General features: G+C 68.5%; 57 protein-coding genes and 2 tRNA genes (1 of these 59 cut by a window edge). 37 read left to right on the top strand and 22 right to left on the bottom strand.

Annotation, left to right across the window (positions count from 1 at the left end; genetic code table 11):
- Both WBL06_RS09920 and WBL06_RS09915 read right to left on the bottom strand, forming a co-directional pair.
- Positions 1-348: the 5' portion of a putative F420-0 ABC transporter permease subunit gene (locus tag WBL06_RS09920; protein WP_424455832.1), read on the bottom strand. Its footprint begins 681 nt before the window's first position; the window shows 348 of its 1,029 coding nt (coding positions 1-348); it begins with the start codon at positions 346-348; its stop codon lies off the left edge, out of view.
- A gap of 10 nt (positions 349-358) precedes the next feature.
- Positions 359-1,315, bottom strand: coding sequence for a putative F420-0 ABC transporter substrate-binding protein (locus WBL06_RS09915; protein WP_424455831.1), 957 nt, complete (start codon positions 1,313-1,315; stop codon positions 359-361).
- Between the two features lie 179 nt (positions 1,316-1,494).
- Here WBL06_RS09915 and WBL06_RS09910 point away from each other — a divergent pair, with 179 nt between their 5' ends.
- The gene (locus WBL06_RS09910) at positions 1,495-1,716 is read left to right on the top strand and encodes an addiction module protein (RefSeq protein ID WP_424455830.1); all 222 of its coding nucleotides are present in this window, start codon (positions 1,495-1,497) and stop codon (positions 1,714-1,716) included.
- Positions 1,717-1,727: 11 nt separating this feature from the next.
- Positions 1,728-2,018, top strand: a complete 291-nt coding sequence (locus WBL06_RS09905) for a type II toxin-antitoxin system RelE/ParE family toxin (RefSeq protein WP_424455829.1) — start codon at positions 1,728-1,730, stop codon at positions 2,016-2,018.
- A 19-nt stretch (positions 2,019-2,037) separates the two neighbouring features.
- Here WBL06_RS09905 and WBL06_RS09900 read toward each other — a convergent pair.
- Together WBL06_RS09900 and WBL06_RS09895 are read right to left on the bottom strand one after the other, a co-directional pair.
- A tRNA-Gly gene (locus WBL06_RS09900) sits at positions 2,038-2,111 on the bottom strand.
- Between the two features lie 85 nt (positions 2,112-2,196).
- Positions 2,197-3,519 (bottom strand): D-alanyl-D-alanine carboxypeptidase family protein, encoded by a 1,323-nt coding sequence (locus WBL06_RS09895; protein ID WP_424455828.1) that lies wholly within the window; start codon positions 3,517-3,519, stop codon positions 2,197-2,199.
- Between the two features lie 128 nt (positions 3,520-3,647).
- On the opposite strand from WBL06_RS09895, the gene WBL06_RS09890 reads away from it, so the two are divergent.
- From WBL06_RS09890 to WBL06_RS09875, 4 genes are all read left to right on the top strand, one after another.
- Positions 3,648-4,076: a hypothetical protein gene (locus WBL06_RS09890; protein ID WP_424455827.1), complete on the top strand. Its 429-nt coding sequence runs from the start codon at positions 3,648-3,650 to the stop codon at positions 4,074-4,076.
- A 32-nt stretch (positions 4,077-4,108) separates the two neighbouring features.
- Positions 4,109-4,182: transfer RNA gene (locus WBL06_RS09885), tRNA-Pro, on the top strand.
- A gap of 58 nt (positions 4,183-4,240) precedes the next feature.
- A complete protein-coding gene (gene tig, locus WBL06_RS09880) occupies positions 4,241-5,656 on the top strand; it encodes a trigger factor (RefSeq protein WP_424455826.1) in 1,416 nt (471 codons plus the stop codon).
- A gap of 92 nt (positions 5,657-5,748) precedes the next feature.
- Complete coding sequence (locus WBL06_RS09875; RefSeq protein WP_424455825.1) at positions 5,749-6,261, top strand: DUF1697 domain-containing protein; 513 nt, start codon at positions 5,749-5,751, stop codon at positions 6,259-6,261.
- Here the strand turns inward: WBL06_RS09875 and WBL06_RS09870 are convergent.
- Positions 6,258-6,740 carry a tetratricopeptide repeat protein gene (locus WBL06_RS09870; protein WP_424455824.1) on the bottom strand — a complete coding sequence of 161 codons (483 nt, stop codon included), beginning with the start codon at positions 6,738-6,740 and terminating at the stop codon, positions 6,258-6,260. The two genes, WBL06_RS09875 and WBL06_RS09870, sit on opposite strands and share 4 nt — an antisense overlap.
- A 141-nt stretch (positions 6,741-6,881) precedes the next feature.
- On the opposite strand from WBL06_RS09870, the gene WBL06_RS09865 reads away from it, so the two are divergent.
- The 11 genes from WBL06_RS09865 to WBL06_RS09815 all read left to right on the top strand — a co-directional run bounded on the left by WBL06_RS09865 (position 6,882) and on the right by WBL06_RS09815 (position 19,613).
- Positions 6,882-7,463: an ATP-dependent Clp protease proteolytic subunit gene (locus WBL06_RS09865; protein WP_424455823.1), complete on the top strand. Its 582-nt coding sequence runs from the start codon at positions 6,882-6,884 to the stop codon at positions 7,461-7,463.
- Between the two features lie 13 nt (positions 7,464-7,476).
- The gene (locus tag WBL06_RS09860; protein WP_424455822.1) at positions 7,477-8,136 is read left to right on the top strand and encodes an ATP-dependent Clp protease proteolytic subunit; all 660 of its coding nucleotides are present in this window, start codon (positions 7,477-7,479) and stop codon (positions 8,134-8,136) included.
- A gap of 103 nt (positions 8,137-8,239) precedes the next feature.
- Positions 8,240-9,517, top strand: a complete 1,278-nt coding sequence (gene clpX, locus WBL06_RS09855) for an ATP-dependent Clp protease ATP-binding subunit ClpX (protein WP_424455821.1) — start codon at positions 8,240-8,242, stop codon at positions 9,515-9,517.
- A 19-nt stretch (positions 9,518-9,536) separates the two neighbouring features.
- Positions 9,537-10,571, top strand: coding sequence for a S66 family peptidase (locus WBL06_RS09850; RefSeq protein ID WP_424455820.1), 1,035 nt, complete (start codon positions 9,537-9,539; stop codon positions 10,569-10,571).
- Between the two features lie 124 nt (positions 10,572-10,695).
- Positions 10,696-11,919 (top strand): ROK family protein, encoded by a 1,224-nt coding sequence (locus tag WBL06_RS09845; RefSeq protein ID WP_424455819.1) that lies wholly within the window; start codon positions 10,696-10,698, stop codon positions 11,917-11,919.
- Positions 11,916-12,866 carry a carbohydrate ABC transporter permease gene (locus WBL06_RS09840; RefSeq protein ID WP_424455818.1) on the top strand — a complete coding sequence of 317 codons (951 nt, stop codon included), beginning with the start codon at positions 11,916-11,918 and terminating at the stop codon, positions 12,864-12,866. Before WBL06_RS09845 ends, WBL06_RS09840 begins: the two co-directional genes overlap by 4 nt.
- The gene (locus WBL06_RS09835; RefSeq protein WP_424455817.1) at positions 12,859-13,698 is read left to right on the top strand and encodes a carbohydrate ABC transporter permease; all 840 of its coding nucleotides are present in this window, start codon (positions 12,859-12,861) and stop codon (positions 13,696-13,698) included. Before WBL06_RS09840 ends, WBL06_RS09835 begins: the two co-directional genes overlap by 8 nt.
- Before the next feature lie 55 nt (positions 13,699-13,753).
- Positions 13,754-14,992: an ABC transporter substrate-binding protein gene (locus tag WBL06_RS09830; protein ID WP_424455816.1), complete on the top strand. Its 1,239-nt coding sequence runs from the start codon at positions 13,754-13,756 to the stop codon at positions 14,990-14,992.
- An 89-nt stretch (positions 14,993-15,081) separates the two neighbouring features.
- A complete protein-coding gene (locus tag WBL06_RS09825; RefSeq protein ID WP_424455815.1) occupies positions 15,082-16,203 on the top strand; it encodes a glycoside hydrolase family 15 protein in 1,122 nt (373 codons plus the stop codon).
- Positions 16,200-18,404, top strand: a complete 2,205-nt coding sequence (locus WBL06_RS09820; RefSeq protein ID WP_424455814.1) for a TIM-barrel domain-containing protein — start codon at positions 16,200-16,202, stop codon at positions 18,402-18,404. The genes WBL06_RS09825 and WBL06_RS09820 overlap by 4 nt, the downstream gene beginning before the upstream one ends.
- A gap of 24 nt (positions 18,405-18,428) precedes the next feature.
- Entirely contained in the window at positions 18,429-19,613 is a 1,185-nt protein-coding gene (locus tag WBL06_RS09815) for a benzoate/H(+) symporter BenE family transporter (protein WP_424455813.1), read from the top strand.
- Here WBL06_RS09815 and WBL06_RS09810 read toward each other — a convergent pair.
- Both WBL06_RS09810 and WBL06_RS09805 read right to left on the bottom strand, forming a co-directional pair.
- Positions 19,603-20,613 (bottom strand): 1-aminocyclopropane-1-carboxylate deaminase, encoded by a 1,011-nt coding sequence (locus WBL06_RS09810; protein WP_424455812.1) that lies wholly within the window; start codon positions 20,611-20,613, stop codon positions 19,603-19,605. The genes WBL06_RS09815 and WBL06_RS09810 overlap by 11 nt on opposite strands.
- 28 nt (positions 20,614-20,641) lie before the next feature.
- On the bottom strand, positions 20,642-21,289 hold the full coding sequence (locus tag WBL06_RS09805) for a GntR family transcriptional regulator (protein WP_424455811.1): 648 nt from the start codon (positions 21,287-21,289) through the stop codon (positions 20,642-20,644).
- A gap of 85 nt (positions 21,290-21,374) precedes the next feature.
- Between WBL06_RS09805 and WBL06_RS09800 the strand changes: the two genes are divergently transcribed.
- Positions 21,375-21,581: a hypothetical protein gene (locus tag WBL06_RS09800; protein ID WP_424455810.1), complete on the top strand. Its 207-nt coding sequence runs from the start codon at positions 21,375-21,377 to the stop codon at positions 21,579-21,581.
- Positions 21,578-21,949, top strand: a complete 372-nt coding sequence (locus WBL06_RS09795) for a type II toxin-antitoxin system death-on-curing family toxin (protein WP_424455809.1) — start codon at positions 21,578-21,580, stop codon at positions 21,947-21,949. The genes WBL06_RS09800 and WBL06_RS09795 overlap by 4 nt, the downstream gene beginning before the upstream one ends.
- Before the next feature lie 80 nt (positions 21,950-22,029).
- Here WBL06_RS09795 and WBL06_RS09790 read toward each other — a convergent pair whose 3' ends face one another.
- Entirely contained in the window at positions 22,030-24,057 is a 2,028-nt protein-coding gene (locus WBL06_RS09790) for a M3 family metallopeptidase (RefSeq protein ID WP_424455808.1), read from the bottom strand.
- A gap of 119 nt (positions 24,058-24,176) precedes the next feature.
- Here WBL06_RS09790 and WBL06_RS09785 point away from each other — a divergent pair, with 119 nt between their 5' ends.
- Complete coding sequence (locus WBL06_RS09785) at positions 24,177-24,803, top strand: ArsR/SmtB family transcription factor (protein ID WP_424455807.1); 627 nt, start codon at positions 24,177-24,179, stop codon at positions 24,801-24,803.
- Complete coding sequence (locus tag WBL06_RS09780; RefSeq protein ID WP_424455806.1) at positions 24,803-25,024, top strand: hypothetical protein; 222 nt, start codon at positions 24,803-24,805, stop codon at positions 25,022-25,024. The genes WBL06_RS09785 and WBL06_RS09780 overlap by 1 nt, the downstream gene beginning before the upstream one ends.
- A gap of 21 nt (positions 25,025-25,045) precedes the next feature.
- On the opposite strand, the gene WBL06_RS09775 is transcribed toward WBL06_RS09780, so the two are convergent.
- Entirely contained in the window at positions 25,046-25,279 is a 234-nt protein-coding gene (locus WBL06_RS09775; RefSeq protein WP_424455805.1) for a hypothetical protein, read from the bottom strand.
- Between the two features lie 288 nt (positions 25,280-25,567).
- Between WBL06_RS09775 and WBL06_RS09770 the strand changes: the two genes are divergently transcribed.
- Entirely contained in the window at positions 25,568-25,699 is a 132-nt protein-coding gene (locus WBL06_RS09770) for a hypothetical protein (RefSeq protein ID WP_424455804.1), read from the top strand.
- Here the strand turns inward: WBL06_RS09770 and WBL06_RS09765 are convergent.
- Genes WBL06_RS09765 through valS form a run of 3 tightly spaced genes read right to left on the bottom strand, consistent with a single transcriptional unit; the run spans position 25,696 to position 29,263 of the window.
- A complete protein-coding gene (locus WBL06_RS09765) occupies positions 25,696-26,208 on the bottom strand; it encodes a hypothetical protein (RefSeq protein ID WP_424455803.1) in 513 nt (170 codons plus the stop codon). The genes WBL06_RS09770 and WBL06_RS09765 overlap by 4 nt on opposite strands.
- Positions 26,205-26,648, bottom strand: a complete 444-nt coding sequence (locus tag WBL06_RS09760; protein ID WP_424455802.1) for an N-acetyltransferase family protein — start codon at positions 26,646-26,648, stop codon at positions 26,205-26,207. The genes WBL06_RS09765 and WBL06_RS09760 overlap by 4 nt, the downstream gene beginning before the upstream one ends.
- Complete coding sequence (gene valS / locus WBL06_RS09755) at positions 26,645-29,263, bottom strand: valine--tRNA ligase (protein WP_424455801.1); 2,619 nt, start codon at positions 29,261-29,263, stop codon at positions 26,645-26,647. The genes WBL06_RS09760 and valS overlap by 4 nt, the downstream gene beginning before the upstream one ends.
- Before the next feature lie 226 nt (positions 29,264-29,489).
- On the opposite strand from valS, the gene WBL06_RS09750 reads away from it, so the two are divergent.
- Both WBL06_RS09750 and WBL06_RS09745 read left to right on the top strand, forming a co-directional pair.
- Complete coding sequence (locus WBL06_RS09750) at positions 29,490-30,821, top strand: sensor histidine kinase (protein WP_424455800.1); 1,332 nt, start codon at positions 29,490-29,492, stop codon at positions 30,819-30,821.
- Positions 30,818-31,474 carry a response regulator transcription factor gene (locus WBL06_RS09745; protein ID WP_424455799.1) on the top strand — a complete coding sequence of 219 codons (657 nt, stop codon included), beginning with the start codon at positions 30,818-30,820 and terminating at the stop codon, positions 31,472-31,474. Before WBL06_RS09750 ends, WBL06_RS09745 begins: the two co-directional genes overlap by 4 nt.
- A 2-nt stretch (positions 31,475-31,476) precedes the next feature.
- Here the strand turns inward: WBL06_RS09745 and WBL06_RS09740 are convergent, their stop codons facing one another.
- From WBL06_RS09740 to WBL06_RS09725, 4 genes are all read right to left on the bottom strand, one after another.
- Entirely contained in the window at positions 31,477-31,887 is a 411-nt protein-coding gene (locus tag WBL06_RS09740) for a hypothetical protein (RefSeq protein WP_424455798.1), read from the bottom strand.
- Positions 31,888-31,996: 109 nt separating this feature from the next.
- The gene (locus tag WBL06_RS09735; protein ID WP_424455797.1) at positions 31,997-33,040 is read right to left on the bottom strand and encodes a hypothetical protein; all 1,044 of its coding nucleotides are present in this window, start codon (positions 33,038-33,040) and stop codon (positions 31,997-31,999) included.
- Positions 33,041-33,066: 26 nt separating this feature from the next.
- Positions 33,067-33,657: a hypothetical protein gene (locus WBL06_RS09730; protein WP_424455796.1), complete on the bottom strand. Its 591-nt coding sequence runs from the start codon at positions 33,655-33,657 to the stop codon at positions 33,067-33,069.
- A 13-nt stretch (positions 33,658-33,670) separates the two neighbouring features.
- Positions 33,671-34,270 carry a hypothetical protein gene (locus WBL06_RS09725; RefSeq protein WP_424455795.1) on the bottom strand — a complete coding sequence of 200 codons (600 nt, stop codon included), beginning with the start codon at positions 34,268-34,270 and terminating at the stop codon, positions 33,671-33,673.
- A gap of 128 nt (positions 34,271-34,398) precedes the next feature.
- Between WBL06_RS09725 and WBL06_RS09720 the strand changes: the two genes are divergently transcribed.
- Both WBL06_RS09720 and WBL06_RS09715 read left to right on the top strand, forming a co-directional pair.
- Positions 34,399-34,752, top strand: a complete 354-nt coding sequence (locus tag WBL06_RS09720; protein ID WP_424455794.1) for a GntR family transcriptional regulator — start codon at positions 34,399-34,401, stop codon at positions 34,750-34,752.
- Positions 34,749-35,723, top strand: coding sequence for a DUF1648 domain-containing protein (locus WBL06_RS09715; RefSeq protein ID WP_424455793.1), 975 nt, complete (start codon positions 34,749-34,751; stop codon positions 35,721-35,723). Before WBL06_RS09720 ends, WBL06_RS09715 begins: the two co-directional genes overlap by 4 nt.
- Here WBL06_RS09715 and WBL06_RS09710 read toward each other — a convergent pair.
- The 3 genes from WBL06_RS09710 to WBL06_RS09700 all read right to left on the bottom strand — a co-directional run bounded on the left by WBL06_RS09710 (position 35,720) and on the right by WBL06_RS09700 (position 39,135).
- Positions 35,720-37,012: an MFS transporter gene (locus tag WBL06_RS09710; RefSeq protein WP_424455792.1), complete on the bottom strand. Its 1,293-nt coding sequence runs from the start codon at positions 37,010-37,012 to the stop codon at positions 35,720-35,722. The genes WBL06_RS09715 and WBL06_RS09710 overlap by 4 nt on opposite strands.
- Positions 37,013-37,050: 38 nt before the next feature.
- On the bottom strand, positions 37,051-38,097 hold the full coding sequence (locus WBL06_RS09705; RefSeq protein ID WP_424455791.1) for a BTAD domain-containing putative transcriptional regulator: 1,047 nt from the start codon (positions 38,095-38,097) through the stop codon (positions 37,051-37,053).
- A gap of 144 nt (positions 38,098-38,241) precedes the next feature.
- On the bottom strand, positions 38,242-39,135 hold the full coding sequence (locus WBL06_RS09700) for a hypothetical protein (RefSeq protein WP_424455790.1): 894 nt from the start codon (positions 39,133-39,135) through the stop codon (positions 38,242-38,244).
- 319 nt (positions 39,136-39,454) lie between these two features.
- Here WBL06_RS09700 and ileS point away from each other — a divergent pair, with 319 nt between their 5' ends.
- From ileS to ndk, 4 genes are read left to right on the top strand one after another with little or no spacing between them, the layout of a single operon-like run.
- Complete coding sequence (gene ileS, locus WBL06_RS09695; protein ID WP_424455789.1) at positions 39,455-42,610, top strand: isoleucine--tRNA ligase; 3,156 nt, start codon at positions 39,455-39,457, stop codon at positions 42,608-42,610.
- On the top strand, positions 42,607-43,959 hold the full coding sequence (locus WBL06_RS09690; RefSeq protein ID WP_424455788.1) for a bifunctional folylpolyglutamate synthase/dihydrofolate synthase: 1,353 nt from the start codon (positions 42,607-42,609) through the stop codon (positions 43,957-43,959). The genes ileS and WBL06_RS09690 overlap by 4 nt, the downstream gene beginning before the upstream one ends.
- 59 nt (positions 43,960-44,018) lie before the next feature.
- A complete protein-coding gene (locus WBL06_RS09685) occupies positions 44,019-44,360 on the top strand; it encodes a DUF4233 domain-containing protein (protein WP_424455787.1) in 342 nt (113 codons plus the stop codon).
- An 11-nt stretch (positions 44,361-44,371) separates the two neighbouring features.
- Positions 44,372-44,797 (top strand): nucleoside-diphosphate kinase, encoded by a 426-nt coding sequence (ndk, locus tag WBL06_RS09680; protein ID WP_424455845.1) that lies wholly within the window; start codon positions 44,372-44,374, stop codon positions 44,795-44,797.
- Between the two features lie 69 nt (positions 44,798-44,866).
- Here the strand turns inward: ndk and WBL06_RS09675 are convergent, their stop codons facing one another.
- A complete protein-coding gene (locus WBL06_RS09675; protein ID WP_424455786.1) occupies positions 44,867-45,766 on the bottom strand; it encodes a hypothetical protein in 900 nt (299 codons plus the stop codon).
- Between the two features lie 464 nt (positions 45,767-46,230).
- Here WBL06_RS09675 and WBL06_RS09670 point away from each other — a divergent pair, with 464 nt between their 5' ends.
- Together WBL06_RS09670 and WBL06_RS09665 are read left to right on the top strand one after the other, a co-directional pair.
- Positions 46,231-48,618, top strand: coding sequence for an Rne/Rng family ribonuclease (locus WBL06_RS09670; protein WP_424455785.1), 2,388 nt, complete (start codon positions 46,231-46,233; stop codon positions 48,616-48,618).
- The gene (locus tag WBL06_RS09665) at positions 48,615-49,226 is read left to right on the top strand and encodes a hypothetical protein (protein ID WP_424455784.1); all 612 of its coding nucleotides are present in this window, start codon (positions 48,615-48,617) and stop codon (positions 49,224-49,226) included. The genes WBL06_RS09670 and WBL06_RS09665 overlap by 4 nt, the downstream gene beginning before the upstream one ends.
- On the opposite strand, the gene WBL06_RS09660 is transcribed toward WBL06_RS09665, so the two are convergent.
- Positions 49,223-49,504, bottom strand: a complete 282-nt coding sequence (locus WBL06_RS09660) for a DUF4031 domain-containing protein (protein WP_424455783.1) — start codon at positions 49,502-49,504, stop codon at positions 49,223-49,225. The two genes, WBL06_RS09665 and WBL06_RS09660, sit on opposite strands and share 4 nt — an antisense overlap.
- Before the next feature lie 163 nt (positions 49,505-49,667).
- Here WBL06_RS09660 and rplU point away from each other — a divergent pair, with 163 nt between their 5' ends.
- From rplU to proB, 4 genes are all read left to right on the top strand, one after another.
- Positions 49,668-49,976 carry a 50S ribosomal protein L21 gene (rplU, locus tag WBL06_RS09655; protein WP_424455782.1) on the top strand — a complete coding sequence of 103 codons (309 nt, stop codon included), beginning with the start codon at positions 49,668-49,670 and terminating at the stop codon, positions 49,974-49,976.
- 10 nt (positions 49,977-49,986) lie between these two features.
- Entirely contained in the window at positions 49,987-50,241 is a 255-nt protein-coding gene (gene rpmA, locus WBL06_RS09650; RefSeq protein WP_424455781.1) for a 50S ribosomal protein L27, read from the top strand.
- 115 nt (positions 50,242-50,356) lie between these two features.
- On the top strand, positions 50,357-51,877 hold the full coding sequence (gene obgE, locus WBL06_RS09645) for a GTPase ObgE (RefSeq protein WP_424455780.1): 1,521 nt from the start codon (positions 50,357-50,359) through the stop codon (positions 51,875-51,877).
- A gap of 11 nt (positions 51,878-51,888) precedes the next feature.
- Positions 51,889-52,671 carry a glutamate 5-kinase gene (gene proB / locus WBL06_RS09640; protein ID WP_424455844.1) on the top strand — a complete coding sequence of 261 codons (783 nt, stop codon included), beginning with the start codon at positions 51,889-51,891 and terminating at the stop codon, positions 52,669-52,671.
- Here proB and WBL06_RS09635 read toward each other — a convergent pair.
- Positions 52,668-53,852, bottom strand: coding sequence for an MFS transporter (locus WBL06_RS09635; protein WP_424455779.1), 1,185 nt, complete (start codon positions 53,850-53,852; stop codon positions 52,668-52,670). The genes proB and WBL06_RS09635 overlap by 4 nt on opposite strands.
- A 78-nt stretch (positions 53,853-53,930) precedes the next feature.
- Between WBL06_RS09635 and WBL06_RS09630 the strand changes: the two genes are divergently transcribed.
- Positions 53,931-54,263, top strand: a complete 333-nt coding sequence (locus WBL06_RS09630) for an RNA polymerase sigma factor (RefSeq protein ID WP_424455778.1) — start codon at positions 53,931-53,933, stop codon at positions 54,261-54,263.
- The last annotated feature ends 56 nt before the right edge of the window (positions 54,264-54,319 follow it).

Raw genomic sequence — 54,319 nt, 5'->3', positions numbered from 1 at the left:
CACGGCGCCGAGGGAGGCGCCCGACGAGATTCCGAGCAGGTAGGGGTCGGCGAGCTGGTTGCGGGTGAGGGCCTGCATGATCGCGCCGACGAGGGCGAGGCCGGCGCCGACCGCCGCGGCGGTGAGGAGTCGCGGCAGCCGCAGTTCCCAGACGATGCCGTCGCGCAGCACGCTCAGCGGCGACTCGCTGCCGGTGAGGTGCGAGGCGATCGAGCCCCACACCTCACCGACACTCAGATCGGCAGGGCCGATCGTCACCGCGACGACGATGGATGCCGCGAGCGCGACGGCGAGGCTGGCTCCGATGAGCACGGGCCCCGCCGTCAGCGCCCCGGCACGCGACTTCATCGGATCAGTCTCACGGCAGGTCGAGCTCGTTCAGCTGTGCGACAAGCGACGTCGCCGCCGAGACGCTACGCACACCGGCCTCGGTCGACGCGAACGGCAGAATCACGAAGCGCTCATTGATCACCGCGGTGAGGTTCGCGGTCGCCGGGTTGCTCTTCAGGTAGTCGATCTTCTTCTGCGCGGTGTTCCAGGCGGCGTCGACGAGCACGAGCACGTCGGGGTCGGCGGCGAGCACCGACTCCCAGCCGTACGGGCTCCACGTCATGTCGATGTCGCCCGCGATGTTGGTCAGGCCCGCGGTCTCAAGGATGAGCTGCGGTGCCCCGATGCCGGCGCCGACGTAGGGGGTGTCGGTGCCCGACGACCACCAGAACGCAGTCAGGTCGCCGGCGAGCGGCTCGATGGCATCCAGCTCTTCTTGCTGCGCCGCGAGCAACTCGTCGGCCGAGACGTCGAAGATGTCGGCGGCCTCGGCGATCTCGCGGAAGATCTCGTCGAAGTCGAGCTTTCCGGGCTGCTCGGCGCTCTGGCAGGCGGCGGGCTGCACGTAGGAGGCGACGCCGAGCGCTTCGAGTTCGTCGCGGTCTCCGGCGGCATCGGGGCTGAAGGCCGACTCCCATCCGGAGTACACGAGGTCGGGTTCGGCCGCGAGCACGACCTCTTCGCTCGGCATCTTGTCGGCGAGCACCGGAATACCTTCGGCGTCGGCGGCCCACTCGTCGGGCACCGGGCCATCCTGGAACGCGGTGCCGACGATGCGATCGCCGAGCCCGAGCGCGAGCAGCATCTCGGTACTGGTCGACTTGATCGTGACGACCCGCTGCGGGGCTTCGTCGAAGGTCACCTCGACCCCGCAGTTGCTGAGCGTGAGCGGCCCCTCGGCGGTGGGGGTGGATGCCGGCGCGGCAGCAGCGCAGCCGGCGAGCAGCAGGGCGGTCGGGATGACGAGAAGGGGAATGCGTCGCATAGGAACCTCCGGGAAGAGAGCAGGCGGGAACAGGAGCGGCGCACAGCGCCGGGGCCTGCCGCCCAGTCGGAGGGACGGTCGAGAACCGGGCCAAATCCAGCCCGGGGGTCCGGGAACGAGTCTAGGCGGAACGGTGGAAGGGCCGGGGCTCAGTCAGGGGCCCCCGCTACCATGGCCGCATGGTTGACCCCCGACTTCTCGCGCAGGCCAAAGGGCTCGACGTCGCTGACCGGGTCGAGTTGATCAACGAGCTCTGGGACTCGATCGACGCCAATGAGTTGCCGGTGAGCCCCGGCACTGCCGACCTCATCGACGAGCGGATCCGAGAAGCCGATGCCACCCCGCTGGAGGGTCGGCCCTGGGAAGACGTCGAAGCAGAGCTGCGCGCCCGACTGCCGTGACGTTCTCGGTGATGATCCGCGCCGCGGCGCAACGAGACATCGAGAATGCGCAGGACTGGTACCTCGGTCACGCGCCCGAGCACGTCACTCGGTTCGTCGACCAGCTGTCTGCGGCTATCGCACGGTTTCGCGCCAGGCCCTACGCGTTTCCAACGCTCCGTCAGGATGCGCGTAGGGCAACCTTGCGTGTGTTCCCGTACGAGGTTTGGTATCGCGTGCATGACGAGCTGCAGCTGATTGAGGTGCTCGCTCTCGTGCACGACCGGCAAGATCCGGAGAGGTTCGGCGACCGAGTGCTCTGACGTTCCAGTGTTGGTGATTTGGAGGGGATGACGGGAATCGAACCCGCGTAATCAGTTTGGAAGACTGAGGCTCTACCATTGAGCTACATCCCCGTGATGCGTCCCCGAGTCTAATCGGAGTCGCCGCGGGGTTTCGTCGTGTGAGGGTTTCGAGACGCGTCCGCACCGCGGGCGCTCCTCAACCCGCGGTGGCGGCGCCGAGCTCGAACGGATGCGTGAGTCGCCACCACGCGTCGGGCGGCTCGATCGTTCCGGAGAGCACGAGCGGTGCCGTCAGGGTCTCGCTGCCGACCGTCCAGGTGACGCTACCCACGACATCCCCGTCGCTGCCGGTGCTCAGCGGACTCGCGGTGAACGTGGACGTGACCGCGGCATCCGACCAGGTGAGCACCGAGACGGTTTCGCCGAGCAGGATGTCGGCGCTCTCGCCCCACGGCGTCGAGTACGTTCCGATCGCGTCGCCTTCGACGCCGAGGGTCACGGTGTGGAAGCCTTCGCGGATGCTGCCCAGCAGACCGCGAACATCCAGGTTGACGGAGTCGCGGCTGAAGCTGCCGAGGATGACGCCGATGATGCTCAGCGGCTCGGCGGTGCCGACATCCATCGTCGAGGTGAAGAGCAGGTTGGATCCGCTGCCTTCGAGGGTTCCCTTCTTGAGGCCCGTGATTCTCTCGACACCGAGCAGGGTGTTGGTGTTGAGGGTCGACGGGATGTTCGGAACGTTCAGGGCCGTCGTGCCGACGATCTGCGTGATCACCGGATTCGCCATCGCGATTCTCGCGAGCGCAATCAGGTCGGCGGGTGTGCTGACGTTTCGGGCGTCGATGCCGGTCGGCTCGACGATGGTCGTCGAGGTGAGGCCGTTCGCGGCGAGCCAGGTGCGTGTCGCTTGCAGGAACGCGCCCTGCGACCCGAACGCCCAGGTCGAGACCGCCTCAGCGTAGTTGCTCGCCGACACGATGAGCATCGCCTCAAGCGCCTGACGCTGCGACATCGAGCTGCCGATCGGCATCTCGGCGATCGTCGCACCGAGCACGTAGTACTTGTCGTAGAGCGCGTGATCGGCACGAGAGAAGGTGATCGTCGGGCCGGGGTCGGTCGTGTCGGCCAGCGGCTTCTTGTCGAGCACGACGAGGGCGGTGATGAGTTTGCTGATGCTCGCGATCGGCAGCGGCCCGTCGCCTCCGCCGGACGCCCAGATGCCGCTCGCCGACTCGCCGAGGTACTCGTCGGCGCCGGAGATGCTCACCGCATACGCGCCCTCGACGGGCAGGGCGATCTGCGCGGCCGCGGGGGTGTCGACATCCGGAGCCGTGGCGTCGAGGGTGGCGGCGTCGATCGGAGCGGTCAGGGTGTAGGCGGCGTAGCCGCCCGACAGTGCGGCGAGGGCGAGCGTCACGACCAGGGCGACGATCTTGCGACGGCGGCGCCGGCCTCGGCGACGCGCCGGTTCGACCGGCGTGGGGGCGGAGGGCGTCTCGATGGCCGGCTCGTAGCGCATCAGCTCGGTGAGCCGCGCGACCCCGTCGGACCGCGCCTAGTAATCGTGCATGTCGACCCCCTGACCCGACGGGTCGTAATTGAGTCCTCATCATGCCTTGAGAGCGGTGTGCGCAATAGGGTCGAGAGGTGAACAACGCGCCAGTCGAGTACCCGCTCGCCGCGCCGACATCCATCGACCCGGTGCCCGCTTCGCGACCGCGCCCCCGGCGGCGACCCATCTTCGGCGGGATCGCGTTCGCACTGGTCGTGCTCGCCTACCTCGCGGCCGCCGGTATCGCGTTCTACGCCTACGGGCAGACCGTGGATGCCTTCATCCAAGGTCCGCCGTGGTGGGCGCTCACCTCGCAGCTCGCGGTGCTGCCGGTCGGCATCCTCTGTTTCCTCGGGTTGGTGCTGGGCATCATCGGCACCGTCCGCCGCGAGAAGCCGGGGTGGCCGGCGATCACCGCGATGATCTTCTCGCTGCCCGGATTCGGCTACGTCGCCGCCGCCACCTACGTCTGGTTCACGGTCACGGCGGCCTGCGCGTCACCTCCCGGCGCCTGCGGGTTCTAGAGCCGTTAGACTGTGGCGGGCCGTTTCTGCCTCGGGGCGTAGCTCAGCTTGGTAGAGCGCCCGCTTTGGGAGCGGGAGGCCGCAGGTTCAAATCCTGTCGCCCCGACTGCTTTTTAGAAGGCAGAGCGCCCTCACCCTCACATCCACTCAGGAGACGAATTCCCATGGTCACGACGACCGTCGAGCGCCTGTCACCGACGCGCGTGAAGTTGAACATCACCGTCACGCCCGAAGAGCTCAAGCCGAACATCACCCACGCGTACGAGCACATCGCCGAGTCGGTGAACATCCCCGGATTCCGCAAGGGCAAGGTGCCGCCGCCGATCATCGACCAGCGCGTCGGCCGCGGCGAGGTCATCAGCCACGCCGTCAACGAGGGCCTCGACAAGTTCTACCGCGACGCCGCTCGCGGTGAGAACCTCAAGCCGCTCGGCCGCCCGTCGGCCGACATCGTCGAGCTGCCGAACGAGAAGGACTTCTCGGGTGATCTCAAGATCACCGTCGAGGTGGATGTGCGCCCCGACTTCACCCTTCCGAAGTACGACGGGCTGAAGCTCGTAGTCCAGCCCGTCGCGGTCACCCCCGACGAGGTCGAGAGCGAACTCGAGAACCTGCGTTCGCGGTTCGGCACGCTCGTCACCGTCGACCGTCCGGCGAAGACCGGCGACTTCCTCAGCCTCGACCTTCAGGCGACGATCGGCGACCAAGAGGTCGATACCGCGAACAACATCTCCTACGAGCTGGGCTCGGGTGACCTGATCGAGGGCATCGACGAGGCGCTCGACACCCTCACTGCGGGCGAGTCGACGATCTTCGAGTCGAACCTGCTCGGTGGCGAACACGAGGGCGAGAAGGCCCAGATCGCCGTGACCCTGCTCTCGGTCAAGGAGCGCGAGTTGCCCGAAGCCGACGACGAGTTCGCGCAGATCGCATCCCAGTTCGACACGATCGGCGAGCTGCGGGCCGACCTGCGCGCGCAGCTCGCGAAGAGCAAGGCGTTCGGCCAGTCGATCGAGGCGCGCGACAAGATCGTCGACGTGCTGCTCGAGAAGCTCGACATCCCGGTTCCGCAGCAGCTCATCGACGACGAGGTGCACCGCCACCTCGAGGGCGAGGGTCGTCTCGACGACGACGAGCACCGCGCCGAGGTCGTGATTTCGAGCGAGAAGACGTTCCGTCAGCAGATCCTGCTCGACGCGATCGCCGAAGCCGAAAAGGTCAAAGTCGGCCAGAACGAACTCGCCAACTACGTCGTGCAGGCCAGCCAGCAGTACGGCATGGAGCCCGGCGAGTTCGTGAAGATCCTCGAGCAGAACGGCCAGCTCCCCGGCGTCGTCGGCGAGATCGCCCGATCGAAGGCGCTCGCCACCGTGCTGAGCAAGGCGAAGGTCGTCGACACCAAGGGCAAGGCCGTGGATGTCTCCGACTTCCTCGCTCGAGCCCTCGGCGACGGCGACTCGGGTGAGGTGTTCTCGGCCGAGGTCGATGATCACGAAGGTCACGACCACGGGTCGGCTACGGGTAAGGACTCGCACGGCCGCAAGCCGGGTAACGAGCACTACGGTCACGACCACAGCTGACGCCTGCTGCGTTACGCGAAGCCCCGACCCTCGTGGTCGGGGCTTTCGCGTTTCCCGAGATTTGGGTCAGCGAGGCGTGGCATCCTGGCGGCATGACGCGGTATGTGGCGCTGCTCCGCGGAGTCAACGTCGGCGGGGTCACCGTCAAGATGGCCGACCTCGCCGAGGTGGTGCGCGGGCTCGGGTACGACGACGTGAAGACGGTGTTGGCGAGTGGCAACGTGCTGTTCACGACGACGGATGCCGCATCCGCCGCCAAGAAGAAGCTGGAAGGCGCGCTGCGGAAACGCTTCGGGTATGAGGCCTGGGTGCACGTGTTGACCCAGGCGAAGGTCGGCAAGATCGTCGAGGCCTATCCGTTCGGGCGCGCCGCCGACCGGCACGCATACGTCGTCTTCGTGCTGAAACCCGAGCTGCTCGACGCGCTGCTCGCCGTCGAACTCGACCCCGCCGTCGACCGAGCGGCACGCGGTGACGGGGTGCTCTACTGGTCGACCGCGAAAGGGTCGACGCTCGACTCGGCGATGGGCAAGGCGCAGGGTTCGGGTAAACACAAGCCGTGGCTGACGACCCGCAACCTCAACACCCTCGAGAAGCTGCTCTAGCCGAGAAGGTCGTCGGCGTAGGCCGTGACAGCGCGCGAGTAGGCCGGCAGGTGCGGGGCGAGGGCGCGCAGCGCAGCGGCGAGGGCCTCGCGTTCGGCTCCGGTGTCGGCGAGGGCGAGTGCGGCGAACGCGGTCGCGGCGTCGGCGAGTGGATGTTCGGGATGCCCGGCGAACTGCTCCCGCAACAGCGTCAGCGCCTCCTCGGGACGGCCGAGGTTGCGCACAGTGCTAGCGAGTTGGATGACGGCCTGCCCGCGGTGCGGCTCGCCGAGTCCTAGGTCGAGTGCCCGTCGGTACAGCGGTTCGGCCTCGGCTTCCCGTCCGACGTAGTCGCGCACCCCCGCGAGTTCGAACACCGCGACGGCATCCTCTGCGGGCCGCTCCGCAACGAGCGCCTCGATCGCCGACTCCACGTCCGCTTCGGGGCGGCCCCCGGCATCCGCCCACACCGCCGCGACACGCTTTTCCCATCCGTTCACCCGATGACGATACGTGCCTGAGCCCAGGGCGGCTGTGCTATTTGGTTCGCCCTGGGCTTTGCCCAGGGCGAACATGGCCACGGGGCATCCGAGAGCCCAAGTAGATTCGACCTCGGAATCAAGCGAACGGAGCTTCCCCTCATGGCCGATACGGCATTCCCGCCGAGCGTCTTCGACCGACTTCTCAAAGACCGCATCATCTGGCTCGGATCCGAGGTGCGTGACGACAACGCCAACGAGATCGCTGCGAAGCTTCTGCTGCTCGCCGCCGAAGACTCGAACAAAGACATCTACCTCTACGTGAACAGCCCCGGCGGATCGATCACCGCCGGGATGGCGATCTACGACACGATGCAGTTCATCCCGAACGACGTCGTCACCGTCGGCATCGGCATGGCCGCCTCGATGGGGCAGCTGCTGCTCACCGCCGGCACCAAGGGCAAGCGCTACATCACGCCGAACGCGCGGGTGCTGCTGCACCAGCCGCACGGTGGATTCGGCGGCACGTCGAGCGACATCCAGACGCAGGCGGCGCTCATCCTCGACATGAAGAAGCGTCTCGCCGAGATCACCGCCGAGCAGACCGGCAAGACGGTCGAGCAGATCAACGCCGACGGTGACCGCGACCGCTGGTTCACCGCCAAGGAAGCCCTCGAATACGGCTTCGTCGACCACATCCGCGAATCTGCTGCCGACGTCATCGGTGGCGGCGGCACGAAGTAAGGGTAGGAAGATCATGGAAACCCCCACGTTCCGCGCCGCGGGCAGCCTCGCGGAGAGTCGCTACATCCTCCCCAGTTTCGAGGAGCGCACCGCCTACGGCTTCAAGCGCCAGGACCCGTACGCGAAGCTCTTCGAGGACCGCATCATCTTCCTCGGCGTGCAGGTCGACGACGCCTCGGCGGATGACGTCATGGCCCAGCTGCTCGTGCTCGAGTCGATGGACCCCGACCGCGACATCGTCATGTACATCAACAGCCCCGGCGGCTCGTTCACGGCGATGACGGCGATCTACGACACCATGCAGTACATCCGTCCGCAGATCCAGACCGTCGTGCTCGGCCAGGCCGCGTCGGCCGCCGCCGTCATCCTCGCCGCCGGCAGCCCGGGCAAGCGTCTCGCGCTCCCGAACGCACGCGTGCTCATCCACCAGCCCGCCTTCGGCGAGGCCGGTCGCGGTCAGGCGTCCGACATCGAGATCCAGGCCGCCGAGGTGCTGCGCCTGCGCACCTGGCTCGAGCTGACGCTCTCGAAGCACTCGAACAAGACGCAGGAAGAGGTGAACAACGACATCGAGCGCGACAAGATCCTCTCCGCCGATGACGCGCTCACCTACGGCCTCATCGACCAGGTGCTCACGAGCCGCAAGAACCTTCCCGCGGCGCTCGTCAAGTAGCAGTCAGGTCGCGACGGCGCGCCGTGACGGCTTCGGCACGCGCTGCGAGCCCACGCCGCCGGTTCGGGTTAGGCTCGATCACAACCTACGGGGAGGAGTGGTTATGGCGAGGATCGGTGAGAGCGCCGACCTGCTCAAGTGCTCCTTCTGCGGCAAGAGCCAGAAGCAGGTTCAGCAGCTGATCGCGGGCCCCGGCGTCTACATTTGCGACGAGTGCGTCGAACTCTGCAACGAGATCATCGAAGAGCGTCTCGCCGAAGCCGGCGAAGAGACGGTCAGCGAGTTCGACCTGCCGAAGCCGAAAGAGATCTTCTCGTTCCTCGAGGAGTACGTCATCGGCCAGATCCCCGCCAAGAAGGCGCTCTCGGTCGCCGTCTACAACCACTACAAGCGCATTCGCGCCCGCGGCACCATGAGTGCCGCCGAGTCGGCGATCGACGACATCGACATCCAGAAGTCGAACATCCTGTTGATCGGCCCGACCGGCTGCGGCAAGACCTACCTCGCCCAGACGCTCGCGAAGCGGCTCAACGTTCCCTTCGCCGTCGCGGATGCCACCGCCCTCACCGAGGCCGGGTACGTGGGTGAGGATGTCGAGAACATCCTGCTGAAGCTCATCCAGGCCGCCGACTACGACGTCAAGCGGGCCGAGACCGGCATCATCTACATCGACGAGGTCGACAAGATCGCCCGCAAGGCCGAGAACCCGTCGATCACCCGCGACGTGTCGGGCGAGGGCGTGCAGCAGGCGTTGCTGAAGATCCTCGAAGGCACGACGGCATCCGTTCCCCCGCAGGGCGGTCGCAAACACCCGCACCAGGAGTTCATCCAGATCGATACGACGAACGTGCTGTTCATCGTGGCCGGTGCGTTCGCGGGGCTGGAAGACATCATCTCCGCCCGGGTCGGCAAGCGCGGCATCGGTTTCGGCGCCCCGTTGCACTTCAAGCGCGACGAGCAGGAACTTTTCAGCGACGTGCTTCCCGAAGACCTCCACAAGTTCGGTCTCATCCCCGAGTTCATCGGCCGCCTCCCCGTCGTCACGACGGTGTCGCCGCTCGACCAGGACGCGCTCATGCAGATCCTCACCGAGCCGAAGAACGCGCTCGTGCGTCAGTACCAGCGCATGTTCGAGATCGACGGCGTCGAGCTGGAGTTCGAGACGGATGCCCTCGAGGCGATCGCGGATCTCGCGAAGCTGCGCCAGACCGGCGCCCGCGGCCTGCGCGCGATCCTCGAAGAGGTGCTCGGCCCGATCATGTTCGACGTTCCGTCGGATGACGATGTGGCCCGTGTCGTCGTGACGAAGGCCGCCGTGCTCGAGAACGCCGCGCCGACGATCGTGCCGCGCGCGCCGCGTCGCACCGAGAAGTCCGCGTAGAACCGCCGGAACCCGGCGCATGTCCAAGGTCATCCGCCCCCCGCGGCTTCACCCCGGCGACAGGGTCGCCGTTGTCGCGCCGTCCCAGTCGCTCGCCGGCGTCTACCCGAAGGTGTATGCCGCCGGGCTGGCGACGCTGCGCGACACCTTCGGGCTCGAGGTCGTCGAACTGCCGTCGATCACGTTCGACCCCGAGTACTCGTACCGGCATCCCGAGCTGCGGGCCGCCGACCTCAACGCCGCCTTCGCTGACGACTCCATCGCAGGCATCATCGCCCAGATCGGCGGCACCGACTCGATCCGGTTGCTGCCGCACCTCGATGTCGGCCTGGCGGTCAGCCACCCGAAGGTGCTGATGGGGTACTCCGACACGGCGACGATGCTCACCACCTACGCCCAGGCAGGGCTCGTGACCTTCAACGGCCCGTCGGTGATGGCCGGGTTCGCCCAGTCGCGGCACTTCCCGCAGCTCGAACAGCACGTGCGCCACGTCGTGTTCGAGCCGGCCGACACGCTCGAGTACGCCCCGTTCCCTCACTGGGTGGACCACTACCCCAACTGGCACCGGCAGGCCGGTCACGAGATCGGGCACCAGCATCCGCACGACGGGTGGCGCTGGTTGCAGGGCGCCGGCACAGTGAGCGGCCGACTCTTCGGCGGATGTATCGAGGTGCTGCAGTTCCTCAAAGGCACCGACTACTGGCCGGAGTCAGCGTTCTTCGCCGAGCGCATCCTGTTCCTCGAGACCAGCGAAGACAAACCGCCGGTGGCGTTCACTGAACACTGGCTGCGCAGCTTCGGCGTCGGCGGCGGGCTCGACAAGCTCGCCGGCCTGCTGATCGGCCGGCCGCGCGACTACACCGTGCCTGAGTCGAGAGATCTGGATGCCGTCGTCGTGCAGGTGCTCGCCGAGTTCGGGCGCGACGACCTGCCCGTCGTCAGCAACCTCGACTTCGGACACACCGACCCGCAGTGGATCCTGCCGAACAACGTGCTCTTCGAGATCGATGTCGCAGGGAAGGCCCTGCGGCTGCTCGAGCCGGCGGTCGCCTAACCACGCCACTCCCGCGGACCTCCTCCGCACGGTCGCGACACCGGCGACGGCGAATTGACACGGCCCGGTTCTTACTTCTATGGTTTATTTAGTCCTGAACTAAGGGCGAACCCGAGGAGATTCGATGGCGAACCGACAGAGCGCACGCACCGACGTGAACCGTTCCGCGATCCTCGCGCAACTCGGCGCTCAGGGGCCAGCCTCGCGCGCCGACCTCGCTCGCCTCCTCGGGGTCTCGCCTGCGCTCATGACGCAGCTCGTCAAGGAACTGCTGGCTGCAGGGCTCGTCGTCGAACTGGAACATTCGCCCTCGCAGGGCGGTCGGCCCGCCCGCATGCTGGGCCTCGCCACCACAGGAGATCGGGTCATCGGGGTCAAAGTCGTCGCCGACCACGTCGCGTTTGTCGAAGTTGGGCTCGACGGCTCGGTGCAACGCTCCGCGAGCGAACCCTTCGACGCCGCAGCATCCACGGTGCTCGCCGACCTGGCGCGGCTGCTCGAGCGATTCATTGCGGGCGGTACGACCCGACTGCTCGGCGTCGGCGTCGGGGTTCCCGGCTCGGTCGATCGGCAGGGCAACGGCGTCGTCGACTCACCCCAGCTCGGCTGGAACCAGGTGCCGCTCGGCGCCTCGCTTCGACGCGAACTCGGCCTTCCGGTGCTCGTCGAAAACAATGTGAACGCGCTCGCCATGGCCGAGCGCCTGTACGGCGTCGGGCGACGCCACGAGAGCTTCCTCGTCGTCACGATCGGAACCGGAGTGGGCGCCGGGATCGTTGTCGACGGGGTCGTACTGCGCGGCGCCGCTGGCGGCGCGGGCGAGATCGGGCACACCCCGGTGCTCGAGAACGGGCCGCTCTGCATGTGCGGCAACCGCGGCTGCCTCGAATCGATCATCGGCGAGGCGGCGCTGGTGCGCACCGCCCGCGAGCGCGGGGCGATCCCGGCGTCGGGCGGCATCGCGGCGCTTCGGGCCGCGGCAGACGCGGGCGACGCGATCGCCACCACCATCTTCAGCGAGGCCGGCCACCTGCTCGGTCGCACGCTCGCGGGGCTGGTGCACGCGCTCGACCCCGAGATCGTGATCCTGCTTGGCGAAGGCACGGTCTCCTGGCCGCACTGGTCGTTCGGCTTCGAGCCGGCGTTCCGTTCCAGCCTGCTTCCCGCTCGGCGCGGGGTCGGTGTGGCCGTCGAGACCTGGCAAGACGAAAGCTGGGCGCAGGGCGCCGCCGCGCTCGTGCTGGCAACGCCCTTCGACTCCGAAGGTGTCTCGGGCGACCAGGGTCAGCTCGTGCGCGACCGGCTCTCCACCGGCCACCCGCCCGCATCGGCCGGGGCGCCCGCATGAGCGTGAGCAATCTGCAGAAGAGTCTTCTCGACCGCAGCGCTCCGCCGCCCGATGCCCCACGTACGACTGGACGGCGACGGCGTACCCGCTATGCGCTCACCGTCCTCGCCTTCCTGCTGCCGAGTGCGCTGCCTCTCGTGCTGTTCGTGATCGGCCCGATGATCGGCGCGGCCTGGGTGAGCCTCACCGAGTGGAACCTGCTCTCCCCGGCCCAGTTCGTCGGCTTCGACAACTACGCGCAGCTGCTCGCCGACCCCGAGACGGCGGATGTTTTCCTGCACACCCTGTACTACATCGTGGGCTACCTGCCGATCGTCTACATCGGCGGTCTCGCCCTGGCCCTCGCGCTCAACACGGCGCTCAAGGGGCGGTCGTTCCTGCGCGGCATCTACTTCCTGCCCGTCGTGACGAGCTGGATCGTCGTCGCCCTCGTCTGGCGCTGGCTGCTCAACCCGTCGACGGGCGTCGTCAACACGGTTCTGAGTTGGGTCGGTATCGACGGGCCGGGCTGGTGGACCGACCCGGTGTGGGCGATGCCGTCGATCATCCTGGCGAGCGCGTGGAAGGACCTCGGCTTCGTCATGGTCATCCTGCTCGCCGGGCTGCAGGCCATCGACCCCGACCTGATCGATGCCGCGCGCGTCGACGGCGCCGGCTGGTGGCGCCGGCTGTTCAGTGTCGTGTTGCCGTTGCTCAGCCCGAGCACCTTCTTCGTGATCGTCATCTCGCTCATCAACGGCTTCCAGGTCTTCGACCAGGTGTACGCCATGACGGGCGGCGGACCGGGCGGCTCGACGCAGGTCGTCGTGCAGCAGATCTATGACCTGACCTTCCGCTACGGCGCCGCGGGCGAGGCATCCGCCTTGAGCTGGATGCTGTTCGCCGTCATTCTCGGCGTCACCGTCGTGCAGATCATCGGCCAGAGACGGTGGGTGACGTATGGCTGAAGCGCGCGTCGCCACTCGCCCTCACCGGGCCACGAGAGTCGTGCTCTACGTGGTCGTCATCGTCGGCGCCGCGATCATGTTCTTCCCGTTCCTGTGGACCATCATCACGTCGATCACCCCGGGTGCAGGGCTGACGGTCGCCCCTGCCCTCATCCCGAGCGACCCGTCGTTGGCGGCATATCAGCAGCTCTTCGCCGAGCGGCCGTTCGCGCGGGTCGTGCTCAACAGCCTCGGCATCGCCACGGTCACGACCCTCGTGCAGCTGTTCACGAGCGCGACCGCTGCGTATGCGTTCAGCCGGCTACCGTTCCAGGGTCGCGGCGTCGTCTTCGCGGTGTATCTGGCGACCATGATGATCCCGCTGCAGGTGCTCATCGTGCCGCTCTTCGTCGAGCTGCGCACCTTCGGGCTCATCAACACCTACCTCGGCGCCCTACTGCCGACGTTCGCGAGCGCGTTCGGCATCTTCCTGCTGCGGCAGGCGGTCAACCAGGTGCCGCGCGAGCTCGACGAGGCGGCGACACTCGACGGGGCGGGGCACTTCCGAATCTTCTTCTCGGTGATCCTGCCCAACATCCGTCCCGCCCTCGCGACGCTCACGGTCTTCGCCTTCATGGGGAGCTGGAACAGCTTCCTCTGGCCGCTCGTCGTTCTGCGCTCACCCGAGCTGCACACGCTGCCCGTCGCGCTCGCGGCGCTCCAGGGGCAGTACGTCACCCAGTGGGACATCGTCATGGCCGGCTCGGTCGTGAGTGTCCTCCCCATGCTCGCCCTGTACGTCTTCGCGCAGAAGTACGTCATCCAGGGCGTCGCCAGCTCCGGGCTCAAGTGAGCCCGGTCGCCCACACCCCCCGCATCACATCCATATCGAAGGAGATAGGCACATCATGAAGCACCTGCTTCCCACAGTCCTCGGCATCACCGGGGTCGCGGCACTGACCCTCAGCGGTTGCGCGGCGCCCGCCGATTCGGGCCCCGTCACGATCACGTACAGCAACTTCATCTCGAACGACGGCAACGAAGAGAACCTCCAGGCGATCATCGACGCGTTTGAGGACGCCAACCCCGACATCACCGTCGAGGTGACGACCCTTCCCTACGGCGACTATGGCACCGCCGTGCAGACCGACCTCGCGGCCGGATCGGTGAGCGACGTCTTCGACATCGAGTACGCCAACTACGCGCAGTACCAGGCGAACGGGGTGCTCGCGCCGATCGAGCTGGAGAACGCGGGCGCTTACAAGCCCTCGCTGCTCGAGGCGTATGCCACCGGTGGAGTGCAGTACGCCCTGCCGAGTTCGTTCTCGGCCGTCGTGCTCTACTACAACGCCGACCTGTTCGACGCGGCCGGCCTTGACTACCCGACGAACGATTGGACCTGGGAAGACGAGCGGGCTGCGGCCGAAGCGCTCACCGACCAGGCGGCCGGCGTGTGGGGTGACCACCAGCCGGTGAGCTTCTACGAGTACTACAAGGCGCTCGCACAGAACGGCGGCGAGTTCCTCAACGCCGACGGCACCGCGGTCGCCTTCAACACGCCCGAGGGCATCGAGGCGGCCGAGTGGCTCGTCGGCAAGAGCGGCACCGTGATGCCGACGATCGAGCAGGGCCAGGGAACTCCGGACTTCGACACCAACCTGTTCAAGGACGGCAAACTCGCGATGCTGCACACCGGCATCTGGGTGTTCACCTCGGTCGCCGACGTGCCGTTCACCTGGGACATCGCCGTCGAGCCGGGCAACACCACGCAGGCGAGCGCCGTGTTCTCCAACGCGGTCGGCGTGAGTGCGACGTCGGAGCACGTCGAAGCGGCCACCAAGTGGGCCGAGTTCCTCACGTCCTCCGACGCGATGGTCGACATCCGCCTCGACTCGGGCTGGGAGCTGCCGCCGATCGCGGACGACGCGAAACTCGCGACCTACCTCGAGAAGGGCGCCCCGGCGAACCGCCAGGCCGTGTTCGACTCGCTCGACGGGATCGCGCTGCCGCCCGTCGTGGCGAAGGGTCAGGCCGAGATGCAGGACATCATCACCGAGGAGCTGATCGAAGCCCAAGCCGGTCGCAAGACCGTCGAGGAGGCTCTCGCGAGCGCCGAGGAGCGCATCAACGCGGTGATCGGCGGCTAGCCGACCGCCCTGCCGGGGCCGGTGGAACACCCGCCGGCCCCGGCATCCGACCGCCTTCTCGTCCGTCTCGAACCCCGGAGTTTCACCTCATGCCGCCTCAGCCCCCGATGCTCGCCGACGATCTCGCGCAGATCGCCGAACGGAGCCGCGCCCTCATCCTGTCGCTTCAGGATCCGGGAGGCGCCTACCCGGCGAGCCCGAACTTCTCCGCCTACCGCGGGTACTCCTGGCTGCGCGACGGGTCGTTCATCGCCGACGCGATGTCGGCGGCAGGGGAGACGGCATCCGCCTCGGCCTTCTTCGGCTGGTGCGCCCGCACGCTCATCGCGCGCGCTCCCGACATCCATCGCATCGTCGCCGCGGCAGACGCCGGAACGCCGGTCGCCGACCACGAGATGCTGCCCACCCGCTTCACGCTCGACGGCGCGGCGGGCGACACCGAGTGGTGGGACTTCCAGCTCGACGGCTACGGGCTGTGGCTCTGGGCCGCGCTGACCCACGCCGAACGGCACGACCTCGACGTCACGCCCTGGCGGCGGGCGATCGAGCTCACCGTCGACTACCTCATCGCCTCGTGGGACCGCCCCTGCTACGACTGGTGGGAGGAGCACGTCGAGGAGGTGCACGTGTCGACGCTGGGCAGCATCGAGGCGGGTCTGAGGGCGGCCGCCCGGTCGGAGCTGGTCGGCCCCGACCGTCGTCGCGCGGCTGCCGAGACCGCGGATGCCGCAGCGCGTCTCGTGCGCGACCGCGGCACGGTCGATGGTCACCTGGTGAAGTGGATCGGCTCGACCTCGGTTGATGCCTCGCTCGCGGCGCTCATCGCGCCGCTGCGGGTCGTGGCGGGCGATTCCGACCTCGGCCGCGCGACGCTCGCCGAACTGGAGCGCCAGCTCGTCGTCGACGGGGGCGCGCACCGCTTCACGACGGACACCTACTACGGCGGTGGCCAGTGGCCGCTCCTGAGTTGCTTCATCGGGCTTGCCCACCTCGACGCCGGCGATCCGGCGCGGGCCCGCGAGTTGCTCGCCTGGTCGGCGGGCACGGTTCGGGAGAGCGGGACGATGCCCGAGCAAGTCGACGATCACCTGATCGACCCAACGTTCGTCGCCGAGTGGGTGGAGCGGTGGGGGCCGTCGGCGGATCCATTGCTGTGGTCGCACGCGATGTTCCTGCGGCTCGCCGTCGAACTCGACGTGGTGACCCGATGATCCGGCACCGGCCGTTCGGTTCGGGACATCCCTACTCGGTCGACACCGAGCAGCGGTCGCCCGTTGATCCCGTGGCAGGTGAACCGCTCGTGCTCGGAGTGCGCGGCTCGGCATCCGTCACCTCGGTGAGACTCGAGTGGCAGCGCGACGGCGTCGCACAACCCGCGATCGACCTCGAACGGGTCGCTACGACCTCGCGCGGGCAGGTCGTCGACGGCGGGCATCTCGCCTCCGCGCAGGCTCGGCTCGCTCGGGCCGCGGGCGGTTGGCGCACCGAACTCGACGGGCTCCGACGGGGCGAGCGACTGCGCTACCGCTTCAGCGCTCCCGCCGAGAAGACCCGCTGGTTCGACGCGACCGTCAGCGGATGGACCGAGGGTGCGCCCGGTCTGCGCGAAGTGGGTCGGGAACGCGCCGTTCCGGGCTCGGCGTCGTCGCTCGAGGACGGCGTCGCGGTGCGCCGGGTGCGGTTCGCGATCCCGCTCGCACCGGGGGAGCGGGTCGCCGGGCTCGGGGAGCGCTTCGATCGCCTCGACCAGCGCGGCACCACCCTCGACTCGATGGTCTTCGAGCAGTACAAGAACCAGGGCGCCGAGCGGAAGACCTACCTGCCGATGCCCTTCGCCCACGTCGTCGGCGACTCCGGATGGGGCTTCCACGTGCGCACCTCGCGCCGGGTCTGGTTCGACGTCGGCGCCTCGACGCCCGACCAGTTCTGGGTCGAAGCCGAGACGGCACCCGACGGCATCCTCGAGATCGAGTTCTTCGACGGGTCGCCTCGCGAAGTGCTCGCCGCGTTCCTCGACCGGGTCGGTGCCGCCGAAGAGCTGCCGGCCTGGGTGTTCCGGCTGTGGGCGAGCGGCAACGAGTGGAACACCCAAGCCGAAGTCATCCGCCAGGCGGACGCGCACCGCGACCACGGCATCCCGGTCGGGTCGATCGTCATCGAGGCCTGGAGCGACGAGTCGACGTTCACGACCTGGCGCGACGCGACGTCCGCCGTCGCCGACGGGGCGCGGCCGAAGAAGCTCGCCGACTTCGACTTCCCCGCTGATGGCGCGTGGCCCGACCCGAAGGGGATGACCGACGAGCTGCACCGCCGCGACATCCGTGTGCACTTGTGGCAGATCCCGCTCATCAAGATGCGCCCGCATCCGAAGGGGCAGGTGGCCGAGGATGCCGCTGCCGCCATCCGGGATGACGTGCTGATCCGCGAACCCGCCCCCGACGGGTCGTTGCGCCCGTACCGCAATCGCGGCTGGTGGTTCCCGCTCGGGCTCATGCCCGACCTCACCGACGAACGCGCCGCGCGCTGGTGGACCGAGAAGCGCCGCTACCTCGTCGACGAGATCGGCATCGACGGCTTCAAGACCGACGGCGGCGAGCACGCCTGGGGCCGCGAACTCGTCTACCTCGACGGGCGCCACGGCGACGAGAAGAACAACACCTTCCCGGTGCATTACGCGAAGGCCTACGGAGACCTGCTGCGCCGCGCGGGCAAGGCCCCGGTGACCTTCAGCCGCGCCGGGTTCACCGGCAGCCAGGCGCACGGTGCATTCTGGGCGGGCGACGAGAACTCCACCTGGGATGCCTTCCGCTGGTCGCTGTTCGCGGGGCTCAACGCCGCCGCGTCCGGAATCGTCTATTGGGGCTGGGATCTCGCGGGATTCAGCGGCGACGTTCCGACACCGGAGTTGTACCTCCGGTCGGCGGCGGCGGCGACGTTCGTGCCGATCATGCAGTACCACTCCGAGTTCAACCACCACCGCACCCCGTCGCGCGACCGCACTCCGTGGAACATCGCCGAGCGCACGGGTGACGAGCGGGTCATCCCGGTGTTCCGCGCGTTCACCGAGCTGCGCGAGCGGCTCGTGCCGTACCTCGCCGAGGAGGCCGCGCGGGCGGTCGCGAGCCGGGAGCCGCTCATGCGCCCGCTGTTCTTCGACGCTCCCACCGATCCGCAGGTGTGGCAGCATCCGCTGCAGTGGATGCTCGGCGACGCCCTGCTCGTCGCGCCGGTCACCGTCGAGGGGGAGTCGACCGCGACCGCGTACCTGCCTCCGGGGGAATGGCGCGATGCGTTCACCGGTGAGCGGATCGACGGCGGCCGGGTCGTCGAGCGGGCGACTCCGATCGACGAGGCGCCGGTCTGGGTGCGCGAAGCCGACTGGCACCGGATGCGTGGCGTCTTCGGCCGCTGACGGGCGCGGTTCTAGGCTGAATGGATGCGCCCCGCCGGTCTCGCCCAACCGATCTTCGCGGGCATCGTCGCCGGGGTCACCGGGTTCGCATCGTCGTTCGCGCTGCTCATCGCGGGCCTGCGCAATGTCGGGGCGACCGACGACGAGGCGGCGTCGGGGCTGCTCGTGTTGTGCGTCGTTCCCGGCCTCGTCACTGTCGTATTGAGCGCCGTGTACCGCATCCCGATCTCGATCGTCTGGTCGACGCCAGCCGCGGCGCTGCTGCTCGCATCGGAGGGGAGCGCCGATTTCCGCAGCGCCGTCGGCGCGTTCCTGCTGTGCGGCGTACTGCTCGTGATCACCGGGCTGTGGCCGTGGCTCGCCCGCACGGTCACCCGCATCCCGAAGCCGATCGCGAGCGCGATGCTCGCCGGCATCCTCTTTCCCATCTGTCTCGCGCCGGTCACCGCGAGTGTGCAGGAACCGCTGCTCGCCCTCCCGATCGTGCTCACCTGGCTCGCGCTCGTGAGACTAGCCCCGCGGTTCGCGGTGCCGGCCGCGGTCGTCGTCACCGTGATCGTCGTGGTGCTCTCCAGCAGCGCCGTCGACCTGTCGGGGGCTCGGGGTTTCCCGGTCTTGGCTCCCGTGGTGCCGGGTCTGGACCCCGCGATCGTGTTCGGCCTCGGCATCCCGATCTACCTCGTCACGATGGCGGGGCAGAACGTCCCCGGCTTCGCGGTGCTGCGCACCTTCGGGTTCGAGCACCCGCCGGCCCGCGCGATCTTCGTCGCGACCGGTGCCGGCGGCCTCGTCGCCGCTCCGTTCGGCGGGGCGGGGCTCAACCTCGCCGCGATGACGGCGGCGATGGCGGCCGGACCCGACGCTCACCCCGACCGCGAGAAGCGGTGGGTTGCGGCGGTGTCGGCCGGTGGGTCGCTCGCGGTTCTCGGTTTGCTGTCGGGCGCCGCGACGGTGCTCGTCGCGGCGAGTCCGCCCATCCTCATCACGGCGGTCGCCGGGCTCGCCCTGCTCGGCGCGCTCGTGGCCGCGGTGACCGCGGCGCTCGAAGAGCCCGCCCACCGGCTTGTCGCAATCGTCACCTTCCTCGTCGCGGTCTCCGGCTTGTCGATCGCCGGCATCGGCTCGGCGTTCTGGGCGCTACTCGTCGGCGGGCTCGTGATGCTGTGGTTCCTGCCGTGGCCGCGCCGATCGACCTCGGCTACGACGTGAACAGCGCGCTGTAGGCGTTGAGTGCCTGCTGCCCGCCGAGGTGGGCGTACAGTACGTTCGACTCCTTCGGGATGTCGCCGCTCGTGACGAGGTCGATGAGTCCCGCCATCGACTTGCCCTCGTACACGGGATCGATGATCATCGCCTCGAGCCGCCCGGAGAGCTTGATGGCTTCGATGGTCGACTCGACCGGGATGCCGTAGAGATCCCCGGCCCACCCTTCGAGCACGGTGATCTCGTCGTCGCGCAGGTCGCGGTCGAGGCCGATGAGTTCGGCCGTGCGACGGGCGATGCGCGCCACCTGGTCGCGGGTCTCATCGATCTTGGCACTCGCATCGATGCCGATCACCCGGCGCGGGCGGTCCTGTCCGGCGAAGCCGGCGATCATGCCGGCGTGGGTTGAGCCGGTCACCGAGCAGACGATGATCGTGTCGAAGAAGATCCCGAGCTCCGCCTCCTGCTGGGCGACCTCCTCGGCCCAGTGCGCGAAGCCGAGGCCGCCCAGCCGGTGGTCGGAGGCCCCCGCGGGGATCGCGTAGGGGATGCCGCCGCGCTCCTCGACGTCGGCGATCGCCCTCTCCCACGAGGTCTTGAACCCGATGCCGAAGCCGGCCGGGTCGAGGCGCACCTCCGCCCCCATGATGCGGCTCAGCATGATGTTGCCGACGCGGTCGTTGAGCGGGTCGGGCCAGTCGACCCACTTCTCTTGTACGAGCACGGCCTTCATGCCGATCTTCGCGGCGACCGCGGCGACCTGCCGGGTGTGGTTCGACTGGTATCCGCCGATCGAGACGAGGGTGTCGGCGCCGGAGGCGATCGCATCGGGCACGAGGTACTCGAGCTTGCGCACCTTGTTGCCGCCGTAGGCGAGACCCGACGCGACGTCTTCGCGCTTGGCCCAGATGGTCGCGCCGCCGAGGTGGGCGGTCAATCGCTCGAGGGGATGGATCGGGCTCGGTCCGAAGGTGAGCGGGTAGCGCGGGAAGTCGCTGAGAGGCATGTCGTCCGTTCGGTGGGAGGCGGGTGGGTCAGTCGAGGTGGCCGTCGAGGGTGTGCCAGTTGGCGGCGCTCAGGCGCGCCGCTTCGGCGGCGTCGCCCCGTCGGCAGGCGTCGATGATCGCTCCGTGCTGAGCGACCGACTCGCGCGACGCGAGGGATGCGAAGCGGATGCGCTCGACGCGGCGCAGCAGCGGAGTCACCTGGGCGACGTGCGCGGCGAGCACCGCGTTGCCGGCGGCGGAGACGAGGATGCCGTGGAAGTCGTCGTCGGCCTCGAGCGCCGCGTCGACGTCGGCCGCTTCGAGCGTGACGGAGAATCGGCGGTTCGCCGCGTCGAGTGCGTCGAGGTGGGCGGGCTCGAGTCGACCGACCGCGGTCTGCGCCGCGAGGGCGTGCAGAGCCGCGGCCACGGCTTGAGCGTCTCGGGTGGCGTGCGCGTCGATCGGGGCGACGACGGTCGCGCTGCCGGCCTTCGCGATGACGAGGCCGCTCCGGCGGAGTTCCAGGATGGCTTCGCGGATGGGGGTGCGGCTGACGCCGAGCCACGACTCCAGTTCGGCATCCCTCAGGCGCTCGCCGGGCTCGAGCGTGCCGTCGACGATCGCGTCGCGCAGCCGTTCGAAGGCCGTCTCGCGCAGGAACGATCGCTCGACCGCAGGAGTCGCGGGAATCGGCATGCAATATATTGGACACTACTTAGGCGTCGCAGTCAAAACGGCAGCGGGACAGGCGGCGATGGTATCAGAGTGATACCATCGGGTCATGGCGATGACACTTCGACTCCCGGTCGATCTGGACCGCAAGCTTGAGGAGCTCGCGGAAATCCAGCACAGCTCCAAGCAGGCCGTCGTGCTCCGCGCGCTCGAAGACCATGTGGCGCGCGAGACGCGTCGCAGTCAGGTCATCGAGAGCCTCGACGAGACCTCCCGCGACTACGCCGAATTGATCACTCGACTCGAAGACGCGTGACCGTCTACCTCGAACCCGAGGATGCCCTCGCGGCCGCCGTGCACCTGGGCTTCCACATCCGCGACGAGGGGCTGCTGTTCTCAGCTCTCGCTCGACCGGCAGCGAGCGCGTTCGGAGTCGACGCCTACCCCGAACTCGAGCGCAAAGCCGCCGCGTTGCTGCATTCGCTGGCGCGCAACCATCCGCTCTTCGACGGCAACAAGCGCTTCGCCTGGTACCTGACGCTCGCGTTCTTGCGGCTCAACGAGCAGCGCGTCGTCATGCCGACCGACACCGCGTTCGACCTCGTGCTCGGCGTCGCCCGCGGCGACTTCGAACTGGATGCCGCCGCATCCGTCATTCGCGCGCATCTGGTGCCCCGGCGCTGACGAGTGCATCGATTTGCGTCGAGCGCAATTGGGTAATCGCGCGCGCTCGACGCAAATCGATGCAGTGGGCGGGGCCCGAGCTACGCGAGACCGCGGCGCTTGAGCAACGGCTCGATCACCGCGTCGCGGCCGCGGAAGTCGCGGTAGGCCTCCAGTGGATCCTTCGATCCGCCGACGCCGAGCAACAACTCCCGGAAGCGGTCGCCGTTGGAGCGCGTGAGGCCGCCGTTCTGCTTGAACCACTCGACGGTGTCGGCATCCAACACCTCGCTCCAGATGTAGGAGTAGTAGCCGGCGTCGTAGCCGCCCGAGAAGGTGTGGGCGAAGTAGGCGCTCGAATACCGGGTCGGAACGGCCGGGTTGTCGAGCCCGACCTTTGCGAGGGCCGCGGCTTCGAAGGAGGCGACGTCGGTGACGGCGGCGGCCTCAGCCGCTGAGAGTGTGTGCCACGCCTGGTCGAGCAGGGCGGCGGCCAGGTATTCGCTCGTCGCGTGGCCTTCGTTGAACGTTTCCGAGTCGCGGATGCGCTGCACGACTCCCGCATCGATCGGTTCGCCGGTCTCGTAATGGATCGCGTACTTCTCGAGGATCTCGGGCCAGAGCATCCACATCTCGTTCACCTGGCTGGGGAACTCGACGAAGTCGCGGAACACGTTCGTGCCCGCCAGCTTCGGGTAGGTGACCCGGGCGAAGAGCCCGTGCAGGGCGTGACCGAACTCGTGGAAGAAGGTGTTGACCTCGTCGAAGGTGAGCAGGGTCGGCTCGCCCGCCCCGGGCTTGGGCACGTTGAGGTTGTTGACGACGACGACGGGCTGGTCCAGCAGGGTGTTCTGCGAGATGAGCGGGTTCATCCAGGCGCCACCACGCTTCGAGTCGCGGGTGTAGAGGTCGAGCAGGTAGAGCCCGACGGGGGAGCCGTCGGCGTTGGCGACCTCGAAGATGCGCACGTCGGGGTGGTAACCCACGAGGTCGGTGCGCTCGGTGAAGGTGATGCCGTAGAGGGCGTTCGCAGCGCCGAAGATGCCGAGCTTCAGCACCCGCTCCGCCTCGAACCAGGGGCGCAGCGCCGCGGTGTCGACGTCGTACCTCTCCTGCCGCACCTTCTCGGTGTAGTACGCCCAGTCAGCGGCGGTGACCGGATGCCCGGCGAGCTTCTCGAGGTCGGCCTGCTCCGCCTTCGCGTTCTTCGCCGCGGCGGGCGCGAGCTTGCCCAGCATCGCGGCGACGGCATCCGGCGTGCCTGCGGTCTCGTCTTTCGTGACGTACGCCGCGTGGTTCTCGAAGCCGAGCAGCTCGGCGCGCTCGGCACGCAGCTTCACGATCTCGAGCACGATCTCGCGGTTGTCGTGCTCGCCGCCGTTCGAGCCGCGAGCACGGGATGCCGCCATGATCTTGGCGCGCACCTCGGGCTTGGTGAGGGCGGCGAGGAACGGATGCCCGGTCGGCAGCACGAGCGTCACGAGGTAGCCGTCCAGGCCACGCGCGGATGCCGCCTCGGCTGCCGCGGAGATCTCGCCGGCCTCGAGACCGTCGAGGTCGGCGACATCGGTGAAATGCACCGCGAGGTCGTTGGTGTCGGCGAGCAGGTTCTTCTCGAACTTCGTCGTCAGCGTGGCGAGTTGCTGGTTGAGCTCCTTGAGGCGGTCTTTCTGGGCGTCGTCGAGCCCGGCGCCGGCGAGGGTCATCTCGAGGTACCACCGCTCGACGAGGTAGCGATCCTCGGGAGTGAGTGCCTCTTGCTGGTCGAGCGTCTCGTACACGGTCTTGACCCGGCCGTAGAGGAACGAGTCGAGCAGGATGGCGTCTTGGTGCGCCGCGAGCTTGGGGGCGATCTTCTCTTCGAGGTCATTGGTGAAGTCGGTGGAGTCGGCCGACGACTTGTTGAAGAACACGTGGCTCACGCGCGACAGGGTCTGCCCGCTGGACTCGAGCGCCGGGAAGGTGTTCTCGAACATCGGGAAGTCGCGCTTGCGGGTGATCGCGGAGATCTCGGCGAGCTGCTCCGCCATGCCCTTCTCGAAGGCCTCCTCGTAGTGCTCGTCGGCGATGTCGGCAAACGGCGGCAACTGGTAGGGGAGGGTGCTCGGTTCGAGGAAGGGGTTGGTCATTGCTCAACCCTATGTCGCAGGCAGATGGATGCAAAGGTTTCGTTGCAAACAAGTGATTGCAAACAGGATGTTGCAAAGAAGTGCTTGCAAAGAACTCTTTGCAACGGTATCTTTGCAGCATGGTCAGCAAGAAGAAGGACGAGATCGTTCTCGAGATGGCAGCCCTCAAAGGGCTGGCGCACCCGCTGCGAGTCGCGATCATCGACGTGCTCTCGGCCTACGGCGCGGCCACGGCCAGCACTCTCGCCGAACGGCTCGGGGAGTCGAGTGGGGCCACCAGCTACCACCTGCGTCAGCTGGAGAAGCACGGCTTCGTGCGCGAAGACACCACACGCGGCAGCGGTCGCGAACGGTGGTGGGAGCGGGTGCCGCGCCCGATATCGCTCAACGCGACAGAACTCGGCCCGACGAGCGCTGACCGCGAGGCGAGCGATCTCGTCATGGCGGAGTGGCAGCGCAACCGCCAGAAGCGCCTCGCCGCGTTCCTGGCCCACGGCCTCGAGACGGTGGGCAAGGAGTGGATCGAGGTGAGCGGCGTCTCGACCGCCAATGTGCAACTCACGCTCGAACAGATGAATGACCTCACCGAAGAACTCGCAGCAGTGGTGGACAGCCACCTCGCGAAGTACCGCAATCAGAAAACGCCAGGCGCTCGCCCGGTGCAGATCCATGTGGACGTCTTCCCCATCATCGACGGTGTCGAACAGGGCGGCGATGTCAGTGGTTCCGCGAAGGATGAGCAGTGATGAACGAAGGGAAGGCGACCATGACGTACACGTTCATGGATACGCGACAGATCACCGGGGTCCCCGGGATCGCCGTCCGGCTCGGCCGGGCACTGGAGAATTGGGGCCGCAAGGTCTCACAGCCTGTCGACCGCGATGCTCAGCGTCGCGAGTACGAACGGCAGGCCGGCAACGAGGCGAGGATGCAGCATGTTGAGCGCCTCGTTCGCCACCTCGGATAGGGCGACAGCACACCAGCGGTGTCAGTCGAGCGGACTCTCGACTGTCACCGAGTCGCCGACCGGGTCATAGCGGAGGGTCGTCCCGTCATCGAGTTCCACGACGGGCCGGCCCTCCAGCCACGTCAGGGTCCAGCGCCATCCCGTGGTGTCGAGGCCCGCGAGGTCGATCTCGACGGCGGCGACCGCAGCCACCATTGCGGCGGGTAAGCGCGCCGGCGGTTCTGCGCCGATCTCCCACCGCGTGCCGAGTTGCATGGCTCCACGCTAACCTCCCGAGCATGGGTATGCAGACCTCCGCGCAGGTCGTGATCGCCAAGCCGGCCCCCGACGTGTTCCGCTGGCTCATCGAGCCCGAGAAGCTCACCTCCTGGGCGGGCGGCCCGGGGCTCATGCCCGCCGATCCGTCGGTGCTGCGTTCCGGGTTCGAGACCTCGGGGCCGGTCCCCGCGCTGGCCGGCGACGCGCACATGCGCATCGAGGACTTCAACCCGCCGCTCGGCTTCACCGTGACGATGACCTACGCGGGCGGCGATCCAGGCTGCGATGCATCACGCGATCGACCTCATGAACAGCCAGGTCGGCTCCGGGGCGTACGACGCGGTCGCCCAGCAGGGCATGCAGGCGGCTCTCGAGCAGTCGCTCGCGAAGCTCAAGTCCCTCGCCGAAGCGGCCTAATCCTCCGCCACCTCGCGCGCGACCAGCACTCGGTAGAAGTCGGCGGCAGCGTAGGCGTCAGCGGCATCCGCCTGCGGTTTGCCGCAGGCGTCCAGAGGCGCATAGACCGCGATCGTCTCGCCGCTATCGAGGTCGAGCCAGAGGATGAGCGGGTCCGCCTGATCCGCGTGGCACCCGTCCAGCGTCGGCGCCTCGTTGGGTGTGGCGTAGGCGGCGAGCAACCCCGCCGGGTCGCCGCGAAGGTCGTCGACGTACTGCACCCGGTTGAGCACGCCCTGCACGTCGTGGAAGTCGGCCGTGCAGCGATGCACCGCCACGACGTCGGCCGGATCCTCGTCGAAGTGCACCGTCGGCACGTCGGGGCAGGTGAGCTGCGCGTGCGGGTGGGTGATCGGGATGGGCGGGGTCGGGGCGGATGCCGGCGCCGAGCCGGGCGTGCAGCCGGCGAGGGCGAGGGCGAGGGCGGCCGTCGCGATCACGAGGAGCCGCATCCCGCCCACCCGGCTCACGCTCTGGTCTCGTAGGTGACCCAGGTGGTGCGCTTCGCGAGCCGGTCGTACACGCGCTGGGCGGTCGCATTGTCTTCGGCCGTGATCCAGCGCAGGGTTCCCGGGCCGGTCGCGCGCGAGAGGTCCTTGAGCCGATCGATCAGGGCGCTCGCCACTCCGGTGCCGCGGGCCCCCGGATCGGTGAAGAGGTCGTCGAGGTACCAGTCGCGCCCGGTGCCGAACGTGTCGGGATGCGAGCGGTAGTGCGCGATGCCGACGACCGCGCCACCGACCTCGGCAACGAGCGCGTCGACCCCGGAACCCTCGGTCGTCAGCAGGCCCCACACATGGTCGAGCTGGGCGTCGTCGAACGACGTCTCGTAGAAGACGCCGTACTCGCGGAACAACCGCCGCCAGGCATCGGCATCTCCGGACTGCACGGGCCGGACGTTGACGCTCATGAGGTCACCTCCGCGAGTTCGATCGAACGTACCTCGATCTCGTCTGCCTCGACCAGGTCGAGCTGGGCGATGCGGCCCACCGCCTTCAGGTCGTCGACGGCATCCGCGAGGATGGCCGGCCCGGCGAGCGTTGCGGTCAGCACTTCGGTCTTCTGCGACGCCTGGGCTTCGGTCTTCGCCCGGCGGATGCCGATGAGCGCCGCGCTGACGGCCGGCAGCAGGCCGCGTGGCGCCTCCGCCTCGAGGGTGGGCCACGCGGCGGTGTGCACCGAGCCGTCGTGGGTCCACGACCACACCTCCTCGGTGGCGAACGGGATGACGGGAGCGAACAGCCGCAGCATGATGTCGAGCGCGAGACGCAACGCGGCGACCGAGGAGGCGTCGCCGGAGTAGGCGCGTTCCTTCACGAGTTCGAGGTAGTCGTCGCAGAAGGTCCAGAAGAACTGCTCGGTCGCCTCCAGGGCGCGGGCGTGGTCGTACTCTTCGTACCCCTTCGTTGCGATGCGCACCACCTCGGCGAGTTCGGCGAGCATGTCGAGGTCGAGGGGGTTCGTGATCTCGACACGCGCCTCCGGCGCTACTCGATCACCGAGAGTGGCACGGCCCTCCGGGCCTACTCGACCGACGAGGGTGGAGGCGTCAAAACCGTAGACGAACTTGGCGGCGTTCAGCACCTTGATGGCGAGGCGCCGGCCGATCTTCATCTGCTTCGGGTTCTGCGGATCGAACGCCGCATCCGTGCCCAGCCGCGACGACGCTGCCCAGTAGCGCACGGCATCCGCCCCGTGCTCATCGAGGATCGCGCCGGGGGTGACGACGTTGCCCTTCGACTTCGACATCTTCTTGCGGTCGGGGTCGACGATGAAGCCCGAGATGCCCGCGTTGGTCCACGGGATGCTGCCGTGCTCGAGTTGGGCGCGCAGCACCGTCGAGAACAGCCAGGTGCGGATGATGTCTTGCCCCTGTGAGCGCAGCGAGTACGGGAAGACCAGCGCGAACAGTTCGGGGTCGCTCTCCCAGCCGCCGGCGATCTGCGGCGTCAGCGACGAGGTGGCCCAGGTGTCCATGATGTCGAGGTCGCCCTCGAAGCCGCCGGGCACGCCGCGCTGCGCCTCGGTGAACCCCGGGGGCACATCGGTCGAGGGGTCCACGGGAAGCGTCTCTTCGGCGGGCACGATGACCCGGCCGCGCTCGCCGTCGGCATCCAGGTGGTACCAGACGGGGATCGGCACCCCGAAGAAGCGCTGCCGCGAGATGAGCCAGTCGCCGGTGAGGCCGCCGACCCAGTTCTCGTAGCGCACCCGCATGAAGTCGGGGTGGAAGGCGATCGCGCGGCCGGCATCCAGCAGTCGTTCGCGCAGCTTCTCGTCGCGCGCGCCGTTGGTGATGTACCACTGGCGCGTCGACACGATCTCGAGCGGCTTGTCGCCCTTCTCGAAGAACTTCACCGCGTGGGTCGTCGGTTTCGGGTCGCCGATCAGGTCGCCCGATTCGCGCAGCAACTCGACGACGCGGGCCTTCGCGCTGAACACGGTCTTGCCCGCGAGTTCTGCGTAGGCGGCTCGTCCGGCGCCGCTGAACAGGTCGGATGCCGGCGCCTCCTCGAGGAACCGCCCGTCGCGACCCAACACGGTGCGGTTGGGCAGGTCGAGTTCACGCCACCAGACGACATCCGTCACGTCACCGAAGGTGCAGATCATCGCGATGCCGGTGCCCTTGTCTTTCTGGGCGAGGCGGTGGGCGACGATGGGCACCTCGACGCCGAAGATCGGGGTGGTCACCGTGGTGCCGAAGAGGTGCTGGTAACGCTCGTCGTCGGGATGCGCCACGAGGGCCACGCAAGCCGGTAGCAGTTCCGGGCGGGTGGTCGCGATCTCGATGCGCCCGCCGTCGGGTTGGTGGAAGGTCACCGCGTGGTACGCGGCGGGCTGCTCCTTGTCTTCGAGTTCGGCCTGCGCCACGGCGGTGCGGAAGGTGATGTCCCACAGCGTCGGGGCCTCGGCCTGGTACGCCTCGCCGCGGGCGAGGTTGCGCAGGAACGCGCGCTGCGCCACGATCTGCGCCTCGGCGCCGATCGTGCGGTAGGTGAGCGACCAGTCGACGCTCAGTCCCATCGCCCGCCAAAGGTCTTCGAACTGCTTCTCGTCTTCGATCGTCAGCCGTTCGCACAATTCGATGAAGTTGCGGCGCGAGATCGGCACCTGGTCGGCGGCCTTACTGCTTGAGTTGTCGCCACCCTCCATCGGCGGCACGTAGCCTTCGACGTACGGCAGGGTCGGGTCGCAGCGCACGCCGTAGTAGTTCTGCACCCGGCGCTCGGTCGGCAGGCCGTTGTCGTCCCAGCCCATCGGGTAGAAGATCTGTTTGCCGCGCATGCGCTGGAATCGCGCCGCGAGGTCCATGTGGGTGTACGAGAACACGTGCCCGATGTGGAGTGAGCCGGATGCTGTCGGGGGAGGGGTGTCGATACTGAAGACCCTGCCGGCGGCGAGAGCGGCGGCGCGATGGAACCGGTACGTGCCGGCCTGCTCCCAGTGGTCGGCCCACTTCGGCTCGAGCCCTTCGAGGGCGGGCTTCTCGGGGATGCCGGATTCGGCGGGAATGGCAGACGTCATGACGTGCTCCGGTTCGATATGCGCGGCACCGCGTCGATGAAAAGGTGCCTGATTGTGGTGCGTGCAGTTTACAGCCGGAGCTGCGGATGAGAGTGCTCTCATCCGAGTCCGCCGACGGTGCTCGCCGCCACCGCGTCATACTGGGCACATGGTCGGGGTCGGTCGCCGATGGAGGCTACCCCGCTGGAGTGTGCGGGCAAGGATTCTGGCGGCGATCCTTCTCGTGATGACCGTCGGGCTGGGGGTAACGGGAAGTGTGAGCTATCTCGTGCAGCGCGACCAGGTGGCGCGCGACATCGACGCCGAACTGCAGCGCCAGGTGGATGCCGCCCGCGGGGTCGTCGAGGCGGAGGCCGGCGAGGTGGAGACCGCCCACGAAGCCCTCGCCCGCATTCTCGCGGTGGTGCCCGCGCCACAGAACGGGTCGATCCTCGGGATCGTCGACGGTCGACCCGCTCTGGTGCCCGGCACTGCGGTGGCGTTCTCGCTCGAGGACTCGGCTCTCGTCACCCGGGTGGTGCGCGAGGTCGCCGACGGGTCGGCACGCATCGGCACCGCCGTGCTCGACGGAGCCGAGATCCGCTACGTCGCGGTTCCCGTGCTCGTCGACACCGCGCCCGACGTCGGCGTCTACCTGGTCGCGGTGGATGTCGGTCGCGAACTCGAGCCGACCAACCGGGCGTTCACGATCTTCACGGTTGTGGCGGGGGCGACCCTGTTCGCCGTCGCCCTCGCCGGGTGGCTCGTCGCCGGGCGGCTGCTGCGCCCGGTGCGTCGACTGCGTGAGACAGCCGACCGCATCACCGCCAGCGACGTGCGCGAGCGCATCCCGGTCGAGGGCAATGACGACATCTCGCGCCTCACCGAAACCGTCAACGAGATGCTCGACCGCCTCGACACCGCCCTGCGCAACCAGCGCGAGCTGCTCGACGACGTGCGTCACGAGCTGCGCACCCCGCTCACCGTGATCCGCGGGCACCTCGAACTCGTCGACGCCGCCGACCCCGCCGACGTTCGCGCCACCGTCGAACTCGCGATCGACGAACTGCAGCGCATGGCCGGCCTCGTCGACGGCCTGGCGACTCTCGCCGAGATGCGTGCGACCGTTCCCGACGTGCAAGACACCGACCTGGGCCAGCTGACCCGCGACATCGCAGCCCTCGCGAACGTGATTCCCGGACACTCCTGGAGCGCGACCGAGATCGGTGAGGGTACCGTGCCGATGGATCGCGCTCTCATCACCCAAGCGTGGCTGCAGCTCGCCGACAACGCGGCCAAGTACGCGCCCGCGGGCACGCCGATCGAGATCGGCAGCCGCATCGCCGACGGCAACGCCGAGCTGTGGGTGCGGGACTACGGCCCCGGCATCCGGCCCGGCCAGGAGCGCCGCATCTTCGAGCGGTTCGCGCGTTCGACCGACGGGTCGGCCCGGGGGTCCGGGCTGGGCCTGGCGATCGTCGAAGGGATCGCGCACGCGCATGGTGGCAACGCACGGGTGGAGTCGCCCGGCGACGGCGCACGGTTCGTGATCGACATTCCGACGGAAGGGGCCGCATGACGCATGTACTGATCGTCGAAGACGAGGAGCGCATCGTCTCGTTCGTGCATCGCGGCCTGACGGCGGCGGGGTATCTGGTGAGTTCGACGAGCTCCGGCCATGAGGCTCTTGAGATACTGCGCTCGGGCGACATCGACCTCGTGTTGCTCGATATCGGCCTGCCCGATATCAGCGGCCTCGAGGTGCTCGCCCGGTTGCGGGCCGACGGGTCGACAGTGCCCGTGATCGCGCTCACCGCCCGGGACAGCGCGCGCGACCTGGTCGCCGGACTCGACGGCGGCGCAGATGACTACATCCCGAAGCCGTTCACCTTCGACGAGCTGCTCGCCCGCATCCGCGCCCGCATCCGCGACCGCGAACGCGCGGTGCCGACGCGGCTCGAACACGATGGCCTCGTGCTCGACCTGCTCGAGCGGAAGGCCACGATCGGCGATCGCGACATCGAGCTATCAGCGCGTGAGTTCGCGCTCATCGAGGAGCTCCTGCGGCACGCGGGTCAGGTGCTCAGCAGGGAGCAGCTGTTGAGCCGGGTCTGGGGCTATGACTTCGATCCGGGGTCGAACGTCGTCGACGTCTACGTGCGGTACCTGCGCACGAAACTCGGCCCGGAACGCATCGAGACGGTGCGCGGCGCGGGGTACCGGCTGGTCTGACGCTACGGCTTGCCCGGCGAGTTGCCGTTGTTGCCGGGAGCGCCGGATTGCCCAGGGGCGTTGCCGCTGTTGCCGGGGCTCTCGGGAGGGCCACTCGGTTCGGGTTCCGGGTCGGGCTCGACCGTCTCTGCGGGCGCGGGGACGACGACGGTGGTGGACTCGCCCGTCGATCCGGTCCCGGGTTCCGGCGCGGCGGCGCCCGGGTTTTCAGGAGCAGGGTCGTCGCCTCCCGTCGGCGTCTCGGCGCTCGAGCCGGTGTCGGCGGGTTGACCCTCGGTCGTGATCGGGCCATCGGGGAGGATCGCGCCCGCGCGGTCGAGGGGGGCGAGCTGGCTCGCCAAAGCCGCGACCATGGCGACGGCGACGAACGTCGAGAGTGCCACGATCACTGCTGATGCGCGGGGGAGACGCATCCGTCCATCATCCTCCGCCGGCCGTCCGCGGTCGACCCCCCGGTTGGGGGAGTCGGTCAGCGGCACGGGGTTGTCAGCGGCACGGGGTTGATCAGCGGCACTGGGCTGGTCAGCGGCACTGGGTCGACATGGAGATGAGTTCGTCGGGCGGGCGCCCGTAGACCGACTCGCCGTTGCCATCGGCGGTGTAGCCCAACCCGATCGCCCAGGCGGTCGCCCATGGCTCCTCGCCGCCCGCCGCGAATTCCGAGTCGAAGAACAGGGTGTTGCAGTCGCTTCGGGCGAGCACGGCGTGGCCGACCTCGTGAATGGCGAGTGACTGCACTCCGATGCCGGGCCACAGGGTGGCGACGCTGTCCGAGAAGGTGATGGTGGCGTAGCCGCCGTCGGACGAGGACCAGTAGCTGGTGCCACCGTAGCTGCCCCCAGTGCCGTACCCGTTCACGGTGGGCGCCCAGTCGAAGTCGAGCAGCACGCCGCTGGAGTATGCGCGCGCGAACTCCTGTACCGCAAGTCGTCGGTCGAGCAGTGGCCCCGCCTTCTCGGCGATCTCTTCCGCGTGGGATGCCTCGAGCGCGTGCGCGGCGTCGAGGTAGCCGATCAGGTAGTCGGCGGTCTGATCGTCCTCGGCGAGGTCGAGGTCGGCGAGGGCGTAGCGGAACGCGATTCGCGGCTGGTTCTCGGCGTCGAAGTTCTCGGTGTCGACCGCATGCCCGGTCGCTGCGGCGAGCCCGGCGACGGCTTCGGTCGACCCGTACACGATGTCGTCATCGCCACGCGCATCGACGGTGACGATGCGGAGGTCGTCGGTGAGGTCGCGCACCGACTCGGTGTCGAGGGATGCGGGATCGATCCCCAGCATCTCGTCGGCCGATTCGAGCGTCTCGGCGGCGGCATCCCGGTCGCTACTCAGTGCGTCGAGGGCGCCGGCGTCGAGCAGCGGATCGGTCGCCAACGCGAGCACGTCATCGGCTTCCGCGACGGCGGTTTCGGATGCCGCAACGGCGTCGGCGAGGGCCCCTGCGGCGACCCGATGCTCGGCGATCGCGTCATTGCGGTCGATGACCGAGCTGACCACGAGCACACCGACGATCGTCAGGATGACGACGGCCAGAGCCCCGGCGATGAGCCCGATGAGCAGGGGACGACGCATCCCCTGATTTTAGCTGCGAGGGTTGCTCAGCCCTGCCAGTTGACGTCTTCGTAGACGACGCGCCGGCTGACGTGCTCGCCGTTCGGCCCGACCAGGGTGATGGTCACGTCGAGGTACTGGTCGTGGTTGCACGGAAAGAGGTGCTCGTCGGTCAGATCGTTCTGGGTTCCCGCATTCGCGTCCGGGAACTGCATGTAGTTGTCGTCTTTGGCGTCGTCGTCGCTCGGGGTGTACCAGGCTTCGACGGCGTTGACGGCGGTCCACGAGAAGGTGATCTCGGGCTTGTCCTGCTCACCCGTCGGGTCGCACTCGACGGTGAGGTCGGCCGAGAAGTTGGTGAACCGGGTCGAGTTATCGACCGGCGCCTGGGTCGCGTCGGGTTGCTCCTCGGCGGTCGCCATCGGCGTGGGCGACTCGCTCGCGGTGGTCGACGGGGTCGGCGTCTCGCCGGCGCTCGGCACGGCGCTGCCCCGCCCGATCAGCAGGAACACTACCGCGACGACCGTGAGCAGCAGCAGCCCCGCGACGATTCCCAGGATCAGGATGAGACGGTTTCGCCCGCCCGCCGTTGGGGTCGGCGCGCCGGGATCGGAGGTCGGAAGCGGAACCGTGCTCATCGTGACCTCCCGGTCAGTTGGTTTCCTTAACGATCATCGTCTGACGCGCGATGACCTGGCCGTTGTGGAACACGGCGATCGAGTACTTCTGCTGGCTGCCGGACTGCCCGCACTGGTAGTCGATCGTCTTGCCACCCACAGCCGGCAAACCGGACTCGTACGGTTGCGAGTCGGCGAAGTCGGTACCGACGCCGAAACTGACACTCTCACCCGTCGTGTTCCAGTTGAAGGTGATCTGAACGGGATTGCCGCTGGAGCAATCCACAGTCTTATTGGTCACCGTGTAGCTGACGATGTCTGAGGGCGGCGGGGGAGGCGGGGGATCCGCATCCGGCGTGGGGGTCGGGGTCGGAGTCGGCGTCGGCGTCGGCGTCGGGGAGTCGCTCGGCGTCGGGCTGACGGTTGGGGTGTCGGAGGCGGTCGGGGTGCTGTCGGGCGTCGCTTTGCCGCCGCCGAACAGGATGATCAGCAGCACGATGATCGCGATCAGCAGGGCCGCGCCGACACCGACGAGAGTGAACAGCAGCGCCTTCGACTTCTTGCGCTCTTCGACCAACTCTCCGGTGGCATCCGTCGTTTCAGGAAGCCGCTGGGTCGGGGTGTCGTCGGTCATGCTGATCCTCGCCTCGCGCCGGGCGCTGCCCCCGGACGGACCACAGCCTAGGGCCGCGCAGGAATCGTGAGCAACGATGGATGGAGGTGCCAGTTGTTCTATTGCAAATAGAAATATATGATCAGGGCGTGCTCATTCGCATCGACCCCAGCTCTGGCGACAGTCTCTTCGACCAGCTCGCCGCCGCCGTACGCGCCGAGGTCGGACGCGGTGCGCTGCGTCCCGGCGACCGGCTGCCCGCCGCTCGCGAGCTCGCCGCATCCCTCGACATCAACGTGCACACCGTGTTGCGCGCCTATCAGGAGCTGCGCGACGAAGGGCTGATCGACCTCCGCCGCGGTCGGGGCGCGATCGTCACCGACCTGGCGGCACCGCCCGTCGAACTGCTCGATGCCGTGCGTTCCCTCACTGCCGAGGCACACCGTCTCGGCGTCGCCCCCGCGACTCTGGTCGCCATGATCCGAGAGGCCTACCCCGCATGAACCGCCCCCGCCTTCCACTCGCTGTGATCGCCATCCTGGTGCCGCTGGTCGTGACGCTCGTCGGCATCCTCGTCATCGTGCCGTTCGTTCCCGCGCGCGACATCGCCGTGCACTGGGGGCCGAGCGGCGAGCCCGACGGTTACGCCCCGGCGTGGGTGACAGTGCTCGTGCTCGCGATCGTCGGGGTGCTCACCCCGCTCGCATTCGGCATCCCCCTGTTCGCCACCCGGCGCGACGGGGTGTCGTTCACGCAGAAGACGCTCGCCGTGGTGTCGCTGTGGCTCGCAGTCTTTCTCGTCCTGCTCGGTGGCTGGATGATCTTCGGTCAACAGGATGCCGGGGCCGCCCCGCCCCCGGTCGGGCTGGGCCCGCTGCTGGCGTTCGGAGTCTCACTCCCGGTCGCCGTGCTCGCTTGGGCGTTCGCGCCGCCGATCGTGCCCGTCGAGCCGGTCGGCACGCCGGCCGAACCGTTGCCGATCGCCGACGGCGAGCGGGCGGTCTGGCTGGGGCGCACCCGCCTCGCGACTCCGGGCCTCATCGTGGTCGTTCTCGCGATCCTGCTGTCGGCGGCTGCCGGAGTATTCGCCGCGATCGTCACCGACGGTGCCGCCGCCGCCGTTCTGGGCGTGCCCGTGCTGGTGCTCGCCCTGCTGCTGACGACCTCGTACTGGACGGTGCGCGCCGACGCGACCGGCCTGACCGTGCGCAGCGCCACCGGGTGGCCGCGGTTCCACGTTGCCGCCGACGAGATCGCGCAGGCCGGCACGACGCGCGCGACAGCGCTCGGCGAGTTCGGCGGATGGGGCATCCGCTTCGGACGGGGGCGTCGGCTCGGCATCATCATGCGTTCCGGTGAAGCGCTCGAGGTGCAGAATCGCGACGGCGGTGCCCTAGTCGTCACGGTGGACGACGCAGGCACCGCCGCGCGACTGCTCAGTGCCGTCGCGCATCGGGCGACGGAACGCGGCTAGAGCTGCTCGATCGGCTGGGTGCGGCGCCCCGCGAAGTACGCGCTCACGGCGGTGATCAGGGACATCGCCGCGAGCACGACTCCGGGATGCCACCAGGCGTATCCGACGGCCTCGCCGAACGTGAGCGTGAGCGGCAGCACGAATCCCGAGATGATCGCCGCGATGGCGTAGGCGAACGAGATCGCCGAGTAGCGGATGCGGGCGCCGAACAGTTCCGAGAGCAGTCCGCCGAGCGCCGCCCAGGCCATCGTCGGCAGGATTCCCCCGATGATCATCATGCCCACGAGCACCTCGAATGAGGCATCCTGCAGCAGGAAGTAGATCGGGAACGCCACCAACAGCGTGCCGATGGCCCCGATCAGCACGACCCGAGCCGACCCGATTCGGTTGGCCAAGGCCCCGAACAGCGGGATGGTGACGAGTTGCAGCAGCGCCCCGATCGTCGTCGCGGTGAGCAGTTGCACATAGTCGTAGCCGAGCTGCGCCGCCCCGTAGTTGAGGGTGTAGGTGTTCATCAGCGAGTACGACCCGATGCCGAGCAGTGCCGCGCCGACACCGAGGAGGAGCGCCAGCGGCTTCGTGCGGAAGACGACGGCGAGCGGCACCCGCTCCCGCTGCTGCTTCTCGACGAGTTCGGTGAAGACCGGCGTCTCGTCGATCTTGAACCGCAGCCAGAGCGACACGGCGAGCAGCGGGAAGGCGATGAGGAACGGGATGCGCCAGCCCCACGACAGCAGGTCGTCCATGCTCAGCAGCACCGGCAGCGACAGGTAGAGGGCCGCCGTGAGGATCGAGCCGATCGGCGACCCGAGCTGCGGGAACGCCGCGTAGAAGCCGTGCTTCTTCGTGTCGGCCGACTCGGTCGCGAGCAGGATCGCGCCGCCCCACTCGCCGCCGAGAGAGAAGCCCTGGATGAGGCGCAGGGTCACGAGCAGCACGGCACCGAGATAGCCGGCCGTCGCGTAGTCGGGCAGCAGGCCGATGAGTCCGGTCGCGACCCCCATGATCGTGATCGTCAGGATGAGCGTCATCCGTCGCCCGATGCGGTCGCCGAGGTGCCCGAACACGATCGCGCCGAGCGGCCGGGCCACGAAGCCGAGGGCGTTCGTCAGGAACGCCGCGAGCGTGCCGCCGAAGACGCCGAGCGGCTCGAAGAACAGCGGTCCGAGGAAGAACGCGCTGAGGTAGGAGAACACGTAGAAGTCGTAGGACTCGAGCGAAGTTCCGACGAGGGATGCCCACAGCACCCTGATCGGATTGCGAACCTTGGGAGGTGTGGTGGTGGTCACGATCCGCGAGCCTAATGTCGGCGCGCGGTTTGCGCTGCCTAGCGCTCGACGTCGGCGACGAGGTCGGCGAGCTGCTTCGTGGGGGCGAGCCCGACGGCTGCGTGCAGGATCGTGCGGTAGCGGTTGAAGACCTCGACTGCCGCCGCCTGGTTTCCCATCGCGAGCTGCACTCGGATAAGGGTTGTCTGAGGGCCCTCGCGGAGGGGGTCGATCCGCATCGCGGCGCGTGCCGCTGTCGCCGCCTCGCCGAGTTGGCCCGCGTCGAGCAGGCGTCGGGCGAGCGCCTCAAGAGCGTTCATACGCAAGTACCGCCAGTCCTCGGCTTCGGGCAGCACCCAATCGTCGTACCAGTCAGGCAACAATTCACGCGAGAGCGTGGCGATCGACGCCGAACTGATGTCGGAGTCGTGCAGCCCGCCCCCATACACCAGGCGGTGAGCCATCGCTTGCGCTTCATGCAGGTCGATCACGACGCCGTCGGCCAACCGAAGCCCGGTCGACGCCGAACGGATCGCGGCACGCGCCGGCGCCTCAAGCCGGGCGATCGCCGACCGGAGGCTGTCGCCCGCACGGCCCTCCGAGACGTCGGGCCACATCGTGCCGGCGAGGGCGATCCGCGCAATGGCACGGTCGCGCAACGCGAGGAACATCAGCAACCGCTGGGATCCGGGGGAGAGGTCGGCAGAGACGCCCGCGACTCGCAGGTCGAAGGTGCCCAGCACCGACAGCTCGATCGCCACCGATGCGGCCGGGACCTCCGGCTGCTCGTCGGGATATTGCGGAGCAACGACGGCATCGACGATCCCGAGCAGCGCGTCGGTCGACAGCGGATCCCACTGTCGGCTCCACTCGTCGAGCGCGCGGATCGCCGCCTCGAGGCCCCGGCCCTTCTCGGTCGGCACGAAGTGTTCGGCGCCGTCAGTGGCCGTCTCGACCGACAGGATCCCGGATTCGACAAGAGCGGTCAGGCGCGAGTCCAAGAGATCAGGGGCGATACCAAGAAACGACTGAAACTCCTCGCGGCGCGTCGCACCTCGCAGAAGTGCCTCGCCGATGAGCGGCAGACTCCAACGTTCGAACTGCATGGTGCGGCTACACCCCCTGACCGGGTAGGGGTGTTAAGCCTACGCGGAAGATGCGGCCGTTCCCCCGAACGGCCGCATCTTCCCCACCCACCGTTCGCTTCGACTCCCCCCGGAGGCCCCAGTGCACGGCTGGCTGTTACCTCGCTAGCGGATCGAGACTTCCCGCGCGCGAGCGAACCGGGTCCAGCCCACCAACAGTGCCCCGACGGCGACGAACAAGGCGGCGCCCAACGGCCACACCTCTGCCGGTCCGGTTGCGGCTAGTTCATCGGAGCGGGCAGCGACCTGATCGCCGAGCACGTCGCCCTCATCCGGCGGAACGACATCCGCAGGGCTGACGTTGGTCGCCAACTGGACGGAGCAGACGATCAGTGAACCGCCGCCGTTGGCGGAGTAGTTGCACTGAGAAACCGTGACGTACAGGGCATCCGACGTGGTCGACCCCGCGCCGACCGTACACGTGAGCGACGAGCCGCCCTCGTTCGCCGAGTTGTTGCATTGGTTGATCGCCGCGCCAGACGTCGTCGCCGGATCCGGGTTGCACGCGCGCGCGCCGCCCCCGACGAGTGAGTCGTTGCACTGGTTCACGGTCGCTGCCACTGCTGTGGCGTCGCCGACGATGTTGTTGGTGACCGTTACCGAACAATTCATCGAAGCTCCACCCCCGTCAAGTGACGAGTTGCACTGCGACACGCTCGTCACGAGCTCGGTCGACGACACCGTTGTCGGACCTTCGCAGGTGAGCGCCGTGTTCGCCGCGCCACTACAGCGTGTGTACGTCGTCGTCGAACTGGTGACCCCCGTAGCGAGGTCGAGGTTGTTGACGACCGCGACCGTGCAATCCATGCCGAGACCCGGCGTGTTGAACAGACTGTCGCACTGCCCGTATGGCGCGGCCTCAGCCGCTTGCGGTGCCGGTCCGAAGCTCGCCATGAGTAGGGCGAGGGCCGCCGTCGCGACGATAGCCCAGGTGCGACGCATCCCCCGATGCGTCGCACCCGTGCCGGTAGGGCCGGCTCCCGTGGTGCTGTTCTTCATGATTCCCCCAATAGTTGGAGACTCCTTCAGGCCCGTGACAGGGGCGTGACGGTGGCGTGACGGACCCGGGACAGACCTGTCTGTCTCACGACGAATTTCTCGGGAATCCCCTAAGATCGCTCCAACAACTGTGATCCGGCATCACCGGGGAGTTCACGGAAGAAACTCAGGAAACTGGGGAGTAGAACCGAGCGGGCGGGCCCGTAACAGCCTGGTTGAGAGGCATATCCGTGGGATGTGCAAGCGAGGTGGTACCGCGGCTCTGCTTTCCCCCAGGGTCGTCCTCGTGAAGTGAATACCCCTTCGCGAGGAGCAAGCCATGTCGTACCCGTCGATCCCGTCGTCTCCCGACTTCCCGCGGATCGAGCGCGGCATCCTCGCGTTCTGGAAGAAGGACGACACCTTCGCAGCCTCCGTCGCGCAGCGCGAAGGATGCGAGGAGTGGGTGTTCTACGACGGCCCGCCGTTCGCCAACGGCCTGCCGCACTACGGTCACCTGTTGACCGGCTACGCGAAGGACCTCTTCCCGCGCTACCAGACCATGCGCGGCAAGCAGGTGCACCGCCGGTTCGGCTGGGACACCCACGGGCTGCCCGCCGAGCTCGAGGCCGAGCGCCAGCTCGGCATCACCGACAAGAGCCAGATCGAAGAGATGGGCATCGCGGCGTTCAATGCCGCCGCGAAGAAGTCGGTGCTGACGTACACCAAGGAGTGGGAGGAGTACGTCACCCGCCAGGCCCGCTGGGTCGACTTCGAGAACGACTACAAGACGCTCGACGTGACCTTCATGGAGAGCGTTGTGTGGGCGTTCTCGGAGCTGTACAAGAAGCGCCTCGCCTACGAGGGCTACCGGGTGTTGCCGTACTGCTGGCGCGACCAGACCCCCTTGAGCAACCACGAGCTGCGGATGGACGACGACGTCTACAAGATGCGGCAAGACCAGTCGGTCACCGTCACCTTTCCGCTCGTCGGCGAGAAGGCCGAGGCGCTCGGGCTCACCGGGGTGCGGGCGCTCGCCTGGACGACCACCCCGTGGACGCTCCCGACCAACGCGGCGCTCGCCGTCGGGCCGGATGTCGAGTACGGCGTCGTCGCGGATGCCGAGGGTCGCGAGTACCTGCTGGCGGTCGACACCGTCGCGGCGTACCGGAAAGAGCTCGGCGAGGATGCGGTCGTCTCGCGCACCTTCGCCGGCCGGGAGCTGGACGGCATCCACTACGACCGCCTCTGGGACCACTACGCGGATGCCGAAGGGATGCAGAACGCGTGGCGCATCCTCGTCGCCGACTACGTCGCGACGGGTGAGGGCACCGGGATCGTGCACCAGGCGCCCGCCTACGGTGAAGACGACCAGGTGACCTGTGCCGCGGCCGGCATCCCGGTGATCCTGTCGGTCGACGATGGCGGGCGTTTCCTGCCCGAGGTGACGGAGGTGGCGGGGCTCCAGGTGTTCGAGGCGAACCCGGTGCTGATCCAGAAGCTGCGGGCCGACGACCGGCTCGTGCAGGTGAAGTCGTACGTGCACTCGTACCCGCACTGCTGGCGCTGCCGCAACCCGCTCATCTACAAGGCGGTGTCGTCGTGGTTCGTGCGGGTCACCGACGTGAAGGAGCGGGCGGGGGAGCTCAACCAGCAGATCACCTGGGTTCCCGACAACGTCAAGGACGGCCAGTTCGGTAAGTGGCTCGCGAACGCCCGCGACTGGTCGATCTCGCGCAACCGGTACTGGGGTTCGCCGATCCCGGTGTGGAAGTCGGACGACCCCGCCTATCCGCGGATCGACGTGTACGGGTCGCTGGCGGAGCTCGAAGCCGACTTCGGGCGGCTGCCGCTCAACCCGGACGGCGAGGTCGACCTGCACCGGCCGTACATCGACGATCTCGTGCGGTCCAACCCCGACGACCCCACCGGGGCCTCAGTGATGCGGCGCATTCCCGATGTGCTCGATGTGTGGTTCGACTCCGGCTCGATGCCGTTCGCGCAGGTGCACTACCCGTTCGAGAACGCTCCGTGGTTCGAGTCGCACAACCCCTCCGACTTCATCGTCGAGTACATCGGGCAGACGCGCGGCTGGTTCTACGTCATGCATGTGTTGTCGACGGCTCTGTTCGACCGGCCGGCCTTCCGCAACGTCATCAGCCACGGCATCGTGCTCGGCAACGACGGGCAGAAGATGTCGAAGTCGCTGCGCAACTACCCTGACGTGAACGAGGTGTTCGACCGCGACGGCGCCGACGCGATGCGCTGGTTCCTCATGTCGTCGTCGGTGATCCGCGGCGGCAATCTCGTCGTCACCGAAGAAGGCATCCGCGGGGGCGTGCGCGAACTGCTGCTGCCGCTGTGGTCGACGTACTACTTCTTCACGTTGTACGCGAACTCTGCGGGCGTGACGGCGAAGCGGTCGACCACATCGCAGAACGTGCTCGACCGCTACATCCTCGCCAAGACCCGTGAGGTGCTCGACGAGGTCACGGCCCACCTCGACGTGCTCGACAGCCCGTTTGCCGCGCAGGCGCTGCGCGACTTCGGCGACGTGCTCACCAACTGGTACGTGCGGCGGTCGCGCGACCGGTTCTGGGACGGCACCGATCAGGATGCCTTCGACACCCTGTACACCGTGCTCGAGACGGTGACCCGGATGGCGGCTCCGCTGCTGCCGCTCGTCACCGAGGAGATCTGGAAGGGTCTCACCGGCGGACGCAGCGTGCACCTCGAAGACTGGCCCGCGGCATCCGAGTTCCCGGCCGACCACGCGCTCGTCGCGGCCATGGACCGCGTTCGGGAGATCGCATCCGCCGGCCTCGCCCTGCGTAAGGCGCAGAAGCTGCGGGTACGGCTGCCGCTGGCCCGGCTCACCGTCGTGTCGGCCGACCCGGCGGCCCTCGAGCCGTACGCCGACATCCTCGCCGACGAGCTCAACGTGCGCTCCGTCGACCTTCAGCCGCTGCGCGAATCGAGCCTTGGCGAGTACGGCATCGAACGTCGGCTCACCGTCAACGCCCGGGCCCTCGGGCCGAGGCTCGGCAAAGACGTGCAAAGGGTCATCCAGGCCGCGAAGTCAGGGGTGTGGATGACGGAGGGCGACATCGTGATCGTCGATGGCACCGCACTGCAAGCATCCGAATACGACTTGGTGCTTGCGACGGCCGAACCGGATGCGGCGGTCGCGTTCCTCGGCGACGGGGGCTTCGTCGTGCTCGACACAGCGGTGACACCGGCGCTCGCGGCTGAAGGCCTGGCGCGCGACGTCATCCGTGCCGTGCAGCAGGCGCGCAAGGATGCCGACCTCGACGTGTCGGACCGCATCGTGCTCACGATCGTGGGCGACGACGCGGCGGTCGCGGCGGTCGAGGCCCATCGCGAGCTCATCTCCGGGGAGGTGCTCGCGACGATGCTCGCGACCCTCACGGGGGAGAATGGTGCGACGGCCGTTGGCGAGGGTTCCGCGGTCACGATCCAGCTGGAGCGAGCGTGAGCGACGAGGACTTCCAGGCGGAGGCCGACGAGGTCTACGCCGAACTGCTCGTTCGCATCGGCGAGGCCGCCCCGCAGCCGCGGCTCGAGCCGACTCGCAAGGCGTGCGAGCTGCTGGGGGATCCGCAGCACTCGGCGCCGGTCATCCACATCACCGGCACGAACGGCAAGACCTCGACGTCGCGGATGATCGAGGCGATCCTGCGCGCCGCCGGGCTGAAGACCGGGTTGCTCACCTCACCGCACCTCGTGCGGGTGAACGAGCGCATCGTGATCTCTGGGCTCCCGGTCTCGAACGAGGCGCTCGTGCGCAACTGGCGCGACATCGCCCCCTACCTCGCAATCGTCGACGCCGAACTCGTCGCCGACGGCGAGGAGGCGTTGTCGTACTTCGAGGCGCTGACGGTGCTCGGCTTCGCGATCTTCGCCGACGCTCCCGTGGATGTCATGGTGCTCGAGGTCGGCATGGGCGGCGAGTGGGATTCCACCAACGTCGCCGACGGGCAGGTCGCCGTGTTCACCCCGATCGCGCTCGACCACCAGGTGCGGCTCGGCAACACGGTCGCCGAGATCGCCCGTACCAAGGCCGGCATCATCAAGCCCGCCGCGACCGTCGTCACCGCGATGCAGCCGCTCGAGGCGATGGACGAACTGCGCGCGGCGGCTGCTCTCGACGAGGCGTCGATGGCGATCGAGATGGTGGACTTCGCGCTGGAGTCCACGACCGTCGCCGTCGGCGGGCAGGTCATCACCGTGCGGGGTCGGGCCTCCCGCTACGAGGAGCTGTTCCTGCCGCTCTACGGCGACTACCAGGGGCAGAACGCCGCCGTCGCGATCGCCGCCGTCGAGTCGTTCCTCGGCGGTGGTGCGGTGCCGTTGAGCGACGACGTGCTCGCCGAGGGTCTCGCCGAGGCGACCTCACCCGGACGCCTGCAGTTGATCGGCATCGAGCCGACGGTGCTGGTGGATGCCGCCCACAACCCGCACGGGGCCCGCGCCCTCGCGGGGGCGATGACCGAGTACTTCGACTTCACCGAGATCGCCGTCGTCATCGCGGTGCTCGGCGACAAGGACGCGCACGGGGTGTTCGCCGAACTCGCTCCGATCGCGTCGAGGTTCCATGTGACCCGGTCGCAGTCGGATCGCGCGACCCCCGTCGACGAACTCGCCGCCGTCGCGTTGACCGTCGCCCCTGATGAGTCGGTGCTGCGGTTCGAGGATCTCGGGGAGGCCGTGGGCGCTGCCCGGGAGTGGGCGGCGGAGGCGCCGAGTCGCGCGGTGCTCATCACGGGCTCGATCACGCTCGTCGGCGAAGCCCTGGCGCTCGCCGAGGCCGGGGGGTGGAAGTGAGCACCGATGAGACGTCGCCCCGCACCGGGCGTCCGCGACGACCGCGACGTGAACGCGGGGTGACCGAGACGCTGTTGTCGATCGTGCTCGTGCTCGAAGCCGTGGTTCTGTTCTTCGCAACCCTCGCGATCAACGGGCTCAGCGGCATCCCGGGTGGGGTCGTTCTCGGCGTCGGGTTCTCGCTGATGGCGCTGTTCGTTGTGGTGTCTCTCGTGCAGCGGTTCGCCTGGGGCGTCGTGCTGGGCGGCATCCTGCAGGTCGTGCTCATCGCGACCGGGGTCGCGCACGGGTTCATGTTCGTCATCGGTGCGGCGTTCGCCGGGCTGTGGGTGTGGTGTCTGGTGCGCGCGCGGCGCATCGAAGAATCGCGGCTTTCCGCCGCAGAAGGAGGGGACGCATGAGCGCCAATTCGCTGGAAATCCAGGAGACGTTGGTACTGGTCAAGCCGGATGGCGTGGCCCGCAACCTGACCGGCGAGATCCTGCGCCGCATCGAGGCGAAGGGCTACTCGCTCGTCGACCTGCGGATGGTGCAGCCGTCGCGGGAGATCCTCGCCGCGCACTACGCCGAACACGAGGGCAAGCCGTTCTACGAGCCCCTCGTGGAGTTCATGGAGTCGGGCCCCGTCGTCGCAATGCGTGTCGCCGGCAACCGCGTCATCGAAGGCTTCCGGGTGCTCGCCGGCACGACCGACCCGACCCTCGCTCTTCCCGGAACCATCCGCGGCGACCTCGGCCGCGACTGGGGGTTGAAGGTGCAGCAGAACCTCGTACACGGCTCCGACTCTTCGGAATCGGCCGCCCGCGAGCTCGCTCTCTGGTTCCCCGCCGCGGGGTAACCCCCTCTGCTATTTGCCCGAGAACGCCCCTTGCGCCGCGCTGATGGGGCGTTCTCGGGCAAGCAGCCTTCACCGCGACGCGAGTCCCGAGCGGATCAACCCGATGAGTGCGGCGTGGTCGCGGAGATCGTCGGAATTGAGTTCGAGGATCGTCCACCCCGCGATCCGCAACCGCTCGCGACGGGACATGTCGCGGCGCCACTGCGCTCTCGTGCGGTGACCGTCGCCCTGGTACTCGATCGCGAACTTGAGTTCGGGCCAAGCCAGATCCAACCGGTAGCCACGCCCGGTCTCGGTGTCGACGATCTCATGGTTGACAGACGGCCAGGGCAACCCCGCCCACACGCACGCCACGCGAAGGCGTGACTCGGGCCGTGACTCGGCGCGGTCGTCGCTGAGTTCGAGGGCCGCCGTGAGTCGGCGTGACCGCGAGATGCGGTCCCCGAAGGCGAGCCGTTCGGCCAGCGCGGTCGTCGTCGTAAGCGGTCGGCGATGATGGATGAGGTAATCGGTCACGGCGACGAGGTCCGGGATATCCAGAACCCCCGCCATTTCGCACCACACTCGCTCGGGCGCACTGACTCGAAGGCCTGAAACGTCGATGACGTCGCCGGGGGCCATGCGGCGACTGTGGCCGTAGATCCCGCGAGCGTGGGGTGCCCGCGTCGGCGCCTCGACCGTGACATGCACGTGCGTGATCCGTTCGAGCCGGAACGGAAGCGGCGCGCCGAGAAGACGTGCCGCTGTCGAGTGGCTGAAGAACACCTCGGGAGACAACCGGGCGGCGAAGGCTCGGCACCGTCCGACGAGGTGCTCGGTAGCTCCCGCGGGTGCCCGGACCCCGTGGATGCGCGCATCGAGATCGCGGCTGCGCAAGCGCTTCGCTGTGACGCCGTGCTGTTCGGCGGTGCCGGTCTGGAAGGTCGCGCCGACGAGCGCGGGAGGCAGTGGCGACGAGGGGTGAGGCATCCCTCGACCATGCGTGCGCGTGGGCCAGTCTCGGTGGGGCGTTGCACGATCTGTTGATTGCCCACGAACGCCCCTTCCTGTGGAGGGATGGGGCGTTCTTGGGCAAACAGCCACGGCGTCGTCGAGGGGGCCGATGGAGCGCCCGAGGCAAGCCGGGACCTCGTGGTTCGGCGCGCTCGCGCCGTCGAGGATCTCGCGGATGCCCTCATCCGTGAGCCCTGCGGTCCCGGCGTGCGATACTGGACCGTAAGCCGACCGGGCCGCGCCCGGTCGCACCGATCAAGCTTTCCGGGCATACCGGGCCACGAGTGCCGAACGCCGCTCCAGTTGAGCACGAATCGCGCACCGTGTCGGACGCCAGTTCCGAGTCGCCGTGACAGGGCGAGCGTGACCAGAACACCGTTCACAGGGAACGGCGGTCGCATCCAGACTTTCATTCGCGAACCGCAGTAGGTTCGCTCGAGATGTACCGGCGGGTAGCGCGGCACCTCCGGCCGAGGAGTGCACCAGAAATGGTGAAAAGGGAAGCGCCGAAGAGCGCCAGCAACCATGTGTCCGCCGATTCGGCGACCGAGATCCTTCCGGTCGACGAAGCTGTGGTCGAGAAGCCCAAGCGCGGGCGCAAGAAGGCGGACGCGACGGCGGATGCCGCTCCCGCGGCCGAGAAGAAGACGGCGCGCGGTCGCAAGAAGGCCGTCGACGACGCTCCGGCCGAGGCTCCGGCCGAGGCTCCGGCCGCTGGCGCACCGGCATCCGCGTTCTCGATCATGTTCCAGGCGCCCCCGCTGCCGACGCCCGTCATCGGCGCGAACGGACCGGAAGACGAGCCAGAGTCGGCGCCCGGCGCGGCATCGCGCCGCACCCGCAATCGCCGACGGTCGGGCGAGGGCCCGCGCGACGGCGACGACGCCCCCAACACGACGGTGCGGGTACGTCAGCCGCGTCAGGCACCCGCCCCGATCACCGAGCCGCAGCGCATCAAGGGCTCGACCCGCCTCGAGGCGAAGAAGCAGCGCCGTCGCGACGGCCGGGATGCCGGGCGCCGCCGCCCCGTCATCACCGAGGCCGAGTTCCTCGCTCGCCGCGAGAGCGTCGACCGGGTGATGATCGTGCGCTCGAAGTTCGGCCGCATCCAGATCGCCGTTCTCGAAGACGGGGTGCTCGTCGAGCACTACGTCGCGCGGGCGCAGGATGCGAGCCTCATCGGCAACGTCTACCTCGGTCGCGTACAGAACGTGTTGCCGTCGATGGAGGCGGCGTTCGTCGACATCGGGCGCGGCCGCAACGCCGTGCTCTACGCCGGTGAGGTCGACTGGGATGCCGCCGCGGCCGCCGCGGAGAGCGACGGCAACAAGAACCAGGCCCGCAAGATCGAGCTCGCGCTGAAGCCGGGCGACAAGGTTCTCGTGCAGGTCACGAAGGATCCGGTCGGCCACAAGGGTGCGCGCCTCACGTCGCAGATCTCGCTGCCGGGTCGCTACCTCGTCTACGTGCCGAACGGCTCGATGAACGGCATCAGCCGGAAGCTCCCCGACACCGAGCGGGCGCGGCTGAAGAAGATCCTCAAGGAGGTGCTGCCCGACGAGAACGGTGTCATCGTGCGCACTGCCGCCGAAGGTGCCACCGAGGAGCAGCTCACCCTCGACGTGCAGCGCCTGATCAGCCAGTGGGCCGAGATCAGCCGCGCCGTCGAGACGCAGCCGGCACCGGCTTTGCTTCACAGCGAGCCCGACCTGCTGCTGAAGATCGTGCGGGATGTCTTCAACGAGGACTTCCACAAGCTGGTCATCGAAGGCGACGACGCCGTCGAGACGATCTCGGGCTACCTGAACGCCGTCGCCCCCGACCTGGTCGAGCGCGTGCAGAAGCACGAGAGCGAGCGCGACTCGTTCGACGAGTTCCGGGTGAGCGAGCAGATCGACAAGGCGCTCGAGCGCAAGGTGTGGCTGCCCTCCGGCGGCTCGCTGATCATCGACCGCACCGAGGCGATGACGGTCGTGGATGTCAACACCGGCAAGTTCGTCGGCAGCGGCGGCAACCTCGAAGAGACCGTCACGCGCAACAACCTCGAAGCGGCCGAAGAGATCGTGCGCCAGCTGCGGCTGCGCGACATCGGCGGCATCATCGTCGTCGACTTCATCGACATGGTGCTTGAGAGCAACCGCGACCTGGTGCTGCGGCGCCTCGTCGAGTGCCTGTCGCGCGACCGCACGAAGCATCAGGTCGCCGAGGTCACGAGCCTCGGGCTCGTGCAGATGACCCGCAAGAAGCTCGGGCTCGGGCTCATCGAGTCGTTCAGCGAGAACTGCGAGACCTGCGCGGGCCGCGGAATCGTCATCCATCACGACCCCGTGTTCAAGCACCGCTCGCCGGTCGGCGAGAACCCCGGCGGGTCGAACTCGTCGGGGTCGTCTCGCAGCCGTCGTGGCCGCGGCGGTGGCGGCGGGGGAGCTGCTCCGGCATCCGGCGTCAAGAACGGCGTCGGCGGGGTCGGCACCCACGCGATCACCGAAGACGTCAAGAATGCGCTCGCGCAGATCGCGAAGAGTACGGTCACCACCTCGGGTGACCACCATCACGCAGAGACGCCAGCCGGCGAGACCCCCTCCGGAAATGGCCACAGCGCCGAGGAGGTCGCCGTTGCGGCGGCCGAGACCGCGGTGGAGATCCTCGACATCCCCATCCAGAAGGCGCCGCGTGCAGCCCGCAAGGTGAGCACAGCGGATGCCGAGAACATCCTCGGGTCCGTTCTCGAGGCGCTGCCCGAGCCGAAGCCAGCCGGGCAGGGTCGTCGCGGTTCGCGCCGCGCGTCGACCGGAGGCACCGTCACGCCGCCGGCTGCCGCGGAATGAGCACGCCCCCGCCGCCTCCGGGCGAACCGCTGAAGCCGATCGTGCTGCCCGCAGGCACGACGAGCGGTGGCGCGCTGCCGCCGACACGAGCAGCCACCCGCAGCCAGAGGCTGCTCTGGGGAGTCGCGGCGACGGCCGTCGTGCTGATGCTCGCCAACGTCGCGGGACTCTTTCAGTTTCCGAACAATGCCCCGATCGAGCTGATCTACGCGCTCGGCATCTCGGTCGACCTCATCGCCATCGCGGTCGTGAGCGTCATCGGCGCCCTGCTGTCGCGCCGGGGTTACCCGCTGCGATCGCGGTCGGTCATCGTCATCGTCGCCCTGGTTTTCACCGGCATCGTGACGGTGTTTTGGGCGATCGCCGGCGGAGTGTGGTCGATCGTGCAGCTCGCTCAGGGCAGCGGGCGGTACATGGATGCCACCGGCGGCTTGTTCTTCTTCGGCGCGCTGTGGGTGCTCGCGGTGATCTTCGCGTCGCACGGGTACCGCCGCGGGGGGGAGCCCCGCAACAACCTGTTCGCGATCATCGTGCTCGCCGTGGTCGGCGCACTTGCCACGTTCGCGGTCTTCTCGTCGGTGATCTACGGGATGGGTCTCACCAACTAGCGGATGCCGTGCGCGCCCTTGTCACGCTGCCGCACCCGCAGCCCCGACGCCTGCAGTCGGCGTAGCAACTCGCGCCCCGTGACCGGCACGGCGCCGCGCGCGACGAGATCGTCCCAGCGGCGTAGGGGCACGTCGTAGTGGTCGTTGTCGAACCCGCGCTCCGGGATGCCGGCCGCCGCGGCGAACGCGTGCAGTTCGGCGAGCGAGGAGTCGCTCACGAGGTGCGCCCAGAGGGTGCCGTGCGCCGGCCAGATCGGCTCGTCGATCAGCACCGTCATGGGGGAAGCGTAGGACTGCGGAGCCCGATTGTTACTTCGCCGGCTTTGCGGCTAAACTCGACCTTTGGTGTGCGCCCCGGCAGGTGCCGGGCAACCGTCCTCAAGACGGTGTAGTCACCCAACTCTCTTCCAACAAAGCCTGTATCTATCTAAAGGAAGTCTCGTGGTCTACGCAATCGTGCGCGCCGGTGGGCGGCAGGAGAAGGTCGAAGTCGGCACGGTCGTCGTGCTCGACCGCATCGCCGCCGACAAGGACGGCAACATCCAGCTCACGCCCGTGCTGCTGGTCGACGGCGACACGATCACCCACGACGCCAAGGCGCTCGCGAAGGTGACCGTCACCGCTGAGGTCGTCGGTGACGAGCGCGGCTCGAAGATCGTCATCCAGAAGTTCAAGAACAAGACCGGGTACAAGAAGCGCCAGGGTTTCCGCGCCGACCTCACCCGCGTCAAGATCACCGGCATCAAGTAAGGATCGAGAGATGGCACACAAGAAGGGCGCGTCCTCGACCCGCAACGGTCGCGACTCGAACGCGCAGTACCTCGGCGTCAAGCGCTTCGGCGGCCAGGTCGTCAAGGCCGGCGAGATCATCGTCCGCCAGCGCGGCACCCACTTCCACCCCGGCGTCAACGTGGGCCGTGGCAACGACGACACCCTCTTCGCCCTCGCGGCGGGTGCGGTGGAATTCGGAGCGAAGGGGCGCCGCAAGGTCGTCAACATCGTTCCGGCGGGCTGACGCCCTCCACGGATCTCGACACGCCCGCTTCGCGGGCTACTCGATCACCGAATTGGTGACAAGGGCGGGCTACGGCTCGCCCTTTCGCTTTTCCCTAGGTAAAGGAGTGACTTCGATGACGACGTTCGTCGACCAGGTGACTCTTCACCTGCGCGCGGGGCACGGCGGGCATGGCTGCGTGTCGGTGCGTCGCGAGAAGTTCAAGCCGCTCGCCGGCCCCGACGGCGGCAACGGCGGGCACGGCGGCGACATCACGCTCGTGGCCGACCCGCAGGAAACCACCCTGCTGAGCTACCACCGCGGCCCGCACCGCTCGAGCGGCAACGGCGGGCCCGGCATGGGCGACCACCGCTCCGGTGCGAACGGCGAGCCGCTCGACCTCGCAGTGCCGGTGGGCACGGTCGTCAGCTCGGCCGACGGCACGGTGCTCGCCGACCTCGACGAGCCCGGGATGCGCCTCGTCGTCGCCCCCGGCGGTCAGGGTGGCCTCGGCAACGCGTCGCTCGCGACCACCAAGCGCAAGGCCCCCGGCTTCGCCCTGCTCGGTACCCCTGGCTGGGAGGGCGATGTCGTCCTCGAGCTGAAGACGGTGGCGGATGTCGCGCTCGTGGGATTCCCGAGTGCGGGTAAGTCGTCGCTGATCGCCGCGATGTCGGCGGCCCGCCCGAAGATCGCCGACTACCCGTTCACGACCCTGCATCCGAACCTCGGCGTCGTCGAAGCCGGATCGTCGCGGTACACCGTCGCCGACGTGCCCGGGCTCATCGAGGGTGCAAGCGAGGGCAAGGGGCTGGGCCTGGAGTTCCTGCGCCACGTCGAACGCTGCGCCGCCCTGCTGCACGTCATCGACTGCGCCACCCTCGAACCGGGGCGCGATCCGCTCACCGACCTCGACGTCATCCTCGGCGAGCTCGCCGCCTACCCGGTGCCCGACGGTCAGGTGCCGCTGCTTGAGCGCCCGCAGCTGGTCGCGCTCAACAAGATCGACGTGCCGGATGCCCGCGACCTCGCCGACATGGTGAAGCCGATGCTCGAGGAGCGCGGCTACCGCGTCTTCGAGATCTCCGCCGTCGCCCGGGAGGGGTTGCGTGAGCTGTCGTTCGCGCTCGCCGAGATCGTGGATGCCGACCGCGTCGCGAAGATCGCCGCCGCCGCGGTGAAGCCCCGCATCATCCTGCGACCGAAGGCGATCGACGAGGTCGAGTTCACGATTCGCGTCGAGGGCGGCACGGAGACGCTCTACCGGGTGCTCGGCGCCAAGCCGGAGCGCTGGGTGCAGCAGACCGACTTCAACAACGACGAGGCCGTCGGCTTTCTCGCAGACCGGCTCGCGAAGCTCGGCATCGAAGAGGCGCTGTTCGCGCACGGCGCCGTTCCCGGGTCGGCCGTCGTCATCGGCGAGGGCGACTCGCGCGTCTTCGACTGGGAGCCGACGCTCACCTCGGCGGCCGAACTCATCACGAGCCCGCGCGGCACCGACGCGCGCTTCGACGACAATCGGCGCCGCACCAGCGCCGGGCGCCGCGAGGAGTACAAGGAGCGCATGGATGCCAAGGCAGCCGCCCGCGCCGAGCTGGAAGCCGAGCGCGACGCCGGCGTGTGGGACACGGATTCGGAAGTACGGGAGAGCGAGTGACGCGTCAAGCGGTGGGTCGCCATCATGTTCTGGATGCGACCCGCATCGTCGTAAAGGTCGGGTCGTCGAGCGTCAGCGGCGCCAACGTCGGTCAGATCGATCCGCTCGTGGATGCCCTCGTCGCGGCGTATCAGCGCGGCGTCGAGGTCGTGCTCGTCTCCTCCGGTGCGATCGCGAGCGCCATCGCATCCCTCAACCTCGACGGGCGTCCGCAGGATCTGGCGACTCAGCAGGCGGCGGCCGCGGTCGGGCAGAACGTGCTCATGTGGCGGTACCAGACCTCGCTCGACCGCTACGGCATCCTCGCCGGTCAGGTGCTGCTGACCGCCGGTGACCTCGAGAACCCGACCCACCGGTCGAATGCCCAGCGTGCGATGGAGCGCCTGCTCGACCTGCGCATCCTGCCGATCGTCAACGAGAACGACACCGTGGCGACGCAGGAGATCCGCTTCGGCGACAACGACCGCCTCGCCGCGCTCGTGTCGGAGCTGATCGGCGCCGACCTGCTCGTGCTGCTCTCCGACATCGACGCGCTCTACACCCGTCCGCCCGGCGAGCCCGGCGCCCGGCCCATCGCTCATGTGCCGTTCGACGACGACCTGTCGGGCGTCGAGCTCGGCGACATCGGCGCGGCCGGGGTCGGCACCGGGGGAGCGGGTACCAAGATCGCCGCCGCGAAGCACGCCGCCGCGACCGGCACCCCCGTGCTGCTGACCTCGACCGCCAACGTCGCCCTCGCCCTCGCCGGCGCCGACACTGGCACCTGGTTCGACGCCGCTCCTCCAGCGAGCTAGCCGCTGTCTCGCGGCACGAGGGGGATCGCGAGCGCGGGGGCGAGCGCGATGAGGGCGAACGCTGCCGAGTAGCCCGTGACGGCGATGAGCGCACCGACCGCGGGAGCGACGATCGCGGAGGCGATGTACTGCCCGGTGTTCTGGGCACCGAGGGCGCGGCCCGACCAGTGCGCGCCCGCGATCTCGGCGACGGCGGTGAAGGCGAGCCCGTTGTCGGCGACGCTCACGCACGACGCGAGGATGTAGAACACGGCCACCGCGGGCGCCCAGCGCAGTTCTCCCGCGACCGCCGTGAGCAGCAGCAGCGGGATGCCGGCGAGCGCGACCCAACGCAGGGGACGCAGGCGGCTGCCGAGCCGGTCGCTCAACACGCCGATGGCGACGCGACCCCCGGCCCCCAGCAGCTGCGCGAGGGCGACGACGATCCCGGCGGCGAGCGGATCCCACTGCTGGTCGGCGATCAGCCAGACCAGTCCGAAGGTGGCGAGCGCGTACTGCGGCACGACGAGCAGTGCCGACACCAGGTGGATGCGGGCCAGCGTCGCGTCGCCACGGTACGGATTCGCGGGGCGACCCTCGGTATCCAGAGCTCGTGCCGGTCGCGACGGGTTCACGATGAACAGCGCGCTGGCGAGAGCGGCCACGGCGACGACGGCCCCGGATGCGATGAGCGGCGCGGCCAGGTCCCCGCCGGATGACAGCGCGGGAACGATCAGCGCACCCGCAGCCATCCCGAGTGGCAGCGACGTCTGCCGCAGACCCATCGCGAGGCCACGGCGTTCCGCGGGGAACCAGCCGATGACGACGCGTCCGCTCGTCGCACTCGTCGCGGCACCGCCGATCCCGCAAAGCGCGAAGGCCAGCGCCAGCACGACGTAGTCGTCGGTCGACGCGGCGGCGGCGGACGCGATCGCCCCGGCGACCGCGACGGCAAGGCCGGTGACCAGGATGACGCGCTCACCCCAGCGGTCGGTGGCGGCGCCCCAGAGGATGAGGGTCAGCAGCACCCCGACGTTCGGTGCCGTCGCGATGAGTCCGGCTTCGGCGAGCGTGAGCCCGCGTTCGGTGTGCAGCAGTGGAATGAGGTACGCCGGCGCCGAGATGAGGAGCGCGGCTGCCGCCTGGGATCCGCCGCCGACGGCGAGCATGAGCCACGGTCGCGGGGTGCGCAGAGAAGACATCCCCCTCATCCTGGCCCCTCTCTCACCACGAATCGAGGATGTTCGGAACCGAATGAACGGTGCCGGACACTACAGGGTGTGGGCCAGGGAACCGAGAACGCGACGGATGCCGACGCGGCTGAGTGGGCGCGCGCGGTCGACGGCGACGGGGAGGCCTTCGGGCGCATCTTCGACCGGCATCGCGACCGGGTGCTGCGCCACGGGCTGCGGCTCGCCCCGACGACGAACGACGCGGACGATCTCGTCGCGATCACGTTCTTCGAGGCGTGGCGCAACCGCGAGCGCGTGCGGGTCGTCGACGGGTCGGTGCTGCCGTGGCTGCTCGTGACGGCGACCAATGTGGCTCTTCGGACATCCGGTGGGGGTCATGGGGTGAGCCCTCCGGCGACGAGGAGCATGCGGAGTCGGTAGTTGTGGCGGTTGCGGTAGCCGCGGGCGAGTCGTCGGTGAAGTTCGATGATGCCGTT

Source organism: Pseudolysinimonas sp. (assembly GCF_049651805.1).
Lineage (GTDB): Bacteria > Actinomycetota > Actinomycetes > Actinomycetales > Microbacteriaceae > Pseudolysinimonas_A.
Note: the sequence above shows the minus strand (reverse complement) of the source record. Positions and strands in the feature narration are given on the sequence as shown.

What these genes read in the sequence shown, in the direction of transcription:
- WBL06_RS09790 (WP_424455808.1), bottom strand. Translation starts at nt 24,057, where the DNA reads ATGACCAACCCCTTCCTCGAACCGAGCACCCTCCCCTACCAGTTGCCG.
- WBL06_RS09860 (WP_424455822.1), top strand. Translation starts at nt 7,477, where the DNA reads ATGGAAACCCCCACGTTCCGCGCCGCGGGCAGCCTCGCGGAGAGTCGC.
- WBL06_RS09780 (WP_424455806.1), top strand. Translation starts at nt 24,803, where the DNA reads ATGAACGAAGGGAAGGCGACCATGACGTACACGTTCATGGATACGCGA.
- WBL06_RS09750 (WP_424455800.1), top strand. Translation starts at nt 29,490, where the DNA reads ATGACCGTCGGGCTGGGGGTAACGGGAAGTGTGAGCTATCTCGTGCAG.
- WBL06_RS09730 (WP_424455796.1), bottom strand. Translation starts at nt 33,657, where the DNA reads ATGAGCACGGTTCCGCTTCCGACCTCCGATCCCGGCGCGCCGACCCCA.
- WBL06_RS09660 (WP_424455783.1), bottom strand. Translation starts at nt 49,504, where the DNA reads ATGACGGTGCTGATCGACGAGCCGATCTGGCCGGCGCACGGCACCCTC.
- WBL06_RS09895 (WP_424455828.1), bottom strand. Translation starts at nt 3,519, where the DNA reads ATGCGCTACGAGCCGGCCATCGAGACGCCCTCCGCCCCCACGCCGGTC.
- tig (WP_424455826.1), top strand. Translation starts at nt 4,241, where the DNA reads ATGGTCACGACGACCGTCGAGCGCCTGTCACCGACGCGCGTGAAGTTG.
- WBL06_RS09825 (WP_424455815.1), top strand. Translation starts at nt 15,082, where the DNA reads ATGCCGCCTCAGCCCCCGATGCTCGCCGACGATCTCGCGCAGATCGCC.
- WBL06_RS09805 (WP_424455811.1), bottom strand. Translation starts at nt 21,289, where the DNA reads ATGCCGATTCCCGCGACTCCTGCGGTCGAGCGATCGTTCCTGCGCGAG.
- WBL06_RS09735 (WP_424455797.1), bottom strand. Translation starts at nt 33,040, where the DNA reads ATGCGTCGTCCCCTGCTCATCGGGCTCATCGCCGGGGCTCTGGCCGTC.
- WBL06_RS09800 (WP_424455810.1), top strand. Translation starts at nt 21,375, where the DNA reads ATGGCGATGACACTTCGACTCCCGGTCGATCTGGACCGCAAGCTTGAG.
- WBL06_RS09635 (WP_424455779.1), bottom strand. Translation starts at nt 53,852, where the DNA reads ATGTCTTCTCTGCGCACCCCGCGACCGTGGCTCATGCTCGCCGTCGGC.
- WBL06_RS09820 (WP_424455814.1), top strand. Translation starts at nt 16,200, where the DNA reads ATGATCCGGCACCGGCCGTTCGGTTCGGGACATCCCTACTCGGTCGAC.
- WBL06_RS09865 (WP_424455823.1), top strand. Translation starts at nt 6,882, where the DNA reads ATGGCCGATACGGCATTCCCGCCGAGCGTCTTCGACCGACTTCTCAAA.
- WBL06_RS09910 (WP_424455830.1), top strand. Translation starts at nt 1,495, where the DNA reads ATGGTTGACCCCCGACTTCTCGCGCAGGCCAAAGGGCTCGACGTCGCT.
- WBL06_RS09740 (WP_424455798.1), bottom strand. Translation starts at nt 31,887, where the DNA reads ATGCGTCTCCCCCGCGCATCAGCAGTGATCGTGGCACTCTCGACGTTC.
- obgE (WP_424455780.1), top strand. Translation starts at nt 50,357, where the DNA reads ATGACGACGTTCGTCGACCAGGTGACTCTTCACCTGCGCGCGGGGCAC.
- clpX (WP_424455821.1), top strand. Translation starts at nt 8,240, where the DNA reads ATGGCGAGGATCGGTGAGAGCGCCGACCTGCTCAAGTGCTCCTTCTGC.
- WBL06_RS09725 (WP_424455795.1), bottom strand. Translation starts at nt 34,270, where the DNA reads ATGACCGACGACACCCCGACCCAGCGGCTTCCTGAAACGACGGATGCC.
- WBL06_RS09705 (WP_424455791.1), bottom strand. Translation starts at nt 38,097, where the DNA reads ATGCAGTTCGAACGTTGGAGTCTGCCGCTCATCGGCGAGGCACTTCTG.
- WBL06_RS09665 (WP_424455784.1), top strand. Translation starts at nt 48,615, where the DNA reads ATGAGCACGCCCCCGCCGCCTCCGGGCGAACCGCTGAAGCCGATCGTG.
- WBL06_RS09845 (WP_424455819.1), top strand. Translation starts at nt 10,696, where the DNA reads ATGGCGAACCGACAGAGCGCACGCACCGACGTGAACCGTTCCGCGATC.
- WBL06_RS09835 (WP_424455817.1), top strand. Translation starts at nt 12,859, where the DNA reads ATGGCTGAAGCGCGCGTCGCCACTCGCCCTCACCGGGCCACGAGAGTC.
- WBL06_RS09840 (WP_424455818.1), top strand. Translation starts at nt 11,916, where the DNA reads ATGAGCGTGAGCAATCTGCAGAAGAGTCTTCTCGACCGCAGCGCTCCG.
- WBL06_RS09675 (WP_424455786.1), bottom strand. Translation starts at nt 45,766, where the DNA reads ATGCCTCACCCCTCGTCGCCACTGCCTCCCGCGCTCGTCGGCGCGACC.
- WBL06_RS09785 (WP_424455807.1), top strand. Translation starts at nt 24,177, where the DNA reads ATGGTCAGCAAGAAGAAGGACGAGATCGTTCTCGAGATGGCAGCCCTC.
- WBL06_RS09830 (WP_424455816.1), top strand. Translation starts at nt 13,754, where the DNA reads ATGAAGCACCTGCTTCCCACAGTCCTCGGCATCACCGGGGTCGCGGCA.
- WBL06_RS09775 (WP_424455805.1), bottom strand. Translation starts at nt 25,279, where the DNA reads ATGCAACTCGGCACGCGGTGGGAGATCGGCGCAGAACCGCCGGCGCGC.
- WBL06_RS09905 (WP_424455829.1), top strand. Translation starts at nt 1,728, where the DNA reads ATGATCCGCGCCGCGGCGCAACGAGACATCGAGAATGCGCAGGACTGG.
- WBL06_RS09670 (WP_424455785.1), top strand. Translation starts at nt 46,231, where the DNA reads ATGTACCGGCGGGTAGCGCGGCACCTCCGGCCGAGGAGTGCACCAGAA.
- WBL06_RS09850 (WP_424455820.1), top strand. Translation starts at nt 9,537, where the DNA reads ATGTCCAAGGTCATCCGCCCCCCGCGGCTTCACCCCGGCGACAGGGTC.
- WBL06_RS09715 (WP_424455793.1), top strand. Translation starts at nt 34,749, where the DNA reads ATGAACCGCCCCCGCCTTCCACTCGCTGTGATCGCCATCCTGGTGCCG.
- valS (WP_424455801.1), bottom strand. Translation starts at nt 29,263, where the DNA reads ATGACGTCTGCCATTCCCGCCGAATCCGGCATCCCCGAGAAGCCCGCC.
- WBL06_RS09875 (WP_424455825.1), top strand. Translation starts at nt 5,749, where the DNA reads ATGACGCGGTATGTGGCGCTGCTCCGCGGAGTCAACGTCGGCGGGGTC.
- WBL06_RS09760 (WP_424455802.1), bottom strand. Translation starts at nt 26,648, where the DNA reads ATGAGCGTCAACGTCCGGCCCGTGCAGTCCGGAGATGCCGATGCCTGG.
- ileS (WP_424455789.1), top strand. Translation starts at nt 39,455, where the DNA reads ATGTCGTACCCGTCGATCCCGTCGTCTCCCGACTTCCCGCGGATCGAG.
- WBL06_RS09770 (WP_424455804.1), top strand. Translation starts at nt 25,568, where the DNA reads ATGCATCACGCGATCGACCTCATGAACAGCCAGGTCGGCTCCGGGGCG.
- rpmA (WP_424455781.1), top strand. Translation starts at nt 49,987, where the DNA reads ATGGCACACAAGAAGGGCGCGTCCTCGACCCGCAACGGTCGCGACTCG.
- WBL06_RS09700 (WP_424455790.1), bottom strand. Translation starts at nt 39,135, where the DNA reads ATGAAGAACAGCACCACGGGAGCCGGCCCTACCGGCACGGGTGCGACG.
- WBL06_RS09810 (WP_424455812.1), bottom strand. Translation starts at nt 20,613, where the DNA reads ATGCCTCTCAGCGACTTCCCGCGCTACCCGCTCACCTTCGGACCGAGC.
- WBL06_RS09915 (WP_424455831.1), bottom strand. Translation starts at nt 1,315, where the DNA reads ATGCGACGCATTCCCCTTCTCGTCATCCCGACCGCCCTGCTGCTCGCC.
- WBL06_RS09745 (WP_424455799.1), top strand. Translation starts at nt 30,818, where the DNA reads ATGACGCATGTACTGATCGTCGAAGACGAGGAGCGCATCGTCTCGTTC.
- WBL06_RS09815 (WP_424455813.1), top strand. Translation starts at nt 18,429, where the DNA reads ATGCGCCCCGCCGGTCTCGCCCAACCGATCTTCGCGGGCATCGTCGCC.